The sequence below is a fragment of the Actinomyces haliotis genome, from assembly GCF_015355765.1.
Classification (GTDB): Bacteria; Actinomycetota; Actinomycetes; order Actinomycetales; family Actinomycetaceae; genus Actinomyces; species Actinomyces haliotis.
The window spans coordinates 1-56,758 of the sequence record NZ_JACWNA010000008.1 but is presented as its reverse complement, the minus strand read 5'-3'; the positions used below and the strand labels follow the sequence as shown (position 1 = coordinate 56,758).

Below are 56,758 nucleotides of genomic sequence, written 5' to 3'. Positions count from 1 at the left end.
ACCCCGCCGAGCACGCCGGCCAGTACGAGCTCCCCGGCGGGAAGGTCGAGACCGGCGAGACGCCCACGGAGGCTCTCGCCCGCGAGCTCCGCGAGGAGATCGACCTCGAGGTGGGGCTCGGCGAGGAGGTCCGTCCCTCCCCCACGCTCGCCGTCGGGACGCCCGCGGGCGCCGACGTCGCCGACCCGTCGACGCACCCCGGCGACGACGCCGCCTCCTGGCCCGCGATGCACGGCTACCGCATGCGCGTCTGGCTCGCCGAACCGGCCGACCCGGAGCACGGGCCGCGACGGGGCACGGCGCACGAGTCGATGTCGTGGGTGCCGCTCGACGAGGTGGCGGAGCTGCCGTGGCTGCCGGCGGACCTGCCGATCCTCACCGCCATCCGTGAGGCCGTCGCCCTCGCTCCGTCCGCCTGACAGAGGCGCGCCACGTCCCCACCTTTCCTGACGTCACATCACGTTCCGTCACCTTCTGGGCTAGGGTCATCCCATGCCGAAGATCATGGGGAACTCGCTCGCCGAGCACCGCGAGCGCACCCGCAGCGCCCTCTTCGGAGCCCTGGCCGAGCTCATGAACCAGCGCTCCTTCGACAAGATCACCCTCTCCGACGTCGCCGCGCACGCGGGCGTCGGGCGCACCGCGGTCTACAACCACTTCGCGGACAAGGAGGACCTCCTCCTCGCCTTCATGGAGGACGAGGCCTCGCGCTACGCGGCTGAGCTCACACGCGCCCTCGAGGGCACCGAGGACCCCGTCGACCGCCTCCGGGTCTACGTCCGCCAGCAGGCCCTCATCAAGCGCCAGTTCCACTTCCCGACGACGGGCCCGCTGTCCTCCTCGGTCTCCCGCGGCACTGCCGGGCGGCTGCGCGCCCACGGCGGGCTCATGGCGCAGATGCTCGCCCAGGTCCTGAGCGAGGCCATGGAGGCCGGAGAGATCCCGCAGCAGGACCTGCGCCAGGTCATCCCCCTCGTCCACGCCTGCGTCATGGGCGGTCGCCCCACCCCGACGGACCCGGTCGCGCGCGAGGAGTACCTCACGGCCCTCGACCTCTTCGTCCTGCGCGCCGTCGGCGCCGCGATGCCGGACCACCCGGTCCCCGCGGTGCCGCAGCCCAGCGCCACGGAGTCCACCCAGGCCTGATCCCCTCGCCCCGCGACCGGGCGCGCACCGCTGCCCCGGGGCACGCCCACCGGGACTGGTCCGGCCGGTCAGAGCCTGGACGACCAGGGGCCCGCCGGCCTCACCAGCTCTTCGTGCCGCCCACCGACGAGCCGCCGTCCTGGTTGGCGTCGCCATTGCGCTCGTCGAGCTTCTTCTGCTTCTCGTCGACGGGGCTCGGCGTGCTCGTCGGCCCCTCGCTCACCGACGGGCTCGACGTCGGGTCCACCGAGGCGGACTGGCTGGCCATCGCGCTCGGGTCCTGGCTCGGCGTGGCCGAGGCGCTCGAGGAGGGGTCCGCCGTCGGGCTCGCGGAGCCGCTCGGCTGATCGGACGGGGTCGGGCCCGGGTTCTGGCTCGGCTGGGACGTCGGGTCGCCCGACGGCGTGGAGCTCGGGTCGCTCGACGGGTCCTGCGGCGGGACGCTGCAGTCGCCCGCGGCCTTCTTCGCGGCGGCCTGCTCGTCGGAGGCCTTCTCGGTGTCCCCGTCCTTCTGGGCGCTGGCGGCGGCGGAGGTGTGGGCGGCGTAGAGGTTGACGCGCACGAGGCACTCGGGGGCCGTCGGGTCCAGGGCGGTGACGGTGGTGCCGTCGGAGCCCTTGGCGGTGATCGTGTCCGCCTTGGGCGCTCTCGTGAGCGCCTCCTCGAGCTCGCTCACGGCGCCGTCGACGTCGCCCGCCATCAGCTGGGCGGTGCCGAGGTTGTAGTGGACGCGCCACTGCTCGAGCACGGGGTTGAGGGTCTCGACCCCCGAGTAGCGGGACACGGCGGTCTTGTAGCTCTCGTGGACGGCGGCGCGGTTGCCGAGCAGGGTGAGGAGGCTGACGGTCCCGAGCCAGACGGAGAGCAGGAGGACGATCGCGGCGGGCACGCCGCCCCAGGTGAGGAGCCGACGGCGTCGGCGCAGTCGTGCCGCGCGGGCCGCGGAGTCCTCGGGGGCGTCGCCGTCGGGGGCGGCTGGGTCCGGTGCGACGCCGACGGACTCGCCGTAGGCGCGCGCCTCGTCCTCGCTCGTGCCCCCGGGGCGGAAGCGGGTGTCGCCGGCCGGGTCGCCCGGCCCGGTGGGGTTCCAGGTGCTCATCGGGGGCCTCCCGCGCCGGTGCGGCCGGGGGCCGGCTCCGTGAGGCGGCGCAGCCGGCGGTCCGTGCGCGCCAGAGCGACGGCCTCCCAGCCGAGGATGCCGGCGGCCACGAGACCGAGCGGCCACGTGAGGTACCGGCGGTAGCTCTTGCGCTCACGCCCGTCGGTGAGGGCCTCGTCGACGTGGAGGGCCGTGAAGTCCTTGGTCGGGACGTCGTCGGAGCCGCCGGTGCCCTGGTAGTAGGAGACGCCGAGGTCGTCCGCGACCGTCTTGAGCTCCTTCGTGTCCGGCACGGAGACGGCGTCCTTCCCGGTGGTCGGGTCCTGGATGTAGGACGCGTCGGTGGCGCCGGAGCCGTCGTACTCGCGCATCCGTCCTCCCTCGCTCGTCCCGTAGCCGAGGACGGAGCCACCGTCGACCATGGTGCCGACCTGCTTCCACGTGACGCCGTCCTTCTTGGCCTCGTTGGCGGCGGCGCCGCCGTCGGTGGCCTCGCCGTCGGAGAGGACGTAGACGACGCGGGCGTCCTCGGGGGACGAGTCCTGGGAGGCGGAGAGCGTCTGCGAGAGGAGCGGCAGGGCGCGCTCGAGGCTGGAGCCCCCGGAGCGGTCCGTCGTCTCCTGGCGCAGGGCGTTGATCCAGGCGGTGACGGCGTCGACGTCGCTCGTGAGCGGCAGCTCGGTCTTGGCCGCGGAGTCGAGGGCAATGATCGAGTAGCGGGCGTCGGGGTGGGCGTCCTTGATGGCGGTGAGGTCGGCGCGGACGCCGTCGAGGCGGGTCCCGCCGCCGGCGCTCGGTCCGCCGGCCCAGTCCTCGGCCCCCATGGAGCCCGTGCGGTCGACGACGAGGTAGATCTCGAGGCTGGAGACGGCGACGGACTCGGTGACGGGCACGCTCGGCCCGGCGAGGACGAGGAGGACGACCACCGCGAGGGCGACGCGGCGGCCCCACGAGGTGCGCGCACCGGCGTCGGCGGTCGGGGCGAGGGCGGCGCGCCGCGCCCACCACAGGAGGCCTGCGGCGGCGAGGGCGAAGAGGACCGTGAGGCCCCAGCCGAAGAGGGGTTGGAAGGTCATGCCCGCCTCCACGCGCCGAGCCCGAGCAGGAGGAGCAGCGCGATCGCGAGGACCCCGCCGGCCAGCTGCGGCGTGTCGGAGACCCGCACCTGCGTGTTGTCCGTGAGCTCCTCGACCTGGTCGCTCTCGAGCTCCTTGACGATGCCGCCGGCGGCGTCAGCGTCATCGACCTCGTAGAAGCGCCCGTCGTGGGAGGTGGTGACCTCCTTGAGCTCCTGGCGGGCGCGGTCGAGGTCCGCCTGGGTGGTGCCCGGGTCCTGGAGGTCGGGGTCCGCGCCGTAGAGCGAGAAGATCCGCACACCGCGCTTGGCGGCGAGGTCCGCGGCCTCGGAGAGGCTGTAGATCTCCTGGCTGTCAGGGTCCAGGACCTGGTTGTCCGTGGCGAGGATGACGGAGCGGGAGCGGTCCTTGACGGGGTCGCCGAAGGCGGCGGTGCACGAGGCGAGCCCGTCGCCGTCGAGGGAGGAGGCCTCGAGGTCCGTGTCGAAGACGCCGGAGAAGGTCTTGTAGTAGGCGTTGAGCTTCGGGTTCCCGTAGTAGGGCTCGAAGTCGAGGACGTCGGCGATCTTCGTGAGCTGGCTGCGGAGGAGGTCGTAGTCGTCGGTGAGCGGCACCATCGTCTGGGCCGTCGTGTTCCAGGCGACGAGGGCGACGCGCTCGCCGTCGAAGGTGTCGAGCATCTGGGAGAAGGTGTCGAGGATCTTCGCGTCGGTGGTGAGCATCGAGGTGGAGACGTCGAGGCACAGGACGATGTCGCGGCTGGCGAGGGCCTCGTTGCGCACGTGGCGGTCCACGGGGCGGCCGGCGAGGGCCGAGGCGGCGACGACGGCGACGACGAGGAGGGCGCCGAGCACGGCGTGGAGCCAGCGGCGCCGGCGGATCCGGGCGCGCACGAGCGGGCTGGACAGGAGCGCGGCCGAGTTGGCGACGCGGCGCGGGCCGTCGTCGTCGGTCCGGCTGCGGCGGCGCAGCGGGGCGTCCCCGATCCGGCCGGCGAGGGCGAGGCCGACGGCGACCGCGATAAGGACGAGGAGGAGGGCGAAGAGCCAGGGCGTCACCATCGGCGCACCACCTCCTCGGCCTCCTTGACGGCCTCGTCGGCGGCGGCCCGCGGGTCGCGGTCGAAGGAGGGCTGCTCCCACACGGCGAGGAGCTCGCCGACGTGCCCGAGGGGGTTCGTGTCGAGGGGGCGTCCGCCGCGGCGGACGATGCGCAGGCGCTCCTCGATGGAGCGCGGGCCGGCGGTGTCGGCCATGTCGAGGATCTCCCGGGCGGTGGCGGTGTCGATGTCCTCGCCGGAGCGGGCGGAGGCGAAGCCGCGCAGGACCTCGGCGAGCTCGAGGTGGAGGCCGCGCAGGTCGGTCTCGCCGTCGCGGTAGCGCCGCGCGGCGGCCTCGACCTTCCGGGACCACTCGCGTCGCTCGTCGGGCGCCATGGGGACGTCACCGACGGCGCGGGACCGGTCGCGCAGGGTGACGAGGACGGCGCGGAGGATGAAGACGACGGCGAGGATCACGCCGATGATGGCGATGACGGTCATCCACACGGGCATGAGGACGGGCGGGTTGAGCTGCATCTCAGCGCCTCCCCCGTCGTCGGGAGGCGAGCCTCTGGCGGGCGAGCAGGGAGGCGAGGGAGTCGACGAGGGCGTCGTCGGACTCGATGGCGACGTGCTCGATGTGGCGGGCGTCGAGGAGGGCGTCGACGGCGTCGCGGTGCGCCTGCTCGGCGGCGCCGGCCCGCGCGGCGAGCTCGAGGTCCTCGCGGAGGAAGGCGGGGACCTCACCGCCCAGGTCGATGTCGCGGGCGCGGCCCCGTCCGGGGGCGAGCGGGACGTCGTCGGCGATCTGGACGACGGCGAGCTCGTGCTGCGCGGACAGGCGGCGGATCCAGTCGGCGACGGCGGGGTCGGTGCTCGCGTCGGGGTGCGAGGTGTCGGTGATGAGGACGACGAGGCTGCGTCGCCGGTGCCAGGTGGAGACGTTGTGGAGGAGCTCGCCGAGGTCGGAGGCGGGGGCGCCGGGCGCGACCTCGACGGTCTCGCGGCCGTGGTGCTCCCGGGTGACGGTGAGCTCGTCGAGCTGACGGGCGAGGAGAGCCAGGAGGGTCTCGGAGTGCTCGGAGCCGGCACGGGGCGGCCGGTGGACGGTGCGCTCGGCGTCCCCGGCGACGAGGGCGACGGTGTCGCCGCGCAGGCGGGCCAGGTAGGCGAAAACCTCGGCGACGCCGAGGACGAGCTCGCGCTTGTCCTCGCCCGACGGCGCCTGGGCGGCCATGGTGCGGCCGGTGTCGACGGCGAGGACGAGCGGGAGGTTGGACTCGCGCTGGTAGCGCTTGATGACAGGCTGTCCGATCCTCGCGGAGGCCTTCCAGTCGATGTCCGTGACGTCGTCGCCGGGGCGGTAGGCGGAGAGGTCGTCGAAGTCCTGGCCGTGGCCGAGGAGGACCGACTTGTGGCGGCCGTCGAGCAGGCCGGTGGCGCGGCGCATGGTGGGCAGGGACAGGCGTCCGCGCACGCGCGCGACGCGGGAGCCGCGACGGCGCTCGCCGCCGGGCCCCGTCCGCTCGGTCTCCTGCACCCGCTCGGGGGCGTGCCTGGGACTCATGGCGATCGCTGCCTGCGCCCCGCTCACGGGGTGGGGACGGCCGCGAAGATCGCGTCGATGATGGACTCGGGCGCGACGTCGTCGGCGAGGGCGTCGTAGGTGAGGACGAGGCGGTGACGCAGGACGGCGTGGCGCAGGAGGCCGACGTCGTCGGGGGTGACGTAGGTGCGGCCGGCCTGCAGGGCGATCGCCTGGGCGACCTTCATGAGGGCGATGCCGCCACGGGGCGAGGCGCCCACGCGGACGTGTCGCTCGAGGCCCTGGACGGGCCGGGGGCCGCCGCCGCGGGAGGTGTTGACCAGCGCCACGATGTACTGCTTGATGACCGGGTCGACGTAGACGCGCTCGACGGCGCCCTGGAGCCACAGGACGTCGTCGGTGGAGATCGGGGGCGTCGTGATCGGCTTGCCGAAGGTGCCCTTCGAGATGCGGTCGAGGACGTCAGCCTCCTCGGCGGGCTTGGGGTAGGTGAGAACCTCCTTCATGAGGAAGCGGTCCATCTGGGCCTCGGGGAGGACGTAGGTGCCCTCCTCCTCGATCGGGTTCTGGGTGGCCAGGACCATGAAGGGCTTGGGCAGCGGGTACACGACGCCGCCGATGGAGGTCTGTCGCTCCTGCATGGCCTCGAGCATCGCCGACTGGGTCTTGGCGCTGGAGCGGTTGATCTCGTCGAGGAGGACGATGTTGGCGTGCACCGGGCCGAGCTGGGTGGTGAGCTCACCGGTGGAGTAGTTGAGGACCTGGGTGCCGATGATGTCGTTCGGCATGAGGTCCGGGGTGCACTGGATCCGGTGGAAGGAGCCGGAGACGGCCGAGGCGAGGGTCTGCGCAGCGGTCGTCTTGGCCAGGCCGGGGACGGACTCGAGGAGGATGTGCCCGCCGGCGATGAGCGTGGAGACGAGGGCGACGCGCAGCTGCTGCTGGCCGACGACGCGCTGGGAGAAGGTCTTGGTGACGCGGGCGAGGAGCTCTCCGGCGCGCTCGAGGTCCGCCTCAGTCGAGGACTCGGGGCTGTCCGCAGCGGCGCTGCGCTTGCCCTCCCACTCGAGCTCGCTGCGCGAGGGCAGGGAGCCGGCGGGCGCCGGGTAGGACTCGCCCGAGGGCGTGCCGGCCAGTCCCATGGCGTTCTTGCCAGTGGCGATGCCCCCCTCGGTGGCCCGGACGGGGCTCGACGGCGAGGACGCCTGCGACTGGCCGGAGCCCGAGCCGGGGGCGAGCTCGAAGGCGGCGCGGCTCGCGCGGCGGTCGGTTCCCGCCGGCGGGATCGAGGGCGGGACCTGCGCGCCGTCGGCGGGCGCGGCGGGGCGTGCGGGAACGCCGTAGGGCTGCTCGGGCTGGGTGCTCATGGTTCTCCTCGCGCGCACCGGGACGGGTGCCCGGCGCACGCGCAGGCTATACGAGGCGCTTGCCGTGTCCCAGTACCTCGAGGGCGCCTGGGGACGACTCCCCGTCCTAGCCCCGGGGGCGCACCCTTCGCTCACCATCGCACCCTGTGCGCGCCAACTCTCCGCATCAACCGCGCGCACAGGGTGCGAGCCGGCGCAGAGGGTGCGAAGCCGAGCAGGGGATGGTCGCGGCTCAGTCGTCCGGTCAGCCGCCGAGCGAGTCGAGCTCGAGGTCCTTGCCGGCGAGCGTGAGGCGCAGCCCGTCGTCGGCGACGGCGGCGGTCGAGACGCTCAGGCCGGCCGGCAGGGCGTCGGCGGGCACGGAGATGGTCGTCGAGGACAGCCCGAGCCACGACGCGAGGCTCTTCCCGCCGACCTGCCGGTCGAGGTCCACCTCCTGCCCGGCGAGGCTCGCGCCGGTGACGGCGAGGTCGATCCCGCCGCCATCGGACACGGAGGGCGCGAGCGTCAGGCCCACGTCCACCCCGAGCACCGTCGCCGTGGCGGTGAGGGCGTCACCGGTGCCCGCCCGCGAGAGCGTGAGGGCGGGCAGGTCGGGGTCTTGCGCGGCGACGAGCGCGGCGAGCGAGTCCCAGGAGACGGTGCCCGTCGCGGTGAGGGCTCCGGCCCGGTGGGGCGCGCTGATTCCGACGTCGGCGAGGGAGGCGTCGACGTCGGCGAGCTCGACGGTGGTGACGAGCCCGGTGCCGTCGTCCGACCCGGACCCGCCTGCGGCGCTGGGGTCGAGCTCGAGGGAGGAGGCGTCGACGTCGAGGGAGGTGAGCTCGCCGCGGACGAGCTGGGGCAGAACGAGTCCCTCCGTCGTCACCGAGGAGTCATCACTGAGGCCGGGCAGAGCGTCGCGGACGGTCTGGGCGACGCGCGCGCGGGCGTAGAGCTCACCGCCGACGCAGGCCGCGGCGAGGACCGCGAGGACGAGGAGGACCGTCAGCGTCCGGTGGCCCGCTCGTCGCCCCGTGCGCCCAGCGCGTCCCCGGCGCGCGGCGCGGTCGGTGCCGCTCACGCCTCGACGGCCGGCATCTCGCCGGTGGTGGCGCCGTCGACGGGAGCGGTGGACTCCTCGGTGAGGAGCGCCCTGCCGAGCCGTCCGACGGCCTCGCGCTCGCTCACGCCCGGTGCTCCTCGGGGGCAGGCTCCTCAGGCGCCTCGGCCGCCTCGCCGGGGTCGGCCGGCGCGGCGACGCGGCGGGAGGGGGCGCCGTCGACGACGAGGGCGGTCGTGTTGTCGTGACCGCCGGCCTCGAGGGCCGCGGCCACGATGAGCTCGGCGGTGCGCTGCGCGCCCATGCCGGCGCCGAGGACGGTCGCGAGGGCGTCGTCGTCGAGCTCGTCGGAGACGCCGTCGGAGCAGATGAGGAAGCGGTCGCCCGGGCGGGCGTCCAGGCGGTGGAGGGCCGGCACGCCGGAGTCCTCGGTGCCGCCGCCGAGTGCCCGGGTGATGACGTGGCGGCGGGGGCTCACGCGCCCCTCGGCCTCCGTGAGACGACCCGCGTCGATGAGCTCCTGGACCTGCGAGTGGTCGACGGTCACCTGGCGGAGCACGTCGTCTCGCAGGAGGTAGACGCGGGAGTCGCCGATGTTGAGCACGATCCAGGCGGGGTCGCCGTCGAGCTCGGCCAGGACGACGCCGGCGACGGTGCAGCCGGGCGGGTTGAGCGCCTCGGAGGGGATGGCGACGACGGCGCGGGCGGCGGCGGTCACGGCGTCGACCACCTGGGCCTCGTCCGTGACGTCGGTGCCCGCGAGGGCCCGGAGCTCACCGAGGGCGGCGCGGGTGGCGGCACGGCCGGAGACGTGCCCGCCCATGCCGTCGACCACGAGGAAGGCGGGGGCGAGGGCGAGGTAGCCGTCCTCGTTGACGGGGCGGGTACGACCGACGTCGGTCGCGGCCCCGGCGACGGGATCGAGTCCTGACGCCTCGAGGTGCCCCGGCGCGTGCGAGCCCGCGGCGTCGCTCGTGCCGGTCAACGCCTCCGTCATGGCGCCTCCTCCTCTCGGGCCGGTGCGGGTGCTGGGAGCGTGCGGCGACGACGCGGCCCCGCCGTCGCTCAGCGATCCCCAAGATACCGGTCAGGGTCGCCGGTGGCACCCCTCGGGTACCCTCATGGGGACCGGTACCCGTCGAGGACAGCGCTCGGCGGGGCGCCACCCGTACCGCGGCCCGAGCCTCGGAGGGCCGCGCCCCTGCCGCCGTGCGCACCTCGCAGACCCCGAAGGACGTCCATGTCTCAGGCCCAGGATGAGCTCGTCGCGCGCGCGACGGACCCGAACGCCGAGCTGTCGACCCTGCACGAGCTGGCTCAGAACTACCCGGGCCTGCGCCCGTACATCGCGGCGAACCCGCGCACCTACCCGGCGCTGCTCGACTGGCTCGGCTCGCTCGGCGACGCCGACGTCAGCGCCGTCCTCGCCTCGCGCACCCAGGCCGGGACCGACGCCGCCCTCGAGACGGCACGGCGTCTTCGCGGCCGTGACCCGCAGGCGACCCAGGCCTTCCCGGGCGGGCTACCGCCGGTCGACCCCGCGGCCACCGCCGCCATGCCCGCCGCGGAGGCGGCTCAGCCCCAGTACCAGCAGACGCAGTACCAGCAGCCCCAGTACCAGCAGCCGGCACAGCCCCAGTTCCAGACCGCGCAGCAGCCGACCCAGTCGGCCGCGGAGGAGACGCTCTTCGGCGTCGGCACCCCCGAGCGCGAGGCGGAGCGCCGCTCCAGCACGTGGCTGTGGGTGCTCGGCGCGATCGCCGTCGTCGCCGTCGTCGCCCTCGTCGTCTGGTTCCTCTCCTCGAGCCACGGCGGCTCCGACCCCTCGGGCACCACTGCCACGCAGGGCACCGTCTCCACCCAGGCGGGCCCCGTCACCTCCGTCCCGACGGCGGAGGCCAGCGAGTCGGCGAGCCCGACGGCCTCAGCGACCCCGGACGAGACCATCAAGTACCCGGCCCCCAACGACGCTGACGAGATGAGCGCCTTCACGGCGCCGAGCGGCAACATCACCTGCCGCCTCGGCGAGGACTCCGTCTCCTGCTCCATCAACGAGCACTCCTTCGTCCCGACCGACGGCTCCTGCGACAACAGCGCGGACAAGCCCTTCACCGTGTCGGTCGGGAAGGACTCGGGGGCCTCGGGCAACTGCGAGAGCGGCTACTCGACCTCCGGCGCGACCCTCAACTACGGGTCCAGCGCCAAGAACGGCACCTTCGCCTGCACCTCCTCGGAGTCCGGCATCGAGTGCTGGAACCAGATCACCGGCAAGGGCTTCACCGTCTCGCGCACCGAGGCCAAGCCCACCAGCCGCTGACGCGGCCCAGCCCCGCTCCCGGGCGGGCTCCCAGCACCTCACGGCCCGGCGCCGCGACCCACCCCTGGTCGCGGCGCCGGAGACCGCTCCCAGCCCAGTACCCAGTAAGGACTCGGACCACACGATGGCCTCGACCTACGGACGCATATTGTCCAAGCCCGGCGCAGCGAGCTTCTCGATCGCCGGGCTGATCGCGCGCTTCCCGATGTCCATGTTCGGCATCTCGACGATCCTCGCCATCCAGGGCCTCTACGGGAACTACTCGGCGGCCGGCATCGTCTCCGCGGCGAACATCGTCGCGGCCGCTGTCGGAGCACCGATCCTCGCTCGGCTCGTCGACGCCCACGGGCAGTCCCGCGTCATGCTCCCCGCGGTCCTCGGCTCCACCGCCTCCGAGGTCGCCCTCGTCATCGCGACGACGCGGCACGCGCCCCTCGGGCTCCTCATCGTCCTCACGGCCCTCGGCGGCGGCCTCGCCGGCTCGATGGGCTCCCTCGTCCGCTCCCGCTGGACCGTGGTCCTCGACCGGCCCGCGGAGATCCACACGGCCTTCTCCCTCGAGGCGGCCTTCGACGAGGTCGCCTTCATCATCGGGCCGGTCCTCGCCACCGCGCTGTGCACGACGTCGGCGCTGCCGGTGACCAGCGGCTGGATCGTCTCGATCACGCTTCAGACGGTCGGCTCCCTGTGGTTCCTCGCGCAGCGCGCGACCGAGCCCGCGCCCCATCCCCGAGCGAGCCGACGCCGTACCCGCCTCGCCGAGGGGGCGCCGGGCCGCGAGGGGGAGCTGACCGCGCTCGCACCCGCGCCGCTGACGCCGGTCCTGCGCAACGGCGCCGTCATCGCCGTCATCGCGATCTTCACGGCCTCCGGTGCGATGTTCGGCGCGAACGACGTCGCCGCGGTCGCCTTCGCCACCGAGGCGGGTCGCAAGTCGGCCGCCGGCGTGGTCCTGGCCGCCTGGGGCGTCGGCTCGCTCACCGCGGCCCTCGTCTACGGATCGCGCACGTGGTCGTGGCCGCTGTGGAAGCAGATCGCCATGGGCACGGTCGTCCTCGCGGTCGGGGCCTCGACCTTCATGCTCGCCCCGAACCTCGTCGTCCTGTTCGTCCTCATGGTCCTCACGGGCATGTCGATCGCGCCGACGGTCACCACGGGCAACAACATCGTCCAGGCGGTCGTCGCGCCGGGCCAGCTCACCGAGGGACTGGCCTGGCTGTCCACCTCGATGAACGTCGGTGTCTCCCTCGGCTCGGTCCTCGCCGGTCACGCGGTCGACGCCGGCGGCTCCCACGGCGGCTACCTGCTCGTCGCCGCCTGCGGATGGCTCAGCGTCGTGGGCCTCCTCGGAGGCCTGCGGGTCATCCAGCGGGCCAAGCCGCACCGCAGCATCGACGCCGTGGGCTGAGACGAGCGTCCGGATCTCGCTCGGGGCACGGCCCTAGACTCCCGGCTCGTGGACCAGCTCAAGCGCACCGTCACCGACGCCCTCACCGCGCCCGTCGCGATGCTGCTGGGCTGGGTCGGGCTCCTCGTGAGCGCCTACCCGTCCCTGTGGGGCAAGGACGGCACGGCGTCCTTCAAGCTGGACGCCTGGATCTACTACCACGCCGTCGAGCAGTGGCACGGCGGCGGAAGCCTCTACGGCTGGTACGCGAACCCGGCTCAGCACCTGTGGCCCTTCACCTACCCGCCCTTCGCGGCCTGGGCGCTCACGCCCCTGACGCTCGGGTCGGACCGTGCCGCCCAGGTGCTCCTCGTCCTCCTCACACCCGTGTGCGTCGCCGTCACCGGGTGGGCCACGGCTCGGGCGCTCGGCGCCTCCTCGCGCCTCGCGTGGGGCGCCGCGCCGTGGCTGGGGCTGCTCGGCGTCGTCGTCCTCGAGCCGGTCTACAAGACGATGGAGTACGGACAGGTCAACGCGGTCCTCATGCTCCTCGTCGCCCTCGACCTGCTGGCGGTGCCCGCGGGCTCACGCTGGCGCGGCGTCCTGTCCGGGCTCGCCGCGGCCTTCAAGCTGACGCCGGCGATCGCGGTCCTCGTCCTCCTGGCACGGTGCGAGCGCCGGGCCGCGGCGACGATGGTCGGCACGGCCGTGGGCGTGACGGCGCTGTGCTGGGTGGTCTCCCCGAGCGAGTCCGCGCAGTTCTTCCTCTCGGCGATGTGGGACCCGAGTCGTGCCGGCTTCTCCGACTACTCCGGGAACCAGAACCTCAAGGGCCTCGTCGCGCGGTGGCTCCCCGAGGGCCTGTGGACGGCGGTCTGGGCGGTTCTCGTCCTCGCGGTGCTCGTGGGCGCGTGGCTGCTGCTCCGTCGCCTTGACGCGCTTCGCCCCGCCGTCCGTGCCGGCTCCGCCGAGGACGGGCCGGACGGCTCCGCAGCCGACGCGGCAACCGGTGACGGCACCGTCCTCGCCGTCCAGGTGGCCGTCGCGATGGTGACGGGGCTGCTCGTCTCCCCGATCTCCTGGTCCCACCACTGGGTGTGGTGTCTCCCCGCCCTCATGGCCCTCACGGCCGCGGCCCTGCGCTGGCGCTCCCCCGGCCTGCTGACGACGGCGGTCGCGGGCCTCGCCGTCTTCGGGCTGGCCATGCAGTGGTGGTTCCCCGAGCAGAACCACGTCGAGCAGGACTGGCCCTTCTGGGCGACCGTCGTCGGCTCCTCCTACACGCTCTGGGCGCTGGGGACGGGCGCCGTCCTCTGGCACGCGACCGGCCGGCCGGGCAGGCGGCGCGGAGCCCGCACGCCCGCCGGCTCCTGATCCCACGGTCGCCGCGCAGCGCGGCCTCCGGTGCCCTTAGGATCCTTCCGTGCCCTTCTCCGACATCGCCCGTGCCGCCGAGCTCCGCCTGTACCGGGACACGATCCCGGCCCTCAAGGCCCGGGGCTGGCGCCCGCGCGTCGTCGCCTACGACGGCTACGGCTCCGCAGGAGGCGAGGGCTCGATGGCGCGGGTCCTGGCCCGCATGGTGATGCGTCCGCCGGACGCCCCCGCCGAGGGTCCCCTCTTCCGCTCCATCCCGGAGGAGCTGCCGACCTCCGCCCAGGCCGTCCGCGAGGTCGCCCTCGACACCCTTCTCGACGCCCAGCGCGGCTGGCGCCAGTTCATCGACGTCCCGGTGCCCTACCTGCCGGTGACGATCACGGTCGGCAGCGTCCAGGTCCGCACCCGCGCCGACAGGCGGGGCTACGTCGACGTCGTCGTACGGGACCACGGGCTCGAGCCGGGCTGGCAGGACGTCATCATCGACGCCGCCGGCGCGGGCGAGGTCACGACCCGCGTCAACGTCATCGCCCCGGGCCGCCACCTCGGCATCGTCTCGGACATCGACGACACCGCGATGGTCACCGACGTCCCCCGCATCTTCCTGGCGGCCTGGAACCTGCTCATCAAGAACGCCTCGAACCGTGAGCCGGTCCCGGGCATGGCGGACCTCCTCGAGAAGGTCCGCTCGGCCCACCCGGACACCCCGGTCATCTTCCTGTCGACCGGCGCCTGGAACGCCGTCCCGACGCTGCGCGCCTTCTTCCGCAAGAACGGCTTTCCCGAGGCGCCGAAGCTCATGACGGACTGGGGTCCGACCAACACGGGCTGGTTCCGCTCGGGCATCGAGCACAAGCGCACCGAGCTGCGCCGCCTCATGATCGACCTGCCGGACCTCGAGCTCCTGCTCATCGGCGACGACGGCCAGCACGACCCGCTCATCTACTCCGAGGTGGTCCGCGAGCACTCGGACCGGGTGGCTGCCGTGGCGATCCGTCAGCTCAGCGAGCGCGAGCAGGTGCTCGCCGGCTCCCAGCTCGCGCACCCCATGGGCCTGGGCCCGGAGGCGCGCACCCTGGCGGAGGCGGACGTGCCCGTCGTCGTGGGGCGCGACGGCTACGAGCTGGCGAGGCTCCTCCCCACCTGGATCACGCAGGGCGACGGATCGCCGGTCCCGGACGAGGCCACGGCCCGAGCCTGAGGACGGCCCTCTCGCTCGACCCCCGCAGCGCCAACGACACGAACGTGCCGCCCGTCGGCCCCGGAAGGGGCGACGGGCGGCACGTTCGTTCAGGCGGTGCGGTGCGGGCGTCCGGGTCAGACGGCGGCGCCGACGAGGTGGCCGATGCCCCAGGTGACGGCCATGGCGAGCGCGCCGCCGAGGACGTTGCGCAGGACGGCCCGTCCGACGGGGGCGTCGCCCAGCCTGGCGGAGACGCCGCCCGTGACGGCCAGGCCGAGGAGCACGGCCACGAAGGTGAGCGGGATCCGCACGCCGAGGGGCAGCAGCATGATGGCGAGCATCGGCAGGAGGGCGCCGAGGGTGAAGGCGACCGCGCTGGAGCCGGCCGCTTGCCACGGGTTGGTGTAGTCGTCCTCGCGCAGCCCGAGCTCGGCGTCGAGGTGGGCGGCGACGGCGTCGTGCGCGGTGAGCTCGCGGGCGACCGTGAGCGCGGTGCCGGGCGTGAGGCCCTTGGCGCGGTAGTGGGCGGCGAGCTCCTCGACGCCGCCGTCGGGGTCCGCGGCGAGCTCGGCGCGCTGGCGGGCGACCATGGCCTTCTCGGTGTCCGACTGGGTGGAGACCGAGACGTACTCGCCGGCGGCCATGGACAGAGCGCCCGCGACGATCGCGGCGACGCCGGCGGTGAGGACGGCGCCGTTGCCGCTCGGGCTGGCGGCGGCGACGCCGATGACGACTCCGGCGACGGAGACGATGCCGTCGTTCGCGCCGAGGACGCCGGCGCGGAGCCAGTTGAGGCGGGAGGCGAGCGACGAGGCCGCGTCACGAGCGTCGGGCGCGGCGCCGTCGGCACTCTCGACGCTGGGCTCGGGGCCGGACAGCGGGGCGAGCGACACGGCCGTCGGGCACGGCGGGACGACCCGGGAGGTCAGCTGCTGGGGCAGCTCGGCGCTCGCGTGCTCGGGTGTGCTGAGGCGGCGCGGGTCACGACCCGTGCGGGGCGTCTCGGTGGCGTTCATAGCGCCACAGTAGATCCAATCAATGTCGCTGTATAGCAAAGGAAGTCTTACCTAAGGAAGGGTCGCCTGGCCTTGCCGGCACCGCGTCCTCACCGAGACCCGCCCCTCCGCCCGCGGCGCAAAAGCGCTCTGAGGGGCAGCGACGCCACAGGTCAGGCCCCTATGCTGAGGCGCAGAGCACGGTGCCGGGGGCACTCGCCTCGCCACCCACCCTCCTCACAGGCGGCTACCGACCGCCGAGAGCCGCGGCACCGTGACCGACCACTCGACCCTCAGGAGGCCCTCATGGCCAGCAAGATCCCCTTCGTCCTCGGCGTCGGCGCCGGATACGTCCTCGGCACGCGCGCCGGCCGCGCCCAGTACGAGCGCATCAAGGCCACCGCCACCAAGATCGCGGAGCAGCCCAAGGTCCGAGAGACCGTCGACAACGCCTCCGCGCGCGCCACCGCCTTCGCGAAGCAGCAGGGCGAGGTCCTCACCGACCGCGTCGTCGACGCCGTCAAGGAGCGCGTCTTCTCCGGCTCCTCCTCGCGTCGCACGGCCGACGGCCCGACCCGCACGGTCAAGACCACGAGCTACGAGCCCGTGAGCGTCGACGACGCCGAGGTCCACCCCGTCCAGGACTGAGGTCGGCGGAGCAGCTGCACGCGCACGGGGCGCGGTCCGGGCCGATGCGGCCGACGGGACCGCGCCCCGTCGTCGTGCCGCGGCGGCGGAGGCCAGGACGGTCACACCGCTCGCGCCGCCGCGCGGAGCCAGGACGAGCGACAGGGCGCCGCCTGGCGACCCGGTTCAGAGGTCGGCCGGGTCCAGCGGCTTGCGGCGTCGACGGACGGGACGCCGCGACGCCCGGCGCGGCCGCGCCATGAGGGCCCGGCGCCAGCCGACGCGCTCGACCTCGGTCGTGGGCCGACCACGGCGAGACCCGAGGACCCGCCCCGCGGCGACCCACTCGGCACGGCGGCGCTCCCAGTCCTCCGCGACCGGCAGGCGCCACTCGCGCCAGTACGCCAGGAGGCAGGTGCCAGCGCCGACCACGGTCGCGACGAGCATCGCGTAGGCGTCGGGCAGGCCCCCGCGCACGAGCAGCACCTCCGTGAGGGCCGAGCACAGGGCAGGCACCGCGTAGAGCTTGTTGCCGCCGTAGACGGCTGGGGTCTCCCCCACGGAGACGTCGCGGATCATGGAGCCGCCCACCGCCGTGAGGCAGCCGAGCAGGAGCGCCGGCATGACGCCGAGCCCGTTGGTGAGGGCCTTCGACGCACCGGTCGCGGCCCAGGTGCCGAGGACGACCGCGTCGGCGACGACGAGGAAGCGCCGGGCGACGGCGGTCCGGAAGGGCGCGAACCAGGCGATGACCGCGCCGACGCAGGCCGTGTAGAGGTAGTAGGGGTCGGTGAGCGCGAAGGGCGGGCCCGCCTGGATCATGACGTCGCGCAGGATGCCCCCGGCCGTCGCGGTGAGGATCGCGAGGACGACGAAGCCGACGAGGTCGAAGTTCTTCCGCCGCGCGATGAGGCCGCCGAGGATCCCGTTGAGCAGCACCCCGGACAGGTCGAGGGCGCGGAAGGTGTCGGGCAGCGCGTCGGGGACGGCGAGCTCGAGCGGAAGGCCGGTCAGCACGCCGACCACCCTAGCGGGGCGAGGGCGGGCCCCGACCGGGTGAGCGCCGGACCTGCGGGCCCGCCCGGGGTGCCGCCGCTCACGCGAGGGCTTACGGCCCGCCGAAACCTCGGTTCGCCCCCGTTCACCGGGCACCGCGAGACTGCCGCCCATGTCCTCACCCCGTTACGCCCCGCCCAAGGACCTGAGCCGCTACGCGTGGCTCTCGATCGGCGCCGCCCTCGCCACCATCGCGCTCAAGTCCTACGCGGCCTGGCTCACGGGGTCAGTCGGGCTCCTGTCCGACGCGGCGGAGTCCCTCGTCAACCTCGTGGCGGCGATCGTCGCGCTCATCGTCCTCAAGATCTCGATCCGCCCCGCGGACGACGACCACCAGTTCGGGCACTCCAAGGCCGAGTACTTCTCCGCGGTCTTCGAGGGCGTCATGATCTTCGTCGCCGCCGCCTTCATCGTGTACTCGGCGATCGGCCGCATCATCAGCCCCGTCATGCCGGAGCAGCTGAGCGTCGGCCTCCTCATCTCCGTCGGAGCCTCGATCATCAACGGCGCGGTCGCCTGGGTCCTCTACCGCAAGGGCATGGAGGAGAGCTCCAAGACCCTCGTCGCCGACGCGAAGCACCTGGCGACGGACGTCGTCACCTCCGCGGCGGTCCTCATCGGCGTCGGCCTCGTGGCGGTCTTCCACTCCCCCGTGCTCGACGCGATCATCGCGCTCCTCGCGGGCGTCAACATCATGTGGACCGGCTTCCGCCTCATCCGGGACTCGATCGACGGGCTCATGGACGTGGCACCCAGCGAGGAGTCCCTCGCGCACATCACGGGCGTCCTCGACTCCTACCGGAAGGACGGGCGGATCGACTTCCACGCGGTCCGCGTGCGCGAGGCCGGCAACCGACGCTTCGCCCACCTCGACGTGCTCGTCCCAGGCGACTGGTCCGTCAAGAAGGGGCACGACCTCACCGAGGAGGTCATCGACGCCCTCGTCGCCGTCGACCCGGCGCTCCACGTGTCCGCGCACCTCGAGCCCATCGAGGACCCGCGGTCCTACGAGGACATCGACGACATCTGAGCCGACGGCGCCCCGGCTATCACCCGTGGCCCACGCGCACCAGGCTCTCGCCCACGCTCGCCCAGGACTCAGCGGGCCTGAAGGCACGCCGTCAGGCCCGGGCGGCCAGCCGTGCGAGGGGCCCGTCCGGGTCCGCGAGCAGCTCGGCGGGCGTCCCGTCAGCGATGACGGCGCCGTCGTCCAGGACGATGACGTGGTCCGCCTCCTCGATGCCGGTGAGCCGGTGGGTGACCTCGAGGACGCCGGCACCGGTGCGCGCGGACCAGTCGCGCAACGAGGCGTGGACGCGCGCGTCGAGGGCGGGATCGAGGTGGGCGCCCACCTCGTCGAGGAGCAGGAGCGCCGGGCGGGCGAGGAGCGCCCGGGCGAGCGCGATCCGCTGGCGCTGTCCGCCGGAGACGGTCGTACCGCGCTCCCCGACGACGGTGGCGAGCCCCTGGGGCATCGCCCGGACCTCGTCGAGGACGCAGGCCACCGCGAGGGCCTCCTCGAGCGCGGCGTCGGTCGCCTCCGGGGCCGCGAGGCGGAGGTTCTCGGCGAGGCTGCCGTGGAAGAGCCGGGCCTCCTGCGGGACGAGGACGAGCTCGCGGCGCAGGTCGTCGGCGCGCAGGCCGCGCAGGTCGGCGCCGTCGACGGTGAGGGTGCCCCCGGAGGGGTCGTCGGCACGCAGGGCGAGTCGCAGGAGCGTCGTCTTCCCGGAGCCGGAGGCCCCTACGAGGCAGGTGCGCTCGCCCGCCCGGGCGACGGCGGTGACGTCGCGCAGCGCGGGGCGGACGGCACCGGGGTGCGTGTAGCTGACACGGTCCCAGGCAAGCTCGTGGGAGGCGGCGTGCGGGACGGGCTCGTCGCCGTCGTGGATCTCGACAGGGGCCTCGATGACCTCGCGGACACGCTCGGCGGAGGCCAGGGCGGTGGAGATCGTCCCGGCGACGCCCTCGACGCCGCGGACGGTCTCCCCGAGCCGCCACAGGGCGGCGACCGCCGCCGCGAGAGCAGGCAGCGAGAGGTCCCCGCGTGCCGTCTCCGGTGCCCCGGCGGCGAGGCCGGCGAGCGGGGCGGTGAGCACGAGGAGCTGGACGGCGCCGTGACGGACGGCGGCGAGGCGGTCGGCCGGGGCGGTCGCGGCGAGGAGGGCGTCGTCGTGGGCACGGGTCCCCTCGAGGCGCTGCGGGCCGAGGCCGTAGCCGAGGACCTCCCGCATCCCCTGGACCGTGTCGGTGAGGTGGGCGGTGAGGGCGGCGCGCTCCGCGGCGGCGACGCGTGCGGAGCGGGCGGCCGCACCAGACCCGAGGAAGGGCACGACCGCGATCGCCAGGACGAGGACGGCCGCCCCGGCGAGGGCGACGCGCCAGGACGCTGCCGCGCCGATGACGATGACGGTGGTGAGCGGGACGAGGACGGCGCCGATGACCGGGGCGATGGTGTGGGCGAAGAAGGTCTCGACTCGGTCGACGTCCTTCGTGGCCCGTGCGAGGAGGTCGCCGGAACCGAGGCGCTGGCGGGTGGCGCGCGGCAGGAGGGAGGAGACGAGGCGGACGCGGAGGAGCTCGAGGGCCTTGAAGGCGACGAGGTGCCCGAGGAACTGCTCGCCGTAGCGCGCGGCCGCCTTGAGCAGGGCCAGGAGGACCATCACGGGTAGGAGGCGGGTGAGTCCCGGGGCGCCGGCGCCGGGTGATCCGACGGCGGCCAGCGCGGTCCGAGCGACGGCGTCGGCGGCGAGGGCGACGAGCCCGACGCCGAGGAGCTGGGCAAGGACCCGTAGCAGGGCCGAGGCGGCGAGCGGCGGGAGGACGGGCGCCGTCGTGCGCAGGAGCCAGGGAACGAGGCCGCGGGCTCCCGGGCGGCCGGTCGCGCGAGCGGTGGCCGCGGACTCGCCGCGTCCGGTGCTGGTGGACGTGCTCAACGGAGCCTCCCTTCCTCGACGGTGAGGACCCGGTCCGCGTCCTCGGCGGCGGCCCGCCTGTGCGTGACGGTGACGACGGTGCGTCCCTGGCCGAGGCGGCCGAGCGCCTCGACGATGACGGCCTCACTCGCGAGGTCGACCTGGCTCGTGGGCTCGTCAAGGAGGAGGAGCGGGCGGTCGGCGAGGAAGGCGCGGGCGAGGGCGACCCGCTGCGCCTGCCCGCCGGACAGGGCGGTGCCGCGCTCACCGACGGCGGTGGCGAGGCCGTCGGGCATCGTGCGGACCTCGGCGTCGAGGCCGGCGGCGGCGAGGGCCGCCCAGAGCTCGTCGTCGGTGGCGTCGAGATCGGCGAGGCGGAGGTTGTCGGCGATGGTGCCGGTGAAGAGCCAGGTGGTCTGGGCGACGACGGCGCTGCGGGCGCGCAGGGCGTCACGGGCCGCCTCGTCGCCGTGGGTGGCGGTGACGCCGTCGACGGTGACGGTGCCGGTCAGCGGGAGGAGGTCGCCGTCGAGGAGGGCGAGGAGGGTGGACTTTCCGGCGCCGGAGGGCCCGACGACGGCGAGGCGCTCGCCGGGCTCGACGGCGAGGTCGACGCCGGTGAGGACGTCGGGTGCCGAGGGACGGCCCTGGCGGGCGGAGCGGTCGCGGCGTGCGGGGGGCGCGCCGTGCTCGGTGGGGTGAGCAGCCGGAGCGTGACCGCCCGGGTGTCCCTCGCCGGCGGGAGCCTGCCCGGCGGGGGCCTGTGCGGGTGCGCCTCGACGTCCTGGTGCGGTCGGCGCCCCGTGGCCGCCCGGGTGCCCGCCGGGGTGACGGGCGACGAGGGCCGGCGGCGCGGGCCAGCGGGCCGTCACGCCCGCCAGCCTCACGGCGGCGCCGCGCGGGCCCGCCGTCGTCCCGGCCCCGCCGTCGGAGCCGGCGACGCCCTCGGCGCGCGCGGCGCGTCCGGTCCCGGGAACGGGGCCGTTGCCTGCGCGGCGGTGCAGCCCCAGCATGAGGCGCTCGTTCGCGCGGCCGGACATGCCGACGTAGAAGAAGGAGCCGACCCGGTCCAGCGGTTCGAGCAGCACGACGCTGACCAGGACGAGGGCGATCCCGTCACCGGCCCCGATCGCGCCCGAGCGGACCCTCACCAGGGCGAGAGCGGCCGCGCCGACGACGAGCAGGAGGGACGCGAGGCCGTCGGTGAGGAGGATGACGAGCTGGTTGCCGGCGAGGAGGCGCATGAGACCGCGGCGGTTATCCTCGCCCGCCTCCTCGAGCTCGGCGACGGCGCGGCCCCCGGCGCGAGCGAGGACGAGGGTCTCGAGGCCCTGGATGACCTCGAGGTAGCGGGCCGACAGGACGGCGCGGCGGCGGCGCGAGGCCCCGGAGGAGGAGCGGGTGCGACGGTGCACCTGCGTCACGGTCCAGGGCACGACGACGACGGCCGCGGTCAGGACGAGAGCGCTCAGCCAGTCGACGCTGACCGCCGTGAGGACGAGGACCGCCAACGGCGCGAGGGCGGCGGCCGCCGTCGGGGCGAGGAAGGTCTGGCGGTAGCGGGCGACGCGCTCGGCGCCATCGGTGAGCAGCCCGACGGCGGCGCCCGCACGGCTCGTGGTGGACGCGGCTCCCGCTCCGCTGGCCGTGCCAGCACCACTGGGTCCGCCCGGCCCGCCGTCAGCGCCTCCCGGTCCCAGGCGCATGAAAGCGGTGAGGGCACGGCCCCGGATGACTCCCTCCTCTTGTGCCGCCGAGCGCCGGGAGACGCCGTCGGCCACGCCGGCGGCCAGCGCGGAGACGGCCGCGGCGAGCAGCGCACGCAGCAGGAGCCCCGGGCCGACGCCCTGCCAGTCGGTCGCGAGCGCCGCTCCGGGGAGCGCCGCGGCGCCGGGCTCGAGGACGAGGAGGCCGAGGGCCCGGCCCACCTCGATGAGGCACCAGGCCTGGGCGAGGGAGGCGAGGACCAGGAGCACGAGGACGGCTGCGTTGGCCCGGCCCGCCGTCGGCCCCGTCAGGGCACGACCCGCGCGCACGGAGGCGAGCGGCCCGCCGGCGGTTCCGGCCCCAGGATCGGGCGGCACGGGGCGGCCGGGGGCGGGGTGCTGGGGTGTCGTCACGCCCCGCATCCTGCACCCTGGAGCGCCTGAGCACACCCTCGGGGACCCTCACAGGAACACCACAGAGCCAGCCTGTCAGGCACCCAGAGCCCGGGAGTTACCTAGGAGGCACGTCGGGGACGACACCCGGCACCACCATCCTGGAGGCAGACATGAGCGCCACGACCACCACCCCCGTCCTCAGCCGCACCCTCGCCCGCACCGCCGCGCTGCGCGGTGGCCTCGGGTCCGAGTCCTCCTCCGCGCCCCGCCGCGCGGCCGCCTCGGTCCTGACGGTGCTCGCGCTCGTCGCCACGACCGTCCTCGTCCTCATGGGCGCTCTCCTCGGCGGTCGCTCCTTCGTCGCCGCCGCCGACGGCGAGGGACTCGTCCAGCAGCCCGTCGCCGTCGTGAGCACCACCGGCTCCACGACCGAGGAGCGCGTCGACGTCACGACGAGCCGCGAGGACTGAGAACCGCCCGGCCGCGCCGGACACCTCGCAGCCTCCGCCGGGGCCGGGACGCCGTGAGGCGCTCCGGCCCCGCCCGCCGTGTCACCGGCCGTCACCGAGCCGTCCCCGTGCAGGTCAGGGCCGGGAAGCGGCGCCGCGCAGCATCGGGGCGTGCGAGACTCGGGCCATGAATGCGATGCGCCTCACAGGCACCGCCCCCTCGCTGCGGGGGCGCTCCACCCCAACCCACTCCGCCCTTCCCTGGCACGACCTGCCGCACGTCGGCGTCGAGACCTGCGTCGAGAACGTCGAGGGCGTGCGCCTGTCCGCCCGCGCCGGGGCCGACCGCGCCGAGCTCTGCGACAATCTCGGCGCCCACGGCACGACGCCGTCGATCGGTGCCGTTGAGGCCGCGATCTTCGCCGCCGCGGAGGAGGTCGCCGAGCACCGGGCCGCCTCCGGCCCGCAGTGGTTCGAGCACCCGGACGCGGCGCCCTTCGGCCTGCGCGTCATGATCCGCCCGCGCGGCGGCTCCTTCGTCTTCAACACCGACGAGGGCCGCGCCATGGTCGCCGACGTCCGCCGTATCGCGGCCCTCGCCCGCGAGATGAGCGAGTTCACCCGGCCGCAGCGCCGGGCCGGCGCCCACGGGAGCCTGCCGCCCGCCGTCGAGATCGGCTTCGTCGTGGGCGTCCTCACCGAGGAGCACGTCGTCGACCGCGGACTCCTCCGCCTCCTCGTCGACCAGGCGGACGGCGCCCCAGTCTCCTTCAACAAGGCGATCGACGAGACCCGGGACCTGGTCGAGGCCTACGGCGACCTCGGTGGCCTCGGCGTCGAGTACGTCCTCACCTCCGGCGGTGCACCGACGGCTCTCGAGGGGGTCGACGTCCTGCGGGGCCTCACCTCCACGAACGGGCCGCGCGTCATCGCCTCGGGCACGGTGCGCCCGGAGAACGCCGAGGAGGTGGTGCGCCGCTCCGGCGTCCGCGAGATCCACCTGCGCTGCTCGCGCGCGGACTGCGTCCCGGGCGAGCCCCAGCGCACCGACGAGGCGATGGTCCATGAGGTCGTCGAGCTCGCCCGCTCGCTGCCGCTGCCCTCGCAGGAGGACTGAGCGGAAGGGCCCCCGCCTCTGACTGGCCGCCGTCCTCTGCGGGCAGCAGCGGACGAGCAGGACGTCCCTGGACAGGCTCGACGCCGTCTGCGCCGTTCTCGTCCAGGGACGTCCTGCTCGTCGTGAGCGGGCCCCTCAGGCCCCGTGCGCCATCCGGACCCGCCGGGCGGCCTCGACGAGGTGGCGCAGGCTCTCCTGCGTCTCGGCGTAGCCGCGGGTCTTGAGCCCGCAGTCGGGGTTCGCCCACAGGCGCTCGACACCGAGGGCGTCGACGGCCCGCTCGAGGAGCTCGGCGCACTCCTCGGTCGAGGGGACGCGCGGGGAGTGGATGTCCCACACGCCGGGGCCGAGCTGCCGCTCAAAGCCGTGCTCGGCGACCGCCGGCAGGACGTCCATGCGCGAGCGCGAGGCCTCGATCGAGGTGACGTCGGCGTCGAGGTGGTCGACGGCGTCGATGACGACGTCGAACTCGGAGTAGCACAGGTGGGTGTGGACCTGGGTCGCCGGGGCCGCGCCGCCGGTGGCAAGGCGGAAGGAGCCGACCGACCAGTCGAGGTAGCCGGGCCGGTCTGCGAGCCGCAGCGGAAGGGTCTCGCGGATCGCGGGCTCGTCGACCTGGATGATCGGGATGCCTGCCGCCTCGAGGTCGGCGACCTCCTCGCGCAGGGCGAGGCCGATCTCGTCGGCGACGAGCGCCCGCGGGACGTCGTCGCGCACGAAGGACCACGCCATGATCGTCACCGGCCCGGTGAGCATGCCCTTGAGGGGACGGTCCGTGAGGGACTGGGCGTAGGACGACCAGGCGACCGTCATCGGGGCAGGGCGGGAGACGTCGCCCCACAGGATCGAGGGCCGCGTGCAGCGCGACCCGTAGGACTGGACCCAGCCGTGCTCGGTGGCGACGAAGCCGTCGAGGAGCTCGGCGAAGTACTGCACCATGTCGTTGCGCTCGGCCTCGCCGTGGACGAGGACGTTCAGCCCGATCTCCTCCTGGAGCCGCACGACGCGCTCGATCTCCTCTTGCATCGCCTGCTCGTAGCCGGCGGCGTCGAGCTCGCCGCGGCGGTGAGCGGCACGCGCCTGGCGGATCTCGGTGGTCTGGGGGAAGGAGCCGATGGTCGTCGTGGGCAGCAGCGGGAGGTGGAGGCGCTCGGTCTGGGCGGCGGCGCGCTCGGCGTAGGGAGCGCGGGTGCGCTCGGCGTCGGTGACGGCCTCGACGGCGGCGCGGACCTCGGGGCGGCTCACGCCGGGGTGGGAGGCGCGCTCGGCGCGCAGGCGGGCGTCCTCGGCGAGCTCGGCAGCGATCGCGGCGCGGCCCTGCGCCAGGCCGCGGGCCAGGACCTTGACCTCGCCGACCTTCTGGTCGGCGAAGGCGAGCCAGGAGCGGATGGCCGGGTCGATGCTCGTCTCCCGCTCGGCGTCGTGGGGGACGTGCTGGAGGGAGGTGGAGGTGCCCACGGTGAGCGCCGCGCCCTCGGGGAGGCGCTCGCGGAGCTCCTCGAGGGTCGTGAGCGCAGCGTCGAGGTCGGTGCGCCAGATGTTGCGTCCGGACACGACGCCGGCGACGACGCTGCGGCCGGTGAGTGCGGCGAGGTCCGCGGCCTGCGGGAGCTCTCCGGCGACGAGGTCGAGGGCGACGCCGTCGATTCCGGTCGCGGCCAGGGCCGGCAGGGCGTCGCCGAGGGAGCCGTAGGTGCCGGCGACGAGCACCTGCGGACGCTCGGTGATGGCGGCCACCCACGTGTAGACGTCGACCGCCAGGCGCAGCACCTCGTCGCGCGGCAGGTCCCAGGCGTCGGAGACGAGGGCCGGCTCGTCGAGCTGGACCCACTCGGCGCCCGCGGCCCACAGGTCGGCGAGCAGGTGGCCGTAGGCCGCGAGGAGGTCGGGGAGGCGGTCGGTGACGGCGAAGCCCTCACCGGCGGCGTCGGAGGCCTTGGACAGGAGGAGGTAGGTCACGGGCCCGACGACGACGGGGCGGGGCACGTCCTCGCCGGCGCGCTGGGCCTCGAGGACCTGGGCGACCGGCCCGTCAGTGGGGTCGACGGCGCCGAAGCCCGGCGCGTAGTCGATGAGGGTGGACTCGTCGAGCTCGGGGACGAGGTAGTGGTAGTTGGAGTCGAGCCACTTCGTCATCTCGAGGGCGGCGAGGTCGCCCTCGCCCCGGGCGGCGGTGAAGAAGCCGTCGAGGGAGGTACCGGGGTAGGTGCTCCGGCCCTGCGGGGCGCCGGCAGCGTGGCGCAGGTGGGCGAAGCGCGGCGGGAGGGCGCCGAAGGCGGTCGTGACCTGGAGGACCTGGTCGTAGTAGGTGAAGTCGGCGGGGACCGCGCTGGCGCCGGTGAGGCCGAGCTCGCGCAGCCGGGCGCGCGTGGCGCCGCGCAGGTCGGCGGCGCGGCGGCGCAGCTCGGCGTCGTCGATCGTTCCCTTCCAGTAGGCCTCGACGGCGCGCTTGAGCTCGCGGTCGGGACCGATGCGCGGGTAGCCGAGGACCGTCGCGGCGGGCAGGGCGGTGGTGGGGACGGCGTCGGCGGGGCCGCCGGGGCGGAGCCCTGCGGAGGCGTCTGACGGGGCCGGGCTCGCGGGGGCGGCGAGCGCAGGGTCGGTGGGCGTGCGGTCGGTGGACGCGGTCATGCTGTGCGGTTCCTTCGTCAGAGTGTGCAGAGGAGGCTCAGTGGGCTTGGGATTGCTCAGGGGGTGCGGCGCCGGTGCCGCGGAGGCGTGGGCGCCGGGACGGCGTCGGCGCGGGGCTGCGGACGCAGGTCCGCCATCTCCTCATGGCCGCGCCGCCACGGGCATTCGTCCCGTGATGCGCGTGCTCCCGCCGGGCACGGCGTTGAGGTAGTTGTGCCGGACCTCGCGCTGGACGACGCGGTCAGGAGCGTCACCGGTGAGGATCCGCCCGAGCCGCAGCTGCGCGATGACGTCGAGCGCGGGGCGTGTTCGGTTGAAGGTGTAGAGGTGCAGGCCGGGCGCGCCGCCGTCGAGGACCTCGGTGGCCAGGCGGAGCGTGGCGTCGATGCCGGTCGAGACCGTCCCGGCACCGTGGGCGCTCTCGAGGGCCGTGCGGAGGTCGCCCGGCACGGGCACGCCGGACAGCGCCTCGAGGCGAGTGAGACGGCGCAGGTCCGTCATCGGGATGATGCCGGGCAGGATCGGGAGCGTGACCCCGCTGTAGCAGGCCGCCCGCCCGAGGGCGAGGTAGTCCTCGGAGTCGTAGAAGACCTGCGTGATGGCGAGGTCGGCGCCGGCGGCCTGCTTGGCGGCGAGGACCTCGACCTCGCGCCCGTGGTCGACGGAGGCCGGGTAGGTGGCCACCGAGATCTGGACGTGCCGCTCGCCGTCGTCGAAGTACTCGGACTCGACCTCGCGGATGATCCTGACGAGCTCGTCCGCGTGGCGGATCTCGCCGACGACGTCCTCGGCGTCCACGCCGCGGGGCGGGTCGCCGCGCAGGGCGAGGAAGCGCCGCACCCCCATCGACAGGAAGAGGCGGACGATCTCGACGACGTTGGCCTTCTTGTAGCCGATGCACGTCAGGTGGGTCATGAGGGGGACGTCCGAGCGCGCGAGGACGTGGGCGACGACGTCCTCGGAAGGGTTGTGCTCACGCACCACGTGAACGCGCGTGGGGGCTCCCGTGAGCCGGCGCCCGTCGTCACCACCAGCCGACCCGCCCGGGGATGCGACGGGCGGGGCACCGCCCGTCGTCGTCACGAAGGTCGGGCGGTAGGTGACCGAGGCGAAGTCGGGCCCGGCCGCGAGGAGACGATCGAGCGCGCCCCAGGTCTGCGACGCGTAGGGGCCGGGTCGAGGCGGGAAGAGCTCGAGCGAGAGGCTGGGACGGACGGGGGCTGCGGCACCGACGTGGCGCACGGAGGGATCGATCACGGCGTTGCTCCATCGATCCTGGCGGAAGCACCCTCGACGGGTTGCTGCGACGTCATCGAGCCAGGTCTCTCGGTCACTCTGGATGGAATCGGCCGTCACCCTACGCGACTGCCTTGACAGACCCCAGAGGGCTCCCGAACCGTGAGAAACCGACCGGAAGGCAGCCTCACGCTGGCAGCGCAATCGTCTCACGCGGCCGACACGCCCGTGACCTGTCGCCCCGCCCGTCCTACGTTGGTGTCATGACCGAGATGCGCATCGACACCACCCGCGGCGTCTCGCTCGCGGCCACGATGCTGCTGCCCGACGGCGCCGACCCCCTCGACCTCGACGCCGTCGACGCCGCGCTCTCCTCCGGCTCGCAGGCGCCTCGCCGCCGCGAGGGCGTCGTCATCCTCTGTCACGACTTCCTCACCGACCGCCACGGCCTCTCGGACCGGCTCGACACCGTCGCGGCCGCGTACCGCGCGGCGGGCCTCGCGACGCTGCAGTTCGACTTCTCAGGGCTGGGCGACTCGGATGACGACGTCATCACCCTCGGCGGTGAGGTCGAGGACCTCCAGGCCGTCTCGGGCTGGCTCGAGGAGCACGGCTGGCGCCGCCAGGCGATCCACGCCAACGGCTTCGGCGCCACCGCCGCCCTCCTCGCCCGTCCCGAGCGGGTGGTCACCGCGGTGCTCGTCGGCGCCGTCGTCGGCCCGCAGTCGATCCTGTGGGAGAACGTCTTCTCCCCGGACCAGCTCGACGAGCTCGACCGGCACGGCCTCACGCGCCTCGTCGACGACAACCCGAACGGGCGCGAGTGGAATGTCCTGTCCAAGCAGACGCTCGCGGACGTCTCCCTCCAGAAGGTCGAGACGACGATGAAGGACCTGCCCTGGCAGGTGCTCATGCTCCACGGGGCGCTCACGGACGAGTTCCCGGACACGGCCTCGGCCGCCGCGGAGGGCTTCGCGCTGCTGCGCGACGGCTCCCGGCTCGTGCAGGTGCACGCCGACGACGTCGACGGCGCCCAGGCGGAGGTCGCGCGGCTCGGAACGGCCTGGGTCACGCAGCGCCTCCGCTGAGTCGGAGGCGGCGGCGAGCCCCCAGGACCACCGTGTCGCCGCGAAGCAGGGCTGGCGTGCCTGCCCCTGCCGTCGCGTCGTCAGTCTCGCGGGCTCACGACCGCGACGACGGCCCTGTGGTCCGAGCCCTCGACGTCGAGGACCTTCGAGGCCTGCGGCAGCCACGTCGTCCGGTTGACGATGACGTGGTCGATCGTGGCGCCGAGGAGCGCCGTGCGGGAGCTCGTGGGCCAGGTGGCCAGGCCGCCCGTGCCCGTCGTCGAGGCGACGTCGGAGCAGGCGGGGAGGTCGCGCATGGGCTCGTGGTCGAGGGTGGCGTTGAAGTCGCCGGCGACGATCGTGGCGCTGCCCTGCGCGGTGCACTGGTCCGCGGCGGCGCTCACGGAGGACAGCCAGTCGGCACGGGTGCCGTCTCCGGCGGGGGCGACCGTGTGGATCCCGACGATCGTGGGCCGGGTGCGTCCGTCGAGGGTGGCGTCACCGACCGGCTTGAGCACGAGGTTCCCGGCTCCGAGGCCCGCCGGGCGCGCAGCGCGCTCGTAGTCCCCGAGGCCGGTGGAGACGAGGACCGTCGTGGCGAGGGTGTCCGAGCCGAGGGTGCTGGGGTTCGCGACCGACGTCGGGTCGATGCCCGTCGTCGTCTTCCCGAGCGAGGTGAAGACGCGGAAGCGGTAGCCGTCCTGGGCGAGGAGCTGCGCGAGGCGGACTCCGTAGGAGGCGTCGGTCTCCGGCAGGACGACGACGTCGGCGCCGGTACCGCGCACGGAGACGCCCAGGTCGACGAGGCCCGTCTGGGACTTGTACGTGTTGAAGGAGTAGACGGTGACGCTGCCGTCCCAGGCGGCGGAGTCGGTCGTGACGGGGCGTGCGACGTCGGCCGCGTGGAGGTCGAGTCCGCGCTGGTCGAGCGCCCAGAAGTGCGTCCCGGCGACGAGGATGAGGACGATCCCGACGACGCTCGTGCGCTGCCCGCCCTCACGGCGGACGGTGCGGACAACGGCCGCCACCGTGACGATGACGCCGAGGACGGCCAGGCCGAGGGCCAGGAGGCTGCGCAGCGCGATGACCTGGGTGAAGGGGTAGACCTCGGAGAGCGCGAGCCGGGGCGCGAGGAGATCGGGCCAGAGGCTGATGGCGGCCAGGGCGCACAGGACGAGCGCGAGGAGCCAGCCGACGCCGCGCCGCAGACGCTGCCACACGGTCAGGCGCGGTGCCGGTCCGACCTCCTCGAGGTCGAGGAGCGACTCGGTGCCGTCGTCGTGGGTGCTCATGGGGCCAGTGTCCCCCGGACGCGGTCACGCGGACGTAGCGCACGCCCGGTCGCGGTGCGCGCGCACCGTCCCTCACTGGCCGAGCTGCCCACCAACCGCCGCTCCCGCCGCTCGCCCACCCTTCGCCGAGTCTGACGCTTTCCGGTCGAGGACGACGCCGTAGCCGGCAGTCTCGGCGGGAAAGGGATGGGCTCGCGGTGTACCCGGGCTCCGAGGCACGCCGGTGGACTCTCGAGCGCGTGCGAGGGCCGCTGCCTCCCCGTGTGCCCCTGCGTGCGCGGGCGCACAGGGAAGGTACCGCCGCGGTGAGGGAGAATAGGAGGCCGTATGAGCAACGAGACCCCCCCTGCTACCGCACCAGCGACGCACGAGGACCCGCCCCGCGACGCGGGCCACGCCAAGCACCGGTCCGCCCGTCGCGGCCGAGGCTCCGACGAGCGCGGTCAGGGGCGCGGCCGCGACCACGGGCGCGGGTCCGACAGTCAGGGCCGTTCCGGGCGCTCGCGTCACGGGCGCCGGCCCGGGCGCCGCGAGTGGCCGGGCTTCTCTGAGGAGCAGCTCGCGCAGCGCGCCGCAAGCGTTCCCGCATTGGTCTACCCCGAGGAGCTCCCCGTCTCCTCGCGCCGCGCGGAGATCGCCGACGCGATCCGCGACAACCAGGTCGTCATCGTCGCCGGCGAGACGGGCTCGGGGAAGACGACTCAGCTGCCGAAGATCTGCCTCGGCCTGGGACGCGGGGTGACCGGGATGGTCGGTCACACCCAGCCCCGGCGCATCGCCGCCCGCTCCGTCGCCGAGCGCATCGCGAGCGAGCTCGGCACGCCCATCGGCCGCGACGGCGTCGTCGGCTACCAGGTGCGCTTCACCGAGGAGACGGGCCCGAACACCCTCGTCAAGCTCATGACGGACGGCATCCTCCTGGCGGAGATCCAGTCCGACCCGATGCTGCGCCGCTACGACACGATCATCGTGGACGAGGCCCACGAGCGCAGCCTCAACATCGACTTCATCCTGGGCTACCTGGCGCGGCTCCTCCCCCAGCGCCCAGACCTCAAGGTCATCATCACCTCCGCGACGATCGACTCCGAGCGCTTCGCCGAGCACTTCGGGCACCCGGTCTCGCGGGGCCCGGAGTCGGGCGCGCCGGCCGGCGGCGCGGGCGAGGACTCCGCCGACGGCGCCCCCGGTGACGACGGCGCGCTGACTGGCTGGGCACCGGCACCCGTCATCGAGGTCTCCGGGCGCACCTATCCCGTCGAGATCCGCTACCGACCCCTCGACCCCGACGACGGTGGCGAGCCCTCCGGGGACGACCGCGCGGCCGACGGCGCCACTGGCACCAGCGCATCCCAGCCTCGCGAGCGCACCCACGGCACGGCCCCCGCCGGGGACCTCACCGACGACGAGCTCGAGGCCCTCACCTCCCCGGACCCGGCGGTCCGAGCCGCCGCGCGCGCCCGTCGTGAGCAGGTCCGCACACGTGCTGACAGCCTGTCCGCGTCATCGACGAGCGGCTCCGGCTCGCTCGCTCCGCGCAACCAGGGCGCCCACGGCAAGGGCCACGGCCGCTCCGGCTCCGCCGGCCCGCAGGACGAGCCGCACGACCAGGTCACCGGCATCATCGACGCCTGCGACGAGCTCATGGCGGCCGGACCGGGCGACATCCTCGTCTTCCTCGCCGGCGAGCGGGACATCCGCGACACCGAGTCCGCCCTCATCGACCACCTCGGCCCCCGCTACACCGCGGATGGCCGGGCCCGCACCGTCGGCGCCGTCGAGGTCGTCCCCCTGTACTCGCGCCTCTCCGCGGCCGAGCAGCACCGCGTCTTCGAGCCCCACAGCGTGCGCCGCATCGTGCTCGCCACGAACGTCGCCGAGACCTCCCTCACCGTCCCCGGCATCCGCTACGTCGTCGACCCCGGCCTGGCCCGCATCTCACGCTACTCGAACCGCACGAAGGTCCAGCGCCTCCCTATCGAGCCGGTCAGCCAGGCGAGCGCCAACCAGCGCGCCGGCCGCTGCGGCCGCGTCGCCGACGGCATCGCGATCCGCCTCTACTCCGAGCCCGACTACCTCGCGCGTCCCGAGTACACCGAGCCCGAGATCCTGCGCACCTCCCTCGCCAGCGTCATCCTGCAGATGGCGAGCCTGGGCCTGGGCGCCGTCGAGGACTTCCCCTTCATCGACTCCCCCGACCCGCGCGCAGTGCGCGATGGCGTCCAGCTCCTCACCGAGATCGGCGCCATCGAGCCGGACTCGGGCCGCCGCCGCTCCCGCGACGATGACGGCCACGACTCCCGCAGGGGCCCGCGCCTCACGCAGGTCGGCCGCCGTCTGGCCCGTCTGCCCATCGACCCGCGCCTGGGCCGCATGCTGCTCGAGGCGGGCGAGCTCGGCTGCGCGGGCGAGGTCATGGTCATCGTCGCCGCCCTGTCCATCCAGGACGTCCGCGAGCGCCCGGCCGACAAGCAGGAGCAGGCCGACGCCATGCACCGCCGCTTCGCCGACGTGACGAGCGACTTCCTCACCTACTTGAACCTCTGGCGCTACCTGCGCACCCAGCAGCGCGAGCTCTCCGGCTCGGCCTTCCGCCGCATGTGCAAGGCGGAGTTCCTCCACTACCTGCGCGTGCGCGAGTGGCAGGACGTGCACCAGCAGCTGCGCCAGCTGGCCCGTCCGCTCGGCCTGGACGCCTCCCCCGTCGAGCTGCCGACGGCGCGCTCCATCCGCGCCGCCGGCGAGGCCCTCGAGCCCGGATCGCACGCGGCGCAGATCGCCCATGGCGACGTCGCGGCCGCCGTCGTCGCGCTCGGGCGCAGCGCCGACACCCCGGACGCCGACGCCATCCACCGCTCCCTGCTCGTGGGCCTGCTGTCCAACGTCGGGAGCTGGGACGAGCGGCGCCGCGAGTACTCCGGCGCGCGCGGCACGAAGTTCGTCGTCTGGCCCGGCTCGGGCCTGCGCAGGAAGACCTACGACTGGGTGATGACGGCCGAGCTCGTCGAGACGAGCCGCCTCTTCGCGCGCACCGTGGCCAAGGTTGACCCGCGCTGGGTCGAGGAGACCGCCCAGCGGGCCGGCCTGCTCAAGCGCGTCTACGGCGAGCCCTACTGGTCCACCAAGCACGGCGCCGCGATGGTCCACGAGAGGGTCCTCCTCTACGGGATGACGCTCGCGGCGGACCGTGCGGCAACGCTCGCCTCCGTAGGGACGCCCGCCGCGCGCGAGGTCGCCCGGGAGATGTTCATCCGCTCCGCCCTCGTCGAGGGCGACTGGCACGCGCGCCACGGCTTCGTCCAGCGCAACCAGGAGCTCGTCGAGGAGCTGTCCGACGTCGAGTCCCGACGCCGCGAGCACGGCCTGCTCGCCGGCGACGAGGCGCTGTTCCGCTTCTACGACGAGCGGCTCCCTGAGGAGGTCACGGGCGCCAACGACTTCGACGCCTGGTGGAAGCGGGAGAAGGGGCGTCGCCCCGACCTGCTCGACTACACCCGCGAGCTGCTGCTCCCCGGCGGCGGCGACGCTGACCTCGACCAGGCTTTCCCGGACGCGTGGGTCCAGGGCGACCTCACCCTCGGCCTCGAGTACGTCTTCGAGCCGGGCCGTGACGACGACGGCGTGAGCGTCCAGGTGCCCGTCGAGGTGCTCGGCCGCCTCCAGCCGGACGGCTTCGACTGGCTCGTGCCCGGGATGCGTCCGGAGCTCGTCGTCGGCGCGATCCGCTCCCTGCCCAAGCGGGTGCGCCGCCAGCTCGTGCCCGCCCCCGACGTCGGCGCCCAGGTCTGGGCGGCGATGCGCGAGGAGTACCCGACGCCGGCGGGAGCCTCCGCCCCCGTCGTCCCCTTCCAGGACGCCTTCGCGGCGACCGTCCACCGCCTCAAGGACGTCGAGGTCACCGACGCCGACTGGGCGGAGCTCAATGAGCGCCTGCCGGACCACCTGCGCGTCTCCTTCGCGGCGCTCGACGCCCGCGGCCGCGAGATCGGTCGCGGCAAGGACCTCGTCGCCCTCCAGAAGCGGCTGTCGGGCCGCACCGAGCGGGCCGTCCGCTCGGCGGTCAAGGGCGCGCTCGCCCAGGCGATGCAGGAGGCCCAGGACCGCGAGAAGAGCCGGTCCAGGAAGCGGGGCAAGAAGGGACGCGGGGGCCGTGACCAGGGCGCTGCGCAGGCACGCGAGGCCGCCCCCACCAGCCAGGGCCCGACGACCCCGGGCACGGTCCCGGGCGCCGGCGTCGACGCCTCAGGACGCACGGGGAGCATCCGCAAGGGCCTCGCTGAGCGCAAGGGCCTCGCCGACTGGCCGAGCGGGGTGCCCGGGCTGCTGCCTCCGGAGGGCTCGACGATCCCCGCGACCGTGGAGTCCCCCGGCACCGCGGGGCTGGTCGTGCGCGGCTACCCGACGCTCGTCGCCGCCTCCCCGCGCACCGCGGACCTCACCATCCTCCCGGACGCGACCGCGCAGCACCGGGCGCACGGCGCCGGGGTCACGGCGCTGACGCTGGCCCGAACCTTCCTGGCGACGGGCCGCGTGACGAGCCGTTGGAACGCGACGGAGTCCCTCGCGCTCGCCGCGAGCCCCTACAGGACCACGGACGCCCTCGTCGAGGACGTCGAGCTAGCGGCGGCGCGCGTCGTCGCCGCGCGCTGGGCGGTGTCCTCCGGCCAGTCTCTTGCGGAGGTGCGCGACCGCGGCGTCTTCGGCGAGCTGGTGAGCACGATGCACGCTGAGCTCGAGGACGAGGTCTACGTGGTCGCGCAGACCGTGGCCAAGACGCTCACGGCGCAGCGCGAGGTGGAGCGGACCGTCGGCACGCACACGAGCCTCGCGCTGCTCTCGACGCTGCAGGAGGTGCGCGAGCACGCCGCCGTCCTGGTCCGCCCCGGCTTCGTCTCGGCGACGCCTGCCGGGGAGCTCGTCCACCTGCCCCGGTACCTGCGCGCGCTCGCGATGCGTGTGGAGAAGGCCGAGTCCTCGCCCAGCCAGGACGCGGCCCTCGCCTACCAGGTACGCGAGGCCGAGGCCGCGCTGGAGAGGGCACGGGCCCGTGCGGCCTCCCTGCCGGCGGACGAGGAGCGCGAGGCGGTCCTCATCGAGGCGCGCTGGCTCATCGAGGAGCTTCGAGTGAGTCTCTTCGCCCAGACGCTCGGGACGAGCCGCAAGGTGAGTCCCCAGCGGATCAACAAGCTCCTCGCCAAGGTCTGAGCCGGAGTCCGGGCGCCCGACCGATGGGGACCCGAGCGAGGGGAAGACCGGAGCAGGCGTCCTCGCACGGGGGTCTCCCCGCCCGCCGGGACGCCCGCCCCGGTCACTGGCCCAAGGAAACACACGTGGCCTGAGCAGCGTGTTTCAGCAACCCGTGCCGATCCTGTGGCCGCGCCCCGCTGGTCGAGCCGACCGGCGGTGACGGGCCGGACCGCTCACGCCGGCGCCCCGTCAGAGCACTGCGGAGACCAGGCGGCACACGTTGTCGACGTAGCGCCGGTACCAGGGCTCCTTCGCCCACTCCTCCGCGGTCAGCTCGACGCAGGTCTCGCGGTAGACGTCGTCGTTGTGGCGCAGGAGGTCGTCGAGGTCCCCGCCAAAGGCCAGGAGCATGACCTCGTAGTTGAGGCCGAAGGACCGGAAGTCCATGTTGGCGCTGCCGATGACGCCGACCTCGTCGTCGAACGTCATGTACTTGGCGTGCAGGACGGTGGGCGCCGGGTAGCGGTAGATACGCACGCCCGCGGCGAGAAGCGCACCGTAGTAGGAGCGCTGGGCGTGGTTGACGATGACGTGGTCGGACTCCTTGCCGACGAAGAGCTCGACGTCGACGCCCCGGTAGGAGGCCGACGTCATCGCGGACAGGAGCGACTCGTCAGGGATGAAGTACGGGCTCGTGATCGAGACGCGCCGTGTCGCGTTCTGGATGAGACCGAGGATCATGCGCAGGTTCGGCTCGGTCGGGTAGCCGGGACCGGAGGGGACGAGCTGCATGGCGTTGACGACGGCGTCGGGCCTCCCGGGCTGGGGAGCGGCGTCCCCGACGGCGACGTCGGCCTCGCCGAGGATCTCCGGGAGGCGCTCGGAGAGGTCGCCGTCGGAGAGGTCGAAGTCCTCGAGCTGCTCGCCGGACTCGAAGAACCAGTCCATGGCGAAGACGGCCTCGGCTTCGATGACGATCTCGCCGGTGACCTCGACGGAGAGGTCGTGCCAGGTGCGGCCGGCCCGGAGGTTGGAACGCAGCCGGTAGGTCGGGTCGATGACGTTGTGGCTGCCGATGAAGGCGCGGCGCCCGTCGATGGTGAGGATCTTGCGGTGGTTGCGCAGGTCGGGACGGCGCCAGCGGCCCTGCAGCGGAAGGAGCGGCATCATGAGGTACCACTCGATGCCGGCGTCGTCCCACCTCCTCCCGAGCCTGCGCCAGCCGGGGTACTTGCGCGACCCGAGGTGATCGACGAGGAGCCGGACGGTGACGCCGCGGGCGGCGGCCCGCTCGAGGGCGGAGTAGAAGACGTCGGTGACCTCGTCCCAGCTCTGGATGTAGAACTCGACGTGGACGTGGTGCTCGGCCCTGTCGATCTCACGGGCCATGGCGGCGTAGGTCTCCGCGGCGCCCCCGTGCAGGCCGATGGTCTCGCCCGTGACGCAGGGCAGACCGGTGAGCCGCCGGTTCATGGAGATGATCGAGTCGAGGACCGCCGACGGTCGCGCGCCCCGAGGGGTGAGCGGGATGCGCGAGGTGAGGCGCAGGGCGGACTCGTTGACGGTGACCTGAGCCTGGTAGCGACGTCCGCGCACCCACGGCGACCCGAGGAGGAGGTAGAGCGGCAGACCGACCACGGGGAGCAGGAAGATGAGCAGGAGCCACGCCGTCGACGACGAGGGCCGCCGGTTCTCGGGCACGGTGCCGAGCGCGATGACCTTGATGAGGTACTCGAGCACCACCCACGTTTGGGTGATGATCTCGCCCCACGAGTGCTCCATGTCGTCATGATGTCACGGCTCAGCGGCTCCTCAGCAGGCGCCCGCCGGGTGCCGGCTCCGAGGATGATCAGGCTCGACGGCACAGCGAAGGCCCGACCGGAAATGGATCATCCGGGCGGGCCCTTCGCGTCGAGGCAGCACCCCGGTTCCCATGCCGGGGGCTGACACTCCTTCGCCGGGCGCTCGGTCCGCATTCCCTTGGCTGCGGCTCCAGGCTCAGTGATGGGCCGTCATCAGCACTCCCCAGTACCTCAGGACCACCGCTGTTCGGCGGCAGGAGCAACGATGCCCGCCGAGCCTGAGAGATCCCAGTGAGTAACCCTGGAAAGACCCTGAAAACTGCGACCGGGGTCACTCCGGGACGTCTCAGGTCGACGGCGTCGGGTCGCCGAAGAGGGCGCGGAAGAACCCGTAGAAGTTCCAGTTGCCCCAGCTCGTGCAGTCGTCCCCGCCATCGGCCGCCGCGGCGTCGGGCTGGTACGGCGTGTAGTTGTACAGCCCGGCGGTGGCCTCGTTCTCCACGGTGAGCGGCGCGCTGCCGCAGGCTGAGTCGGGCGAGTAGGCGATGTCGGCCGCCTGCCCGGCGACCACCTCGAAGGAGCCTGGGGACAGCCGGTAGTGCTGGAACTGGCTCGCGGCGCCGTAGACCTGGTTGAAGAACCCCTCGTACTGCGGGTCGCAGTCGGAGCCGTCGGGGCAGCCGTAACCGGTGGCGATCTCGTAGTCGGAGGCCGTCAGCTGTGAGCCGGAGGCGGTGAGGAGGCCCTGCTCCTTCTGCAGGAGCGTCAGCAGCACCTGCGGGTTCACGTCGCAGGAGGCCGCGACCTTGGAGACGACGGCGGCGGCGGACTCCTTCGACGCCCCCGCGTAGCCGCCGGGGCAGTAGGTGGTCGCGGCGACGTCCTTCGTCGTGAAGGTGGCGTCGGCCAGGCAGGGGGTTCCGTCGCGGCCGGCGCGGCAGCCGGTGTTGACCTTGTCGATGAGGGCGGCGACCTGGGCCTGCGTCATCGTGGTCGCGTCGAAGAAGACGTCGTCGTCGATGATGCGGGTCGCGTCCCAGCCGGCCATGTCGAGCTCGATGGGGACGGGAGCGGTGAGCGTGGGGCTCGCGGTCGCGACGGCGCCGGGCTCCTCGTCGTGGAGGAGCCTCACGGCGACGACGCCCGCGAGGACGGTCACGAGGAAGGCGATGACCAGCGTGCGCGCGGTACGACGACGACGCTCGCGCGCACGTCGCGCGGCGAGGGAACGGGGTCCCTGGGAGCCCCTGGGCTGAGCGCTGCGCCGGCTGAGGGGACGCGCCGCGGAGCGCCCGGCGGCGGCGAGGCGGTCACAGCGACGGCGTGCGCCACCGGCCCGGGTGCTTCGGTCGACGGTGTGCCGCCCGCCTGTGCGGGACGTCGGGCGCTGTGACATCGCCGTTACTCTGCCACAGGCGGCTGTGGGCCGTCGTTCCGGCGACGCGGCTCAGCGAGCGGTGCGGGGCGCGACGGCCTCGATGGCACGGTAGGAGGAGGCGGCCCCCGCGCCGAGGACCGCCGTCGAGCCGGCGCGCATCCCGGCCTCGACGGCGTCGCTGAGCGGGTACCCGGCGGCCAGTGCCGCAGCCATGACGCCCACCGAGGCGTCGCCAGCCCCGGTCGTGTCCACGACCGGCCCGAGGTCGAGCGCGGGCACCGCCCCGGAGCCGTCGGCGTCCGCCCACACCGAGCCCTGTCTGCCGAGCGTGATGAGGACGGAGGAGGGCCCGCGACCGATGAGCGTCGCGGCGAGGTCGAGGGCCTCCTGAGGGCTCGTCGGCGCGGGCTCCCCGGCGGTGAGCCCGGCCTCGGTCTCGTTGACGACGAGGACGTCGACGTCCTCGAGGACCGTGTCATCGACGTCGTAGACGGGCGCCAGGTTGAGCACGACCCGTGCCCCGGCGGCTCGGGCGGCCGCGACGGCGGCGGCGTTGGTGGCGGGCAGGACCTCGCCCTGGAGGACGAGCACGTCGCCCGTGCCGAGGTCGTCGACCGCGTCGAGCGCGTCCTCGCCGACGCGTCCGTTGGCGCCGGCGTCGAGCACGATCGTGTTCTCGCCGTCGGCCGAGACGGTGATGAACGCCGTGCCGGTGGTCGTGTCAGCGTCCAGCAGCTGGGAGACGTCGACACCGTGGGAGGCGAGCTCGTCGCGCAGGGAGGCGCCGGAGGCGTCGGAGCCGACGGCGCCGACGAAGAGGGTCTCGGCACCTCCGTGCGCCGCGGCAGCGGCCTGGTTCGCGCCCTTGCCGCCCAGGCGGTAGGTCACCGAGCGCCCGGAGAGGGTCTCGCCCGGTCTGGGCAGGCGGTCGACCTCGACGGTGACGTCCTGGTTGATGGATCCGACGACGATGACGCGTCCCACGGGTGCTCCCTTGCAACGATTGGCGGTGAGGGCACCATCCTGGCACGACGGCGTCACAACAGTCAGGGCCCCACCCGTCTCTCCACAGCCCCTGTCAGCCGGGCGCCGCGTGGTCCCGTTGCGCGGCTACCCTCGCCGCATGAACCTCACCGACGTCCTGGCCCTGGCGGGCGCGCTCATGGACGAGCACGGCGTCGGCGACTGGGAGCTCGGGCTCGACCGGGCGCGCCGCCGCGCGGGCCAGACGGACCACGCGCGCCGCCGGATCACCCTGTCCCGCCACCTCATGGCGCTCTACGACGAGCCGGAAGTGCGCGAGACGGTGCTCCACGAGATCGCCCACGCTCGCGTCGGCGCCGCCCACGGGCACGACGCCGTCTGGGCGGCCGAGGCGCGACGGATCGGCTCGAACGGGCGCAGGCTCATCGCGGCGGAGGCGCCACGGGTCGAGGGCCGGTGGACGGGCACCTGCCCCGCCGGGCACACGGTCAACCGCGTGCGCCGTCCGACCACGCCGCTGTCCTGCTCGCGGTGCGCGAGGCGCTTCAGCCTCGACCACCTGCTCACCTGGACGCGCGACGACGTCGCCGTGAGCCCTGAGGAGATCGGCCCGCGCTACGCGAGCACGCTGCGTCGGGCGCGCCGGGAGGCGGGCCGAGGCCGCTGAGGCGCCGGGCTTCCCCGTCCTGGCCCTCGGTGCTGGTTGTCAGTGCCGGGTGAGGTCGCTGGCGCTGAGGACGCCGCCCATGACGAGGACGACGAGCACGACGACGCCGATGATCTGCCACATGAAGAGGGCACGCGCCCAGTTGCGGCGGGACAGCGAGGGAGTGCCGCCGAAGGCGACGACGAGCAGGTAGATGAAGCCGATGACCGGGATCGCGGAGATGAGCTGGGCGAGCATCCAGGAGCCGACGCCGTCGCCGGTGGCACCGGGGTTCTGGACGGCGACGGGGTAGGCGCCGCGGTCGTAGGCGGTGGGGTACTGGCCGGCCGGGGCCTGCTGGACCTGCTGGGGCTGGGGGTTCTGGACGGTCATGGTCTCGCCTTCTGGAGGGATGCGGCCGCCGGGCCGCGGGGTACGGCCAGGCTAGGCGCCCGCGAGCGCGCCCGGACGGCGGGTGGGCGGTCCGGCGCACAGCCGCTCCCCGATCGAGACCGTGGCCGGGTCACGGCCCCGCGGCTCCCGGCTCGGGTCCGCAGGCAGCGTCATGGGTCCTTCTCCCCCGCGAGAACGAGGACGCGACCGGCCCCCGCTCCCGGATGATGACCGTGCCGACGGCGGCCCCGCCGCGGCGCCCGGCCCGTCCGGGACGAGCACCGAGAGTCAGGAGCACCAGCCATGATCGTCACGACCACCCCCACCGTCGAGGGATACCCCGTCAGCCAGTACCTCCGCGTCGTCTGCGGCGAGACCATCGCCGGGGTCAACATGTTCAAGGACATCGCCGCAGGCTTCCGCAACATGGTCGGTGGCCGCTCCGAGTCCTACGAGCGTGAGCTCATCCAGGCCCGTGAGACCGCCCTGGCGGAGATGGTGCAGCGCGCCACGGAGCTCGGCGCGGAGGGCGTCGTCGGCGTCGACATCGACTACGAGGCCCTCGGCTCGGACAACGGCATGCTCATGGTGACCGCCTCCGGCACGGCCGTCCGCTTCTCCCAGCAGGCTCAGCAGCCCAACGTCGGCTACTGAGCCTTCTCCCGAGCCTCGCGGGCCGTCGACGGCCGTCCGACTGCCCGCACCTCTTTCGGCCGCGCCTCCGCCTCCGCGGACGGTCCGGCCGGGATCTCGCTGCCCGGGCGGCGCCGCGCGCGCAGCCCGGCGAGCGCCCCGTGCCGCGGCGCCGCGACCCGGGCGAGGACGAAGCCGGCGGTGAGGACGAGGACACGGCGTCGCGGACGCTCACCGGGAAGTCCCACGCGAGCTCGTGGCGCTGGGGGACGTAGCCGACGCGGGAGGTCGGGTCCGCGGTCGTCACCGTGCCGGCGCGCCTCGGGACGAGCCCGAGGACGGAGCGCAAGAGCGTCGTCTTCCCGGCGCCGTTGGGGCCGATGAGGACGACGAGCTCGCCGGATCGGACGGCCAGGTCGACGTCGCGCAGGACGGGACGGCCGCCGAGGTTGACGGCGAGGTCCGTGCCGCCGGTCGTGAGGTCGACGGTGACGTCGGCGTGCCCGGCGTCGAGGACAGTGCGCCCCTCCGCGGCGGCGACCGCGTCCCCGCTGACCCCGACGGCGAGGACGACGGTGGCGGGGCGCAGCGCGTGAGTCGTCCCGTCGGCGGCGTGGAGCCGGGCCGCGAAGGTCACGCGGTAGATCCCCGGACGGGTGAAGGCCCAGCTCATGTGCTGGTGGGCGTCGGCGGGCAGGACGGTCGTGTCAGGTCCGGGGTCGGCCGCGTCGTCGGAGGCTGGGGTGAGCCCGTCGTCGTTGGAGAAGCCGACCTCGGGGGCGCCGAAGGAGGTGGTGAGGTACGCGCTGGCGTCGCCCGGGCCGTCGACCCTCGTCGCGGTGAGGTCGATGGTGGAGGAGCGGTCGGCTCCGAGGGCGGCGCCGTCGCCGAGGACGCGCATGCCGAGCCAGATCGTGTCGAGGGAGCGGTCCTCGACGAGGGGCAGGATCGTCGCGTCCTGCTTGGCGTCGGCCTCGGCCACCGAGACGCTTACGGCGGAGGGCGGCAGGTTGGCGTCGAGGGTGCGGATGACGGAGTGCTCCTCGAGGAGCAGGTAGTTGGAGACGGCGAGGTCGGCGTAGGCGACGTCGCGCACGGAGCGCAGGGAGGGCTCCCAGGAGTGCGGGTCGGCGCCGTCGGGGACCATCTGGGTCACCGTCGCGCGGTCACTGTCGCGCGGTCGCCGTCGACGTGCCGGGTGAGGTCGGCGAGGATGCCGGTCGTGGTGACGACGCGGAGCTCGCCGTCGTGGGCGGGGTCGCCGGCGCCGAGCCGGGTGGGGTCGGCGCAGCCCGCCAGGCTCAGGGCGGTGACGGCGAGGGCCGCCACCATCCTGAGCCCGGCCCGCTCGGGGCGGGTGGTGAGGCGCGAGGTCACGGCCTCACTGCCCCCGGTGGGAGAGCGCCCGACGGCGTCCGGTGAGGACACCGGCTCCGAGGAGCCCGAGCAGCGCGGAGGCCGCGAGCGGGGCGACCGGGTCCGTGCCGGTGCGGGCGAGGTCGCCGAGGTCGCAGGGCCTGCCGTCCGGGGTGCGGCCGACGGTCTCCTCGACCATGGACAGCCCGTTCGGGCCCTTCTCACCGGTGGCCCTGAGGCCGCCGGGGGCCCGGGCCGCGACGGTGCCGGCCTCGGGGACGGAGTCGGAACCGGCCTTGCCGTCCCCGGTTCCTGCGGCGAGGGCGCCGTCCTTGGGGGTCACGCTCATCGTGATCGTGAGGTGGTAGGTGCCGGGCTGGGTGACGAGCCAGTTCTGGTGGGCGTGGGTGTTGGCGGGGAGCGTGTAGCTCGAGCCGGCGCCGTCGAAGACGTGCTGGCCGACGCCGGTGCCGAGGCCGCCCGCGGCGAAGACCACGACCTTGTCGGGCCCGTCGACGGAGTCGAGGCGGAAGGTGACCTCACCGGTGGTTCCGTTGACGATCTCCTCGCGCTGGGAGTTCATGCCGAGCCACGGCACGCCCCGGACCTGCGTCGAGCGGATCATCCGGACGGTCGATCCCTCCTTGGCGACGAAGGAGACGTCCTTGGGGGCCTTGAGGGCGGCGGCGTCGCCGAGGGCGAAGGTGAGGGACGCGGGGTCCACCCAGGCTGCGGGCTGGTGGCGGTCGTCCTTGACGCGGGCGACGAGGGCGCCGTCGATGATGGCGGGGCCGAGGTCGAAGTGGCCCTCGGTGGCGTTCCCGGTGGCGCCGGGGCCGACGTTGAGGGTGAGGGTCGTCGTGGCGCGCGTGGCGCTGGACGCCGGGGCGGAGGAGCCGGAGGCGGCCTGGGCGTCCTTGCCGGCCTGGGCGCCCTTGCCGCCCTTCGTCCCCGTGCCGTCCTTGGCGGTGAGCGCGGCGGCCTCCTCCTTGGTGGCCTCGCGGGTGACCTTCGTGGGGGTGCACTGGCCGGCCCCGTCGGAGGCTGAGCCGGCAGCCGGCCTGTCGGCGGAGGCTGCGGCGGTGCCGTCGGGCACGGCGCCCTGCGTTCCGGACCCGCTCGAGCCGGCGGCTCCGGCTCGGGCGGACCCGGCGGCGGCGAGGGCCGCACCCGCACCGGCGACGGGGCTCGAGCCCGCCTGGGCGCCGGAGGCGGCGGTGCCCTTGGCGGGGGCCTGGGCGCCCGCGCGGTCCACGTGGCCGACGTCGATCGTGTAGGTGTGCGGGACCGTTGTGGCGCTGGTGCCGTCGGCCTTGGAGGACCGGGCGGTCACCGTGAGCGTGTAGCGGCCGGCCTTGGAGAAGAACCAGTTGACGTGGGTGTGCGCGGGGTAGTCCTGCAGGATCGTGGAGCCGGAGGGCTTGAGCTCGTAGCCGCCGTCGGCGAGGCGCGACTGGACGCCGCCGAGGCCGGCCATGAGGAACATGGAGATCCGGACGCCGTCGGGTCCGGCGTAGCGGACGTCGAGGTCGGTGCGGGAGTTGCTGCCCGCGGCGACGCCCTGGGTGTCCCAGCCGGGCCACAGGAGGGCCGCGCGACGCGGCGTCGTCGTCGAGGGCCTCGCGGCGATCGCGCGGCAGCTCGTCGAACGGGGCGTGACGACGCCGGAGCGGATCACCGTCCACGGTGGGAGCGCGGGCGGCCTTCTCGCCGGCGAGATGCTCACGCTGCACCCCGAGCTCATCGGGGCGGCGGTGGCCGAGGTCCCGCTCATGGACATGGGGCGTGACACGCACCTGCTCGCCGGCGCCTTCTGGCGCACGGAGTTCGGGGAGCCGGACAACCCCGCCGACTGGGCCCTCATGGAGGCTCTTCACAATCGAGGGTGTAGGTGGGGTCTGAATCCACCGGTCTCGAGCAGGCTGCGGGCGATGTAGTTGGTGAGGTTCCGGAAGCCGAGGGCGCTGCCGCGGAGGTGTTCGAGGCGGCCGTTGATCGCTTCGGTGGGGCCGTTGCTGGTGCCGGGCCGGTCGAAGTAGGCCAGCACGTCAGCAGCCCGCTTTTTTAGGGTTCGGCCGAGCGATCGGAGCTCGACGAGCGCGGCCGGCACGCCGCTGGCGAGGCTGGCGATCAGCTTGTTCATCAGGTCGCGGCCACGGGCAGGGTCGGGTTCGCGGTAGGCGGTGATCATCTGCTGGTAGGCGGCCCAGGTGACCTCGACGGCAGCGTGGTGGTCGTCGGCGAACAGTTGCTCGAGTCGGGTCTTCTGTTTGTCGGTGAGCAGGCTGGTGCCGGTGTGCAGGGTGCGGCGCGCGGAATAGAGCGGGTCGCCGGCACGGCCGCGGTGTCCGTGGAGGTCTTGCTGGATCCGGCGGCGGCACTTGTCGAGGGCGTCGCCGGCGAGGCGGACGACGTGGAAGGGATCCATCACCGCGACCGCGTCAGGCAGTTCTTCGGTGGTGGCGGTCTTGAAGCCGGTGAAGCCGTCCATCGCGACCACTTCCACGGCGTCTCGCCAGGCTTGGTCGCGTTCGGACAGCCAGGTCTTGAACACGCTCTTGGAGCGGCCCTCGACCATGTCGAGCAACCTGACCGGTCCGCTGTTCGTCCTTGCTGGCGTCAGGTCGATGATCACGGTCACGTACTTGTCGCCGCGGCGGGTGTGGCGCCACACGTGCTCATCCACGCCGATCGTGGTGACCCCGTCGAACCGTGCTGGGTCGTTGATCAGCACCCGCCTGCCCTCGGCGAGGACCGCGTCGTTCGCCGTGTTCCAACTGACGTCCAAGCCTTCGGCGATCCGGGCCACGGTGAGGTGCTGGACCACGATCCCTTCCAACGCCCACCGCAGCCCGCGGCGCGACAGCCGCGCCTTGGGCTCGGCTGCCTTCGCGGTGTCCTGGCGCCACACATGAGCGCAGTCGGCGCACCGGTACCGGCGGACGAGCACTTCCAGCACGGTCGGCCGCCAGCCGAGCGGTTCGTGAGCGAGCCGCCGCACGACCGTGTCACGCAACAGACCGTGCTGGCCGCACCGGTGGCACCAGTCGTCCGGATCGACAACCCGGCAGGCGATCACCGCCCGTCCAGGTTCGAGTCGTTGACCAACAGCAACCAGTCCCAACTCGTCGAGCCGGCAGAAGGTGGTCAGGTCAGGGGCAGCGAAGGTAGCGTCGGGCACGTCGAGGTCTTCCAGATGTTCGGTGTGAGAACCTCCATCCTCGGAAGACCTCGACCCCTACCCCGGCACCGACGCGCCGGCCCTGCGCACACCCCGCCTACACCCCCGTCTGGGAAGAGCCGGTAAACCACAAGCGCGTCGCCAGGGTGATGCGGCTGCAAGGAATCCGGGGCTATGTGAAGAAGCGGCGGGTGCGGACCACGATCCCCGAACCGTCTGGCCAGAAGTACCCCGACCTGCTCAAGCGCGACTTCACCGCCCCGGCGCCAGGGCTGCGCTACGTCGGCGACATCACCTATCTGCCGATCGCCGACGGCACGAACCTCTACCTGGCGACCGTGATCGACTGCTACTCCCGTCGGCTTGTCGGGTGGGCCATCGCTGACCACATGCGTACCGAGCTCGTCGAGGACGCGTTGAAGGCCGCCGCCGCAACCCGGGGCACCCTCAAGGGCAGCGTATTTCACAGCGACCACGGGTCGGTTTACTGCTCGAAGGACTACGCCAAGCTCTGTCGCAAGCTCGGCGTCACCCAGTCCATGGGCGCCGTCGGGTCCAGCGCGGACAACGCGTTGGCCGAGTCGTTCAACGCCACCATGAAGCGCGAGGTTCTCCAAGACGCCGCCTGCTGGAGCAACGAACTGGTCTGCCGCCGGCAGGTCTTCAGGTGGCTCGTCCGCTACAACACCAAGCGACGCCATTCGTGGTGCCGCTACGTCCCGCCGGTCCTCTACGAGACCGGCAACACCGCTACGCTGCCGACGGCTGCGTAATCACACCCCGTGTCCAAGATCCGGGGGTAGGGCCCTTGCGCGGTGCCGTCTACTACACCGACGGTCAGCTCGAGGACGACGCCCGCCTCGTGATCGCGCTGGCCCGCACCGCAGCGGCGCACGGCGCGGACGTCCTCACCCGGTGCGCCGCGACCGACCTGCGTGAGGACCGACTCACCCTCACGGACGAGACGACGGGCGAGAGCGTCGAGGCTCGGGGCACGGTCGTCTCGGCGACCGGCGTGTGGGCCGGTGAACACGACCCGTCGTTGCGGATCTCGCCGAGCCGCGGATCCCACCTGGTCGTGCGGGCCGAGGCGCTCGGGTGTCCCAGCGCCGTGTTCACCGCGCCGGTGCCGGGTCACTTCGGCCGGTTCGTGTTCGCTCTGCCACAGAGCGACGGCCTCGTGCTCGTCGGCCTCACCGACGACGCCGCTCCCGGGGTCGACGGCATCGCTCCGCCGGTGCCGGAATCCGACGAGGACTTCCTCCTCGCCACGATCAACCGCGCGCTGGAGCGCCCCCTGACCAGGCAGGACGTGGTGGGCCGGTTCGCCGGGCTGCGGCCGTTAGTGCTGCCGACTCCGTCGGGCGGGTCGACGGGAGGGACGAAGAGGCGGATCGGGAGGCACGGGTTCGGGGAGAGGCGCGAGCACGGCGCGTCGGGGGATCTGTCGGAGGGCGCGGAGCGCGCACTCGTCGAGGCGGGCGCGACCGCCGACGTGTCCCGACGGCACCTGCTCATCGACGAACCTGGCCGGCCCCTGACGATCGCCGGGGGCAAGCTCACGACCTATCGCACGATGGCCGAGGACGCCGTGGACGCCGCCTGCCGTCGTCTCGGGACGGACCGGGAGTGCCGGACGAGGACGCTCCCGCTCGTGGGCGCGGCGCCGCGGGAGGTGCTGGCCCGTCTCGAGAAACCGACCCGTCTCGTGCGCCGTTACGGCACCGAGGCCGGTCGTGTCGCGGAGTTGGGCCGTCGGTACCCCCGGTTCGCGGGCCCCGTCGCCGAGGGGGTCGCCTACACCGGTGCGGAGATGCTCTTCGGCGTGCTGGCGGAGGGCGCCCTCACGGTGGAGGACCTCGTCGAACGCCGCACCCGCACCTCCTTCGTCGAGTCCGCCGTCCCCGCCGCCCGCGAGGTCGCCGCCCAGGTCCTGGAACTCGCGACCACCTGACCCCGCCCCCCCCGGATGACGTCATCGATGACGTCAAGCGGGGTGAGGAAGGGGGCAGGGGGGGCCATCGACACGGCTGAGCGCGTCGAGCGCGTGCTCGCCCTCGTGAGGTCCGAGGGCGCGGACGGCCCCAGAGCCACGGCGTTCCAAGTCGAGAGGCCCCCTCCCGGGTTGGGAGGGGGCCTCTCGTTCATCGCCGGTGCGGACGACCGGGCGAGCACCGGTCTCGATCCGCCGGCCTGGTCAGCTCTCCCAGCCCGCGTCGGCGATCCAGCGCAGGGCGGTGAGGGAGGGCATGAACATGTATTCGCCGCCGCGGAGGCGGTTGAACGTGGTCACGCCGTCGACGCGCTTGCGGACGGGCCGGTCGGGGATGGTGAACCGGCCCGGTTCCTCGTGGAGTCCGACGACGGGGTCGCGTTCGGTGCCGAGGTCGACGAAGTTGCCGCGGTTGATCCACTCCTGCTGGAGGAACTCGACCGTGTCGTAGGCGCGGGCGCTGATGAAGATGAAGAACAGGCCGCGCTCGGCGTCCTTGTCGTCGGCGGCGGTGAGGTCGGGGTCCCATTCGGGGCCGAACGTCGAGGAGCGGCGGATGATCCGGTGGATGTTCTCGTCCGTGAGGATCGTCAGCTCGCTGCCGCGCGGGTTCATGCGGCGCACGTGCGCCGAGTGGGGGCACATGAGGCCGCGGCGGTCGTCGGAGTAGTCGAAGTCGTCGTTGCGGGACTGATCCATGCCGAGGTCGACGTCGTCCTTCTCGGGGGAGAGGACGAGCGGCGCCCCCGACCGCCACCGGCCGACGAGCTTCGCGCCGAGGGCGTCGCGGGACTCCTGCGTGTCCTCCTCCGCGTGCTCGCGGAGGAAGTCGTTCCAGGCGCCGACACGGCTGTCGTACTTGCGGAGCACGACGAACGAGCCGTTACGACCCAGCACGTCCGGCGAGGGCATGGCGACGGGCGAACCCGTCTCGCTGTCCTCCCCGAGGATGAACTCGCCCGCCGCGATGGCCCGCTCCTGCCCCGGGAGGGCGTCGACGCCGGCGCCCGCGACGAGCGGCTGGCTGAGCGAGTCGTGGTAGCCGAACGGGTTGGCCGCATCCGGCGCCCCGAACGCGTGCGTGCCGAGCAGGGTGACCCCGTCGATCTCCTCCAGGTACCCCAGAGCCTTCTCCACGGCGTCCGCCAGGGACTCCTCCGAGTCGGCGTAGATCGTCACCGCGACGTGCAGGGAGTCGTCCTTGTAGAACTCCTCCCACGTCTCCGGGGCGTTCTCGCCCGTGTCCATGAGCTGGCCCGCGCGGGCCGCCATGCCCTGCCGGAACGGCAGCGGGAAACTCGCGAGGGACTCCTCCGGCAGGCCCATCGCCTTGAGGCCGGCGTGGCTGATCGCCACCCCCGTCCACGCGTGCATGTCCGCGGTCCAGTCCTGCGCCGAGGGGACGTACTCGACGAGCCGCCCCAGCAGGGCACGACCCCCCTCGGGGGTGTCGACCCGCAACCCCGCGTGGATCCCGACGTAGGGCTCGGGCCGCGACCGCAGGATGAGCGACTGGATGTCGTCGAGCTGCAGCGTGACGCTCTCCCGACGGAAACGCTTGCGCAGCTCCCTGAGGTGCTCGAACGGCATCAGTAGTCCACCCCCTGCGGCGTCGCCACCGCGTCCGACAGCGCCGACAGGGCCTCCCGGGTCGTCGCGTCCATCGCGGTGTTCGCCGCCATCGCGTCGAAGAACGTGTCCAGGGCCTGCTCCATGCGCTGGTACCGGCGCACGTCCACGACCGTCACCTGCGGGTTCGCGACGAACCACGCGGCGGCGTCGATCTGGTGGTCGGCGATGAAGTCCTTGACCTTCGGGGAGTCGATCCCCGGCCAGCCCTCGACGTTGGCGAACAACAGGTCCATGAGCTCGGGGATCTTCGTCGCGAAGTCGTCGATGTAGGTGTCCCAGTCGCCGTCGTAGGCCGTGGCGAACAGCACACGCGTGTCGTCGTCGAGGAACACGAACCGCATGTTGTGCAGCGTCGAGACGCGCTTGGCGCCGTCGAAGTCGCCGCCGGTGAGGCCGAAGATGCGGCGCAGCCGGTCGGCGCCGCCGGGCCTGAGGTCGGCGATGGCGGTCAGCTCGGACACGTTGCCGGAGCGGGCACCGGCCCGGCCGGCCGACTCGTACGTGCCCTCGTGGAGCGGGTTCTTGTCGGTGAGCAGGGAGTTGATCGCGATCTGGGAGATCGTCGGCGCGTCGGCCGCGACCTCCTTGACCACGCGGCGGAACTCCTCCATGCGGCTCTCCTCCGAGAGGCGCGGGTCGATGCGGGTCTGTTCGGACGTCAGCTTCTCGTTCATGGGGTCCTCCAAGGGGGTGAGGGGTCAGGCGGTGAGGTCGGCGAGGGAGTCCGGCTCCCGGCGGGCCACGGCGTTGAGGTCGTGCCGCTGCCGCGAGGACGACTCGTAGGCGAGCTTGCGGACGCGCATGATCGAGCCGAGCGGCCGGTGCGCCTCGACTCCGTTCCACGGGTTGAACGCGAGGTGGTCGTCACCGGCGACCCGACGGGCGGGTCCGCCGACGTCCTGCGGGTCGAAACGGACCGTCGCGACCACGCGGAACGGGGACTCGTCCTCGTCCCAGAGCACGGCGGCGTCCTCGACGGGCATGGTCTTCAGGTCGGTGCACAGCTGCGCCCGCAGCTCGTACGTCGCGCCCTTGGTCATGAAGTGGCGGACGACCGCGGTACGCATCGCGTCGAAGTCGTCGCCGACGTCGACGCCGGTGAGCTCGGCGACCTCCCCGGTCGGCGCGAGGGACATCTTGGCGATGTGGTCGCCGTAACGGATCGCGGCCTGGGTGTAGAAGGTCTCACCGAGTATGTGGGAGTAGTCGTTCGCGAGGCCCTGGACGGTCGCGCCGGGGGTGCGACCGAGTTTCTCGGTGATCGAGGCGATGCCCCGGGCGGCGGCGGAGACCGCCTTCTGCGCGGCGGCCGGGTTGCTCGCGTTCTTCTCGAGGATGTCGAGCATGTCCTCGTACTTGGTCACGGTGCCGAACGCGAGCGTCGGGAAGTTCACCATGAGGAAGTCCTGGTTGGCGCCACCGAGCTCGGGGGACAGGCGCGCGCCCTCCACGCCGATGATCTTGAGCGCGAAACCCCGCGGGGCAGGGATCTCGTCGGAGTGGATGTCGCCGGGTGCCGACGAGAGGCGGGCGACGACCTCGTGGGTGCCGGGGGTGGCGAAGATGCCCTGCGCGAGCTCGTGCGGCAGGTCGTTGTGGACGGTGAGTTGCCCGGTGATGATCGCGTGGCTCTTGGCGTGCGCGTCGCGGTGGGCGTGGCGGTGACGGGCGGCGTTCTCCGCCTGGGTGGCGGCCATTCGTTCGACGATTCGCTGGGAGATCTCGGCCTCGTTCTCGACGGGGACCTCGACGTCATCGTGGTAGCGGATGGGGTTCATCGGTACGCCTCCTCGACATCGTGATAACAATATTGTACTGGACTCAATTTGGCTTTTCATCTTTGAGCGTAGTGCTGGGTGTTCACGCCGCGATCGGTCGGGGCGCATAGCCAATGATGCGGCATCTGTAGTTCCGATGGTTGCGGTACCCGCGCCCGACCCTCTTGATCGTCTTGGCGGTCAGGTTCGCCGGCTCTTCACGAACGAGGGTGTAGTCGGTTGAGCGCGTCGGTGGCCGGGTAGGGGTCGAGGTCTCCCGGATGATGGAAGTTCTTCACGCTCGCCATCCCGAAAGACCTCGACGTGCTCCACCCTACTTTCGCGACCCCTGACCTGACCACGTTCTGCCGCCTCGACGAGCTCGGCCTCGTCGCCGTCGGCCAGCTGATCGAGCCGGATCGGGCCACGATCGAATGCCGCGTCGTCGAGGACGACCCGTGGTGTCGGAAGTGCGGTGTCGAGGGCGTGCCACGGGACACGGTGACGCGCCCGCTGGCGCACGAGCCGTTCGGGCACCGGCCGACGACCCTGCTGGTGCGGGTGCGCCGGTACCGGTGCGGACACTGCCGGCGCACGTGGCGGCAGGACATGACGCGGGCAGCGGCGCCGCGTGCGAAGATCTCCCGCGGCGGCCTGGAGTGGGCGCTGCGGGGCATCGTCATCGACCACCTCACCGTCACCCACGTCGCCGCAGGTCTCGGGGTGTCCTGGAGTGCCGCGAACGCCGCCGTCCTCACGGAAGGCAAGCGGCGCCTCATCGACGACCCCGCCCGGTTCGAGGGGGTCACCACGATCGGTGTCGACGAGCACGTCTGGCGACACACCCGATTCGGCGACAAGTACGTCACCGTGATCATCGACCTCACGCCCGCGAGGAACAAGACCGGGCCGGCGAGGCTGCTGGACATGGTCGAGGGCCGCTCCAAGGCGGTGTTCAAGCAGTGGCTCGCGGGCCGCCCGAAGCAGTGGCGCGAAGCGGATCGAGGTGGTCGCGATGGACGGCTTCGCCGGGTTCAAGACCGCTGCCGCCGAGGAACTCCCCGACGCCGTCCCCGTCATGGACCCGTTCCACGTGGTCCGCCTCGCCGGCGACGCGCTGGATGTCTGCCGGCGTCGGGTCCAGCAAGACACCACCGGTCACCGCGGGCTCAAGGGCGACCCGCTCTACAAAGCCCGCCGCACCCTGCACACCGGGGCGAGCCTGCTCACCGACCGGCAGCGGGCACGCCTGGACGCAGTGTTCGCGAGCGAGGAACACGTCGAGGCCGAGGCGACCTGGGGCATCTACCAGCGCATCGTCGCGGCCTACCGGGAGCCCGACAAGAAGAAAGCGAAGGCGATGATGCAAGAGGTGATCGCTGCGATCAGCAGCGGCGTTCCCGCGGCGCTCGTCGAGGTCCGCAAGCTCGGCCGCACCATGAAGCAACGCGCCGCCGACATCCTCGCGTTCTTCGACCGCCCCGGCACCAGCAACGGCCCGACCGAGGCCATCAACGGACGCCTCGAACACCTCCGCGGCTCCGCCCTCGGCTTCCGCAACCTCACCCACTACATCGCCAGGTCGCTGCTCGAAGCCGGAGGGTTCAGACCCGCGCTACACCCTCGTTCGTGAAGAGCCTGAATAGGGTGCGCAGGGCGTCCATCGCCTCCGTGCGGGCCTTGTAGTAGACCCACACGCCGCGCTTGTCGCGGTCGACCAAGCCGGCGTCGTGCAGAACCTTCAGGTGGTGGCTGAGGGTCGACTGCGACAGGTCGAAGCCCTCTGTCAGGTCACACATGGCGCACGCCTCGGCGCCCTCGTGGGACAGGATCATCGACATCAATCGCAGCCGCACCGGATCGGCCAGAGCCTTAAGCGTGCGGGAGACACCTTCGGCCTGCGCCGGGGTGATCGGCTCGCGGGCGAGGGGCGTGCAGTATCCCAACGCGGCGTCACGGGCGGACAGACCAGACATCGACATGGGTACATATTGACATGTATCGAACTCTACGGCAAACTCGGGAACGTAGACTTTGACGTCCATCGAAGTCCGATGTTCCACGAGCTAGAAGGAGATCAACCGTGACCACCCCTACCCAGTTCCTCCGCTCCAAGTACCGCGCCATCGAAGGCGGCTGCGTGACCTGCGCGGGTGACCTCGCCGTCGTGGAGTCCCTGCCCGGGGTCAAGGAGGTCGACGCGCTTGCTTCCGGTCTGGTGCTGGTCACTCACGACGGCACCGTGAGCGATGACGCCGTCGTCGCGGCCGCGAAGAAGTCCGGGCTGCCCCTGGTCGCCGCCGGCCCGGCGCGCCCGGTCCGGGCATGAAGTCACCGGTGGAGGAAGGGAAATAGTCGATGAGTGCTAATGCGAGCACGTCACCACACGTCACGTCCGCTGTCGCGGTTCGGCCTCGCGCCCGCCGCTGGTGGCAGAAGCCCGAGATGGTCACGCTGGCCGTCGCCGCGGTGCTGCTGGTGGCCGGGCTGGTGGTGGAGTGGACCATCCACTCCGAGCCGGTGGCCCTGGCCCTATTCTGGGGCGCGATCCTCATCGGCGGCGTCTACCCATTGCGCAGCGCGATCCGGGCGGTGCGCCACAAACGGCTGACCATCACCGTGCTGCTGGTCGTGGCCGCCATCGGAGCCATCGCGCTTGGGGTGATCGAGGAGGCGGCGATGCTCGTCGTCATCTTCAGCCTCGGTGAGGCGATGGAGGCCTACGCCACCGACAAGGCCCGCGGGTCTATTAGCGCCCTGATGGAGCTCGCACCCCCCACCGCCAACCGACTCAACGATGACGGGGCGACCAAGACCGTGGCGGTGGAGGAACTCCACCCCGGTGACGTCGTCCTGGTGCGTCCCGGTGAGCGCCTACCCACCGACGGCGCTGTGATCCATGGCGCCTCGTGGGTGGACGCCAGCCCGGTGACCGGGGAGTCGGTGCCGGTCGAGGTCACGGCGGGCACCGAGGTCTTCGGCGGCAGCCTCAACGGCAATGGCGTGCTGCGGATCGAGGTCACCAAGGAGTACTACGACACGGTCCTGGCCCGGGTGATCGAGCAGGTCGAGGAGGCCCAGGCCAACCGCAGCGGTGCCGAGCGGTTCGCGGACAAGTTCGGTGCTGTCTACACCCCGGCGATGTTCGCCCTTGCCGTAGCCGTGGCACTAGTGCTGCCGCTGCTCGGCTTCGAGTGGCGCGAGGCGATCTACCGGGCCCTCGTGGTCCTGGTTGTCTCCTGCGCCTGCGCCCTGATCATCTCGGTGCCTGTCAGCGTGGTCACCGCTATCGCCCGGGGCGCCCGCGACGGCATCCTCATCAAGGGCGGCATCTACCTTGAGCGCCTGGCCGACATCAAGGCCGTCGCCTTCGACAAGACCGGCACCCTCACCCGCGGCCGGCCCGATCTCGCTCAAGTAACGCCCCTCGACGGGATCAGCGAGGACGAGGCTCTGACCCTTGCGGCGGCGGTCGAGTCCGAGAGCGAGCACCCCATCGCGACCGCGATCGTGGCCGGTGCCCGTGACCGCGGGTTGACCATCCCGGCCGTCCAGGATGCACGCGCCCTGCCAGGAGCCGGCATGGAAGCCACCCTCGACGGTCGCACCCTGCACATCGGCCGGCCCACCGACGAGGACCGGACTGACGGCACCGCAGGCCCGGCGCTGGCGCACGCCGAGGCGGAAGGATGCACGGCCGTGGTTCTTCGCGACGACACCCGACCCTTGGCCGTCGTGGCGGTGGCCGACCAGCTGCGCCCCGACGCCGAAAGCACCCTCGCCGAGCTGCGCGACCTCGGAGTCGAGCGGGTCCTGATGCTCACCGGCGACAACGCCACCGTCGCCAGGTCCACCGCGCAGGCCCTGGGGCTAGACGACTACCGCGCCGAGTTGCTCCCCGAGGACAAATCCGCCGCAATCCGTGAGCTGCGCGAGAAACACGGCGTGATCGCGATGGTCGGCGACGGCGTCAACGACGCCCCCGCCCTGGCCAACGCCGACCTCGCCATCGCCATGGGTGCCGCCAGCACCGACGTCGCCCTAGAGACCGCCGATGTCGCCCTCATGGCCGACGAGCTCGACCGGCTCCCGGCCGCCATCCGACTATCGCGCCGCGCTCGGAACAACATCAAGATCAACATCGCCCTGAGCCTGACCGTCGTCGCCATCCTGATCGTCGCAGCCCTCGCCGGCTGGATGTCCCTGACCACCGGCCTGCTCCTCAACGAGGGCAGCGCGGCGCTGATCATCCTCAACGGCCTGCGCATGCTCCGCCCGGGCCGTGGCGAAACTAGGCGCGCCCAGGTCGATTTCGGTACCCGCCAAGGTGGCTCTTCACGAACGAGGGTGTAGTCGGTTGAGCGCGTCGGTGGCCGGGTAGGGGTCGAGGTCTCCCGGATGATGGAAGTTCTTCACGCTCGCCATCCCGAAAGACCTCGACGTGCTCCACCCTACTTTCGCGACCCCTGACCTGACCACGTTCTGCCGCCTCGACGAGCTCGGCCTCGTCGCCGTCGGCCAGCTGATCGAGCCGGATCGGGCCACGATCGAATGCCGCGTCGTCGAGGACGACCCGTGGTGTCGGAAGTGCGGTGTCGAGGGCGTGCCACGGGACACGGTGACGCGCCCGCTGGCGCACGAGCCGTTCGGGCACCGGCCGACGACCCTGCTGGTGCGGGTGCGCCGGTACCGGTGCGGACACTGCCGGCGCACGTGGCGGCAGGACATGACGCGGGCAGCGGCGCCGCGTGCGAAGATCTCCCGCGGCGGCCTGGAGTGGGCGCTGCGGGGCATCGTCATCGACCACCTCACCGTCACCCACGTCGCCGCAGGTCTCGGGGTGTCCTGGAGTGCCGCGAACGCCGCCGTCCTCACGGAAGGCAAGCGGCGCCTCATCGACGACCCCGCCCGGTTCGAGGGGGTCACCACGATCGGTGTCGACGAGCACGTCTGGCGACACACCCGATTCGGCGACAAGTACGTCACCGTGATCATCGACCTCACGCCCGCGAGGAACAAGACCGGGCCGGCGAGGCTGCTGGACATGGTCGAGGGCCGCTCCAAGGCGGTGTTCAAGCAGTGGCTCGCGGGCCGCCCGAAGCAGTGGCGCGAAGCGGATCGAGGTGGTCGCGATGGACGGCTTCGCCGGGTTCAAGACCGCTGCCGCCGAGGAACTCCCCGACGCCGTCCCCGTCATGGACCCGTTCCACGTGGTCCGCCTCGCCGGCGACGCGCTGGATGTCTGCCGGCGTCGGGTCCAGCAAGACACCACCGGTCACCGCGGGCTCAAGGGCGACCCGCTCTACAAAGCCCGCCGCACCCTGCACACCGGGGCGAGCCTGCTCACCGACCGGCAGCGGGCACGCCTGGACGCAGTGTTCGCGAGCGAGGAACACGTCGAGGCCGAGGCGACCTGGGGCATCTACCAGCGCATCGTCGCGGCCTACCGGGAGCCCGACAAGAAGAAAGCGAAGGCGATGATGCAAGAGGTGATCGCTGCGATCAGCAGCGGCGTTCCCGCGGCGCTCGTCGAGGTCCGCAAGCTCGGCCGCACCATGAAGCAACGCGCCGCCGACATCCTCGCGTTCTTCGACCGCCCCGGCACCAGCAACGGCCCGACCGAGGCCATCAACGGACGCCTCGAACACCTCCGCGGCTCCGCCCTCGGCTTCCGCAACCTCACCCACTACATCGCCAGGTCGCTGCTCGAAGCCGGAGGGTTCAGACCCGCGCTACACCCTCGTTCGTGAAGAGCC

Annotated in this window: 45 protein-coding genes, 3 pseudogenes and 1 riboswitch (1 of these 49 cut by a window edge); of the genes and pseudogenes, 21 read left to right on the top strand and 27 right to left on the bottom strand. The window is 73.1% G+C overall.

What is annotated here, in order from left to right:
* Both IXW69_RS05870 and IXW69_RS05865 read left to right on the top strand, forming a co-directional pair.
* Positions 1–419, top strand: the 3' portion of a protein-coding gene (locus tag IXW69_RS05870) for a (deoxy)nucleoside triphosphate pyrophosphohydrolase (RefSeq protein ID WP_323745202.1). 91 nt of this gene lie to the left of the window's left edge; 419 of the gene's 510 nt are visible here — the last part of the coding sequence; its start codon lies off the left edge, out of view; the stop codon is at positions 417–419.
* 73 nt (positions 420–492) lie between these two features.
* Positions 493–1,146, top strand: a complete 654-nt coding sequence (locus tag IXW69_RS05865) for a TetR/AcrR family transcriptional regulator (protein ID WP_194785423.1) — start codon at positions 493–495, stop codon at positions 1,144–1,146.
* 100 nt (positions 1,147–1,246) lie between these two features.
* Here the strand turns inward: IXW69_RS05865 and IXW69_RS05860 are convergent, their stop codons facing one another.
* From IXW69_RS05860 to IXW69_RS05825, 8 genes are all read right to left on the bottom strand, one after another.
* Complete coding sequence (locus IXW69_RS05860) at positions 1,247–2,245, bottom strand: tetratricopeptide repeat protein (RefSeq protein ID WP_194785422.1); 999 nt, start codon at positions 2,243–2,245, stop codon at positions 1,247–1,249.
* Entirely contained in the window at positions 2,242–3,321 is a 1,080-nt protein-coding gene (locus IXW69_RS05855) for a vWA domain-containing protein (RefSeq protein WP_194785421.1), read from the bottom strand. Before IXW69_RS05855 ends, IXW69_RS05860 begins: the two co-directional genes overlap by 4 nt.
* Positions 3,318–4,382: a vWA domain-containing protein gene (locus IXW69_RS05850; RefSeq protein WP_194785420.1), complete on the bottom strand. Its 1,065-nt coding sequence runs from the start codon at positions 4,380–4,382 to the stop codon at positions 3,318–3,320. The genes IXW69_RS05855 and IXW69_RS05850 overlap by 4 nt, the downstream gene beginning before the upstream one ends.
* Positions 4,376–4,897 (bottom strand): alpha-amylase, encoded by a 522-nt coding sequence (locus IXW69_RS05845; protein ID WP_194785419.1) that lies wholly within the window; start codon positions 4,895–4,897, stop codon positions 4,376–4,378. Before IXW69_RS05845 ends, IXW69_RS05850 begins: the two co-directional genes overlap by 7 nt.
* A 1-nt stretch (position 4,898) precedes the next feature.
* On the bottom strand, positions 4,899–5,927 hold the full coding sequence (locus IXW69_RS05840) for a DUF58 domain-containing protein (protein ID WP_194785418.1): 1,029 nt from the start codon (positions 5,925–5,927) through the stop codon (positions 4,899–4,901).
* A 23-nt stretch (positions 5,928–5,950) separates the two neighbouring features.
* Entirely contained in the window at positions 5,951–7,273 is a 1,323-nt protein-coding gene (locus IXW69_RS05835) for an AAA family ATPase (protein WP_228524879.1), read from the bottom strand.
* A 244-nt stretch (positions 7,274–7,517) separates the two neighbouring features.
* Complete coding sequence (locus tag IXW69_RS05830; protein WP_194785417.1) at positions 7,518–8,336, bottom strand: LmeA family phospholipid-binding protein; 819 nt, start codon at positions 8,334–8,336, stop codon at positions 7,518–7,520.
* A gap of 103 nt (positions 8,337–8,439) precedes the next feature.
* Positions 8,440–9,312 (bottom strand): PP2C family protein-serine/threonine phosphatase, encoded by an 873-nt coding sequence (locus tag IXW69_RS05825; RefSeq protein WP_194785416.1) that lies wholly within the window; start codon positions 9,310–9,312, stop codon positions 8,440–8,442.
* A 243-nt stretch (positions 9,313–9,555) separates the two neighbouring features.
* Here IXW69_RS05825 and IXW69_RS05820 point away from each other — a divergent pair, with 243 nt between their 5' ends.
* The 4 genes from IXW69_RS05820 (at position 9,556) to IXW69_RS05805 (ending at position 14,597) form a co-directional block, all read left to right on the top strand.
* Positions 9,556–10,632 (top strand): variant leucine-rich repeat-containing protein, encoded by a 1,077-nt coding sequence (locus IXW69_RS05820; protein ID WP_194785415.1) that lies wholly within the window; start codon positions 9,556–9,558, stop codon positions 10,630–10,632.
* 124 nt (positions 10,633–10,756) lie between these two features.
* Positions 10,757–12,040: an MFS transporter gene (locus tag IXW69_RS05815; protein ID WP_194785414.1), complete on the top strand. Its 1,284-nt coding sequence runs from the start codon at positions 10,757–10,759 to the stop codon at positions 12,038–12,040.
* Between the two features lie 99 nt (positions 12,041–12,139).
* Entirely contained in the window at positions 12,140–13,393 is a 1,254-nt protein-coding gene (locus IXW69_RS05810) for a glycosyltransferase 87 family protein (protein WP_194785480.1), read from the top strand.
* Positions 13,394–13,442: 49 nt separating this feature from the next.
* Positions 13,443–14,597 carry an App1 family protein gene (locus IXW69_RS05805; RefSeq protein ID WP_194785413.1) on the top strand — a complete coding sequence of 385 codons (1,155 nt, stop codon included), beginning with the start codon at positions 13,443–13,445 and terminating at the stop codon, positions 14,595–14,597.
* 116 nt (positions 14,598–14,713) lie between these two features.
* Here the strand turns inward: IXW69_RS05805 and IXW69_RS05800 are convergent, their stop codons facing one another.
* A complete protein-coding gene (locus IXW69_RS05800) occupies positions 14,714–15,595 on the bottom strand; it encodes a VIT1/CCC1 transporter family protein (RefSeq protein WP_194785412.1) in 882 nt (293 codons plus the stop codon).
* A gap of 285 nt (positions 15,596–15,880) precedes the next feature.
* On the opposite strand from IXW69_RS05800, the gene IXW69_RS05795 reads away from it, so the two are divergent.
* Positions 15,881–16,222, top strand: a complete 342-nt coding sequence (locus tag IXW69_RS05795; protein WP_194785411.1) for a YtxH domain-containing protein — start codon at positions 15,881–15,883, stop codon at positions 16,220–16,222.
* A gap of 165 nt (positions 16,223–16,387) precedes the next feature.
* On the opposite strand, the gene IXW69_RS05790 is transcribed toward IXW69_RS05795, so the two are convergent.
* Entirely contained in the window at positions 16,388–17,218 is an 831-nt protein-coding gene (locus IXW69_RS05790) for a trimeric intracellular cation channel family protein (RefSeq protein ID WP_194785410.1), read from the bottom strand.
* Between the two features lie 151 nt (positions 17,219–17,369).
* Between IXW69_RS05790 and IXW69_RS05785 the strand changes: the two genes are divergently transcribed.
* Positions 17,370–18,287 (top strand): cation diffusion facilitator family transporter, encoded by a 918-nt coding sequence (locus IXW69_RS05785; protein ID WP_194785409.1) that lies wholly within the window; start codon positions 17,370–17,372, stop codon positions 18,285–18,287.
* A 91-nt stretch (positions 18,288–18,378) separates the two neighbouring features.
* On the opposite strand, the gene IXW69_RS05780 is transcribed toward IXW69_RS05785, so the two are convergent.
* The gene (locus tag IXW69_RS05780) at positions 18,379–20,190 is read right to left on the bottom strand and encodes an amino acid ABC transporter ATP-binding/permease protein (RefSeq protein ID WP_194785408.1); all 1,812 of its coding nucleotides are present in this window, start codon (positions 20,188–20,190) and stop codon (positions 18,379–18,381) included.
* The gene (locus tag IXW69_RS11580) at positions 20,187–22,289 is read right to left on the bottom strand and encodes an ABC transporter ATP-binding protein (RefSeq protein ID WP_323745197.1); all 2,103 of its coding nucleotides are present in this window, start codon (positions 22,287–22,289) and stop codon (positions 20,187–20,189) included. The genes IXW69_RS05780 and IXW69_RS11580 overlap by 4 nt, the downstream gene beginning before the upstream one ends.
* A 152-nt stretch (positions 22,290–22,441) precedes the next feature.
* Between IXW69_RS11580 and IXW69_RS05770 the strand changes: the two genes are divergently transcribed.
* Positions 22,442–22,741, top strand: coding sequence for a hypothetical protein (locus tag IXW69_RS05770; RefSeq protein WP_194785407.1), 300 nt, complete (start codon positions 22,442–22,444; stop codon positions 22,739–22,741).
* Positions 22,742–22,916: 175 nt separating this feature from the next.
* Entirely contained in the window at positions 22,917–23,837 is a 921-nt protein-coding gene (locus IXW69_RS05765; RefSeq protein ID WP_194785478.1) for a copper homeostasis protein CutC, read from the top strand.
* A gap of 135 nt (positions 23,838–23,972) precedes the next feature.
* Here the strand turns inward: IXW69_RS05765 and metE are convergent, their stop codons facing one another.
* Positions 23,973–26,468, bottom strand: coding sequence for a 5-methyltetrahydropteroyltriglutamate--homocysteine S-methyltransferase (gene metE / locus IXW69_RS05760; protein WP_194785406.1), 2,496 nt, complete (start codon positions 26,466–26,468; stop codon positions 23,973–23,975).
* A 141-nt stretch (positions 26,469–26,609) separates the two neighbouring features.
* Complete coding sequence (locus IXW69_RS05755; protein ID WP_194785405.1) at positions 26,610–27,725, bottom strand: methylenetetrahydrofolate reductase; 1,116 nt, start codon at positions 27,723–27,725, stop codon at positions 26,610–26,612.
* 6 nt (positions 27,726–27,731) lie between these two features.
* Positions 27,732–27,814: riboswitch (SAM riboswitch) on the bottom strand.
* Between the two features lie 153 nt (positions 27,815–27,967).
* Here IXW69_RS05755 and IXW69_RS05750 point away from each other — a divergent pair.
* Positions 27,968–28,792 (top strand): alpha/beta hydrolase, encoded by an 825-nt coding sequence (locus tag IXW69_RS05750; RefSeq protein ID WP_194785404.1) that lies wholly within the window; start codon positions 27,968–27,970, stop codon positions 28,790–28,792.
* A gap of 80 nt (positions 28,793–28,872) precedes the next feature.
* Here IXW69_RS05750 and IXW69_RS05745 read toward each other — a convergent pair whose 3' ends face one another.
* Positions 28,873–30,063: an endonuclease/exonuclease/phosphatase family protein gene (locus tag IXW69_RS05745; protein WP_194785403.1), complete on the bottom strand. Its 1,191-nt coding sequence runs from the start codon at positions 30,061–30,063 to the stop codon at positions 28,873–28,875.
* A gap of 327 nt (positions 30,064–30,390) precedes the next feature.
* On the opposite strand from IXW69_RS05745, the gene IXW69_RS05740 reads away from it, so the two are divergent.
* A complete protein-coding gene (locus tag IXW69_RS05740) occupies positions 30,391–35,265 on the top strand; it encodes a DUF3418 domain-containing protein (RefSeq protein WP_194785402.1) in 4,875 nt (1,624 codons plus the stop codon).
* Between the two features lie 231 nt (positions 35,266–35,496).
* On the opposite strand, the gene IXW69_RS05735 is transcribed toward IXW69_RS05740, so the two are convergent.
* The 3 genes from IXW69_RS05735 to IXW69_RS05725 all read right to left on the bottom strand — a co-directional run bounded on the left by IXW69_RS05735 (position 35,497) and on the right by IXW69_RS05725 (position 39,411).
* Positions 35,497–37,029, bottom strand: coding sequence for a phospholipase D-like domain-containing protein (locus IXW69_RS05735; protein ID WP_194785401.1), 1,533 nt, complete (start codon positions 37,027–37,029; stop codon positions 35,497–35,499).
* Positions 37,030–37,395: 366 nt separating this feature from the next.
* Positions 37,396–38,208, bottom strand: a complete 813-nt coding sequence (locus IXW69_RS05730; RefSeq protein WP_323745196.1) for a hemagglutinin — start codon at positions 38,206–38,208, stop codon at positions 37,396–37,398.
* A gap of 288 nt (positions 38,209–38,496) precedes the next feature.
* Positions 38,497–39,411 carry a PfkB family carbohydrate kinase gene (locus IXW69_RS05725; RefSeq protein WP_194785400.1) on the bottom strand — a complete coding sequence of 305 codons (915 nt, stop codon included), beginning with the start codon at positions 39,409–39,411 and terminating at the stop codon, positions 38,497–38,499.
* A 139-nt stretch (positions 39,412–39,550) separates the two neighbouring features.
* On the opposite strand from IXW69_RS05725, the gene IXW69_RS05720 reads away from it, so the two are divergent.
* Positions 39,551–40,078, top strand: a complete 528-nt coding sequence (locus tag IXW69_RS05720) for a SprT-like domain-containing protein (protein ID WP_194785399.1) — start codon at positions 39,551–39,553, stop codon at positions 40,076–40,078.
* A 39-nt stretch (positions 40,079–40,117) separates the two neighbouring features.
* Here the strand turns inward: IXW69_RS05720 and IXW69_RS11575 are convergent, their stop codons facing one another.
* On the bottom strand, positions 40,118–40,450 hold the full coding sequence (locus IXW69_RS11575; RefSeq protein ID WP_228524877.1) for a hypothetical protein: 333 nt from the start codon (positions 40,448–40,450) through the stop codon (positions 40,118–40,120).
* Positions 40,451–40,753: 303 nt separating this feature from the next.
* On the opposite strand from IXW69_RS11575, the gene IXW69_RS05710 reads away from it, so the two are divergent.
* Complete coding sequence (locus IXW69_RS05710) at positions 40,754–41,104, top strand: heavy metal-binding domain-containing protein (protein WP_194785398.1); 351 nt, start codon at positions 40,754–40,756, stop codon at positions 41,102–41,104.
* Here IXW69_RS05710 and IXW69_RS11570 read toward each other — a convergent pair.
* The 3 genes from IXW69_RS11570 to IXW69_RS11565 are packed head-to-tail and all read right to left on the bottom strand — an operon-like array spanning position 41,034 to position 44,117.
* On the bottom strand, positions 41,034–42,230 hold the full coding sequence (locus IXW69_RS11570; RefSeq protein ID WP_267240548.1) for a metal ABC transporter solute-binding protein, Zn/Mn family: 1,197 nt from the start codon (positions 42,228–42,230) through the stop codon (positions 41,034–41,036). The genes IXW69_RS05710 and IXW69_RS11570 overlap by 71 nt on opposite strands.
* Positions 42,231–42,235: 5 nt before the next feature.
* Entirely contained in the window at positions 42,236–42,460 is a 225-nt protein-coding gene (locus IXW69_RS11880; protein WP_267240547.1) for a hypothetical protein, read from the bottom strand.
* Between the two features lie 4 nt (positions 42,461–42,464).
* A complete protein-coding gene (locus IXW69_RS11565; protein ID WP_323745195.1) occupies positions 42,465–44,117 on the bottom strand; it encodes a TIGR03773 family transporter-associated surface protein in 1,653 nt (550 codons plus the stop codon).
* Here IXW69_RS11565 and IXW69_RS05695 point away from each other — a divergent pair.
* Entirely contained in the window at positions 44,095–44,376 is a 282-nt protein-coding gene (locus IXW69_RS05695; RefSeq protein ID WP_323745194.1) for a prolyl oligopeptidase family serine peptidase, read from the top strand. The genes IXW69_RS11565 and IXW69_RS05695 overlap by 23 nt on opposite strands.
* On the opposite strand, the gene IXW69_RS05690 is transcribed toward IXW69_RS05695, so the two are convergent.
* A complete protein-coding gene (locus tag IXW69_RS05690; RefSeq protein ID WP_194785396.1) occupies positions 44,313–45,620 on the bottom strand; it encodes an ISL3 family transposase in 1,308 nt (435 codons plus the stop codon). The two genes, IXW69_RS05695 and IXW69_RS05690, sit on opposite strands and share 64 nt — an antisense overlap.
* 116 nt (positions 45,621–45,736) lie before the next feature.
* On the opposite strand from IXW69_RS05690, the pseudogene IXW69_RS05685 reads away from it, so the two are divergent.
* Positions 45,737–46,393: pseudogene (locus tag IXW69_RS05685) on the top strand (IS3 family transposase); the annotation flags it as partial.
* Between the two features lie 35 nt (positions 46,394–46,428).
* Positions 46,429–47,574 carry a glycerol-3-phosphate dehydrogenase/oxidase gene (locus IXW69_RS05680; RefSeq protein ID WP_228524875.1) on the top strand — a complete coding sequence of 382 codons (1,146 nt, stop codon included), beginning with the start codon at positions 46,429–46,431 and terminating at the stop codon, positions 47,572–47,574.
* 243 nt (positions 47,575–47,817) lie between these two features.
* On the opposite strand, the gene IXW69_RS05675 is transcribed toward IXW69_RS05680, so the two are convergent.
* From IXW69_RS05675 to IXW69_RS05665, 3 genes are read right to left on the bottom strand one after another with little or no spacing between them, the layout of a single operon-like run.
* On the bottom strand, positions 47,818–49,203 hold the full coding sequence (locus tag IXW69_RS05675) for a Dyp-type peroxidase (protein ID WP_194785394.1): 1,386 nt from the start codon (positions 49,201–49,203) through the stop codon (positions 47,818–47,820).
* Complete coding sequence (locus IXW69_RS05670; protein WP_044496629.1) at positions 49,203–49,919, bottom strand: hypothetical protein; 717 nt, start codon at positions 49,917–49,919, stop codon at positions 49,203–49,205. The genes IXW69_RS05675 and IXW69_RS05670 overlap by 1 nt, the downstream gene beginning before the upstream one ends.
* Before the next feature lie 24 nt (positions 49,920–49,943).
* A complete protein-coding gene (locus tag IXW69_RS05665) occupies positions 49,944–51,023 on the bottom strand; it encodes a catalase family protein (protein ID WP_194785393.1) in 1,080 nt (359 codons plus the stop codon).
* A 303-nt stretch (positions 51,024–51,326) separates the two neighbouring features.
* Here IXW69_RS05665 and IXW69_RS05660 point away from each other — a divergent pair.
* A pseudogene (locus tag IXW69_RS05660) lies at positions 51,327–52,635 on the top strand (ISL3 family transposase).
* Here the strand turns inward: IXW69_RS05660 and IXW69_RS05655 are convergent.
* Complete coding sequence (locus IXW69_RS05655; protein ID WP_228524873.1) at positions 52,607–53,047, bottom strand: ArsR/SmtB family transcription factor; 441 nt, start codon at positions 53,045–53,047, stop codon at positions 52,607–52,609. The pseudogene IXW69_RS05660 and the gene IXW69_RS05655 overlap by 29 nt on opposite strands.
* 38 nt (positions 53,048–53,085) lie before the next feature.
* Here IXW69_RS05655 and IXW69_RS05650 point away from each other — a divergent pair, with 38 nt between their 5' ends.
* The 3 genes and pseudogenes from IXW69_RS05650 to IXW69_RS05640 all read left to right on the top strand — a co-directional run bounded on the left by IXW69_RS05650 (position 53,086) and on the right by IXW69_RS05640 (position 56,752).
* Complete coding sequence (locus IXW69_RS05650; RefSeq protein WP_036317959.1) at positions 53,086–53,331, top strand: hypothetical protein; 246 nt, start codon at positions 53,086–53,088, stop codon at positions 53,329–53,331.
* Between the two features lie 116 nt (positions 53,332–53,447).
* On the top strand, positions 53,448–55,355 hold the full coding sequence (locus IXW69_RS05645) for a heavy metal translocating P-type ATPase (RefSeq protein ID WP_194785392.1): 1,908 nt from the start codon (positions 53,448–53,450) through the stop codon (positions 55,353–55,355).
* Positions 55,356–55,443: 88 nt separating this feature from the next.
* A pseudogene (locus IXW69_RS05640) lies at positions 55,444–56,752 on the top strand (ISL3 family transposase).
* Positions 56,753–56,758: the final 6 nt, after the last annotated feature.

What these genes read in the sequence shown, in the direction of transcription:
- IXW69_RS05795 (WP_194785411.1), top strand. Translation starts at nt 15,881, where the DNA reads ATGGCCAGCAAGATCCCCTTCGTCCTCGGCGTCGGCGCCGGATACGTC.
- IXW69_RS05770 (WP_194785407.1), top strand. Translation starts at nt 22,442, where the DNA reads ATGAGCGCCACGACCACCACCCCCGTCCTCAGCCGCACCCTCGCCCGC.
- IXW69_RS05855 (WP_194785421.1), bottom strand. Translation starts at nt 3,321, where the DNA reads ATGACCTTCCAACCCCTCTTCGGCTGGGGCCTCACGGTCCTCTTCGCC.
- IXW69_RS05750 (WP_194785404.1), top strand. Translation starts at nt 27,968, where the DNA reads ATGACCGAGATGCGCATCGACACCACCCGCGGCGTCTCGCTCGCGGCC.
- IXW69_RS11570 (WP_267240548.1), bottom strand. Translation starts at nt 42,230, where the DNA reads ATGGTCCCCGACGGCGCCGACCCGCACTCCTGGGAGCCCTCCCTGCGC.
- IXW69_RS05810 (WP_194785480.1), top strand. Translation starts at nt 12,140, where the DNA reads ATGCTGCTGGGCTGGGTCGGGCTCCTCGTGAGCGCCTACCCGTCCCTG.
- IXW69_RS05860 (WP_194785422.1), bottom strand. Translation starts at nt 2,245, where the DNA reads ATGAGCACCTGGAACCCCACCGGGCCGGGCGACCCGGCCGGCGACACC.
- metE (WP_194785406.1), bottom strand. Translation starts at nt 26,468, where the DNA reads ATGACCGCGTCCACCGACCGCACGCCCACCGACCCTGCGCTCGCCGCC.
- IXW69_RS05800 (WP_194785412.1), bottom strand. Translation starts at nt 15,595, where the DNA reads ATGAACGCCACCGAGACGCCCCGCACGGGTCGTGACCCGCGCCGCCTC.
- IXW69_RS05655 (WP_228524873.1), bottom strand. Translation starts at nt 53,047, where the DNA reads ATGGACGTCAAAGTCTACGTTCCCGAGTTTGCCGTAGAGTTCGATACA.
- IXW69_RS05720 (WP_194785399.1), top strand. Translation starts at nt 39,551, where the DNA reads ATGAACCTCACCGACGTCCTGGCCCTGGCGGGCGCGCTCATGGACGAG.
- IXW69_RS05850 (WP_194785420.1), bottom strand. Translation starts at nt 4,382, where the DNA reads ATGGTGACGCCCTGGCTCTTCGCCCTCCTCCTCGTCCTTATCGCGGTC.
- IXW69_RS05710 (WP_194785398.1), top strand. Translation starts at nt 40,754, where the DNA reads ATGATCGTCACGACCACCCCCACCGTCGAGGGATACCCCGTCAGCCAG.
- IXW69_RS05645 (WP_194785392.1), top strand. Translation starts at nt 53,448, where the DNA reads ATGGTCACGCTGGCCGTCGCCGCGGTGCTGCTGGTGGCCGGGCTGGTG.
- IXW69_RS05765 (WP_194785478.1), top strand. Translation starts at nt 22,917, where the DNA reads ATGCGCCTCACAGGCACCGCCCCCTCGCTGCGGGGGCGCTCCACCCCA.
- IXW69_RS05840 (WP_194785418.1), bottom strand. Translation starts at nt 5,927, where the DNA reads ATGAGTCCCAGGCACGCCCCCGAGCGGGTGCAGGAGACCGAGCGGACG.
- IXW69_RS05865 (WP_194785423.1), top strand. Translation starts at nt 493, where the DNA reads ATGCCGAAGATCATGGGGAACTCGCTCGCCGAGCACCGCGAGCGCACC.
- IXW69_RS05745 (WP_194785403.1), bottom strand. Translation starts at nt 30,063, where the DNA reads ATGAGCACCCACGACGACGGCACCGAGTCGCTCCTCGACCTCGAGGAG.
- IXW69_RS05670 (WP_044496629.1), bottom strand. Translation starts at nt 49,919, where the DNA reads ATGAACGAGAAGCTGACGTCCGAACAGACCCGCATCGACCCGCGCCTC.
- IXW69_RS05820 (WP_194785415.1), top strand. Translation starts at nt 9,556, where the DNA reads ATGTCTCAGGCCCAGGATGAGCTCGTCGCGCGCGCGACGGACCCGAAC.
- IXW69_RS05665 (WP_194785393.1), bottom strand. Translation starts at nt 51,023, where the DNA reads ATGAACCCCATCCGCTACCACGATGACGTCGAGGTCCCCGTCGAGAAC.
- IXW69_RS05675 (WP_194785394.1), bottom strand. Translation starts at nt 49,203, where the DNA reads ATGCCGTTCGAGCACCTCAGGGAGCTGCGCAAGCGTTTCCGTCGGGAG.
- IXW69_RS05835 (WP_228524879.1), bottom strand. Translation starts at nt 7,273, where the DNA reads ATGAGCACCCAGCCCGAGCAGCCCTACGGCGTTCCCGCACGCCCCGCC.
- IXW69_RS05825 (WP_194785416.1), bottom strand. Translation starts at nt 9,312, where the DNA reads ATGACGGAGGCGTTGACCGGCACGAGCGACGCCGCGGGCTCGCACGCG.
- IXW69_RS05815 (WP_194785414.1), top strand. Translation starts at nt 10,757, where the DNA reads ATGGCCTCGACCTACGGACGCATATTGTCCAAGCCCGGCGCAGCGAGC.
- IXW69_RS05845 (WP_194785419.1), bottom strand. Translation starts at nt 4,897, where the DNA reads ATGCAGCTCAACCCGCCCGTCCTCATGCCCGTGTGGATGACCGTCATC.
- IXW69_RS05740 (WP_194785402.1), top strand. Translation starts at nt 30,391, where the DNA reads ATGAGCAACGAGACCCCCCCTGCTACCGCACCAGCGACGCACGAGGAC.
- IXW69_RS05785 (WP_194785409.1), top strand. Translation starts at nt 17,370, where the DNA reads ATGTCCTCACCCCGTTACGCCCCGCCCAAGGACCTGAGCCGCTACGCG.
- IXW69_RS11575 (WP_228524877.1), bottom strand. Translation starts at nt 40,450, where the DNA reads ATGACCGTCCAGAACCCCCAGCCCCAGCAGGTCCAGCAGGCCCCGGCC.
- IXW69_RS05735 (WP_194785401.1), bottom strand. Translation starts at nt 37,029, where the DNA reads ATGGAGCACTCGTGGGGCGAGATCATCACCCAAACGTGGGTGGTGCTC.